Consider the following 57671-nt stretch of genomic DNA (forward strand, 5'->3'; position numbering starts at 1 on the left):
TTCGCTCGAAGACGACCTGATGCGGATGTTCGGGTCCGACCGGATTGCGGCATGGATGGACCGCAGCGGTGCGGAGGAGGGCGAGGTGATCACGGGGGCGCTGATCACCCGTGCCATCGAACAGGCCCAGAAGCGGGTCGAGCTCCAGAACTTCCAGACCCGAAAGCGGCTCCTCGAGTACGACGACGTGATGAACCAGCAGCGGGAGGTCATCTACTCCCTGCGGCTCTTCGCGCTCGAGAAGGGGGAGGAGCTCAAGGCGGAGAGCCGCCGGATGATCGAGGCGGCCCTGGGTCGGAGCGTGCACGAGTACCTCAGCGATGCCAGTCGCCCCGAGGAGTACGATCGGGCGGGGCTTCGCTCGGCGCTGACGCTGCAGTACCTGGTCTCGCCGGAAAAGGTGCTGTCAGCGTCGGATACCCATGACCTCGATGCGATCGTCGCGGCCACCCAGGCAGAGGGCGAGGCGGCGTTCCACCGGAAGATCGAGTACCTCAGGGAATTCGGCCGAAAGCTCAACATTCCGGATGTGGACGGGCAAATCCTCTCGCAGGTGATGCAGGCGGTCCTGGACGAGAAGTGGAAGGATCACCTCTACGACCTCGACCAGCTCCGGAACGCCATCCAGTACCGGGCCTACGGCCAGAAGGACCCGCTGATCGAATACAAGCGCGAGGCGTTCGATATGTTCGAAGACCTCATGCGCGACATCCAGTCCACGTTTACGGAGCGGTTCCTGAAGATTCAGGTCACCGCCGAGCCCCCCCGGCGACCGCCACCCCCGCCGCCGCCGGTCACCTCGCGCGGCGACGCGGAGCTCTTTGCGCCGACGGCCGGACGCACTCCCGGGGCGCCGCCGCCCGCGCCTGCGGTCAGCAGCAGCGCCGGGCCGCTGCGGGCTCCGCCTGTAGGGGGGATGGCCGAGGTTGGCCGGAATGATCCCTGCCCCTGCGGTTCGGGGAAGAAATACAAGAAATGCCACGGGGCGCGCTGAGCGGGGCACGCGTGATTTTGGCACCGTAGCATGAGCGGGCACGCCTTACGTTTGGGCGTGCCTGCTTCCGTTTCCCCCTCCGCCGTCCCTGACCGACCCCGCGAGCGCCTCTGGGCCCTGGGGCCCGCCGCGTTGACGCCGGGCGAACTTCTCGCCATCCTCCTAGGGACGGGAAGCACCACCACCCGCGTGGGTGAGGTCGCCGCCCGCCTGCTGGAGGCGGGGGGAGGGTCGTTGCGCCGCCTGGCGGCGCGGCCCCCCGCCGAGCTGTTGCAAGTGCCAGGCGTCGGGACCGCCAAGGGGGCGCGGCTGCTGGCCGCCTTCGAACTGGCGGCCCGGATGGCGGCGGAAACCCGCCCGACGCGCCCGAGAATCGGGGAGCCGGCGGATGTCGCCCGGCTCCTCGGGCCGCGGCTCCGGGACCTGGAGGTGGAGGAGTTCCGGCTGCTCGCGCTCGACAGCCAGAGCCGGGTGCTGCGCGAGGTGCTGGTGACGCGGGGACTCCTGAACAGCTCCCTGGTGCATCCCCGGGAGGTGTTCCGGCCGGCGATCGCAGAGGCGGCGGCGGGCATCATCGTCGTCCACAACCATCCGAGCGGAGACCCGACCCCCTCGGCCGAAGATCAGGCGGTAACCCGGCAGCTGGTGGCGGCCGGACGCCTCCTGGACCTGCCGGTGTACGATCACGTCGTGATCGCCGGCGACCGTTTCGTCAGTTTCGCCACCGCAGGACTCCTGTGACCGCTCCGACGCTCGACCTGGCCCCTGAACTTCGCGCCGTGCTCGCCAAGCACGCCGATCGCCTCGATCTGGACCTGATCGAGCGGGCGCTGCGCTTCAGCACGTCCGCGCATCACGGCCAGAAGCGGGCGTCCGGCGAGGAGTTCATTTCCCACAGCATCGCGGTGGCGATGATCCTGGCGGACCAGCTCCCCGACTCCACCTCCATCGCGGCGGCGCTGCTGCACGATGTCGTGGAGGATTCCGACGTCGGCGTCGAGGACATCGCGCGCGACTTCGGCCCCGAGGTCGGGGTCATCGTCGACGGCCTCACCAAGATCTCCCACCTGACCTTCCGCTCCACCGCCGAAGAGCAGGTGGAGAACTACCGCAAGCTGCTGCTGTCGATTGCCAAGGACGCGCGGGTCATCATCATCAAGCTGGCCGACCGCCTGCACAACATGCGGACGCTGGAGCATCTCGAGCCCCAGAAGCGGATGCGCATCGCCACCGAAACGCGGGAGATCTACGCCCCCCTGGCGCACCGCTTCGGCATGGCCGGGATGAAGGCGGAACTGGAAGACCTCGCCTTCCGCTGGCTGGAGCCGGAGGATTACAAGGTGCTCTCGGAGCAGATCGCGTCGGAGCGCGAGGCACGGGAGCAGATGATCGACCGGCTCCGCCGTCCGCTGGAGGACGAGCTGAAGCGGGCCGGGATCGACGCCGAAGTGACCGGCCGCCCCAAGCATCTCTGGTCCATCGAGCAGAAGATCAAGCGACGCGGCAAGCCCTTCGACGAGATCTACGACCTGATGGCCGTCCGTGTCATCGTGGCGACCGTGCCGGAGTGCTACCACGTCCTCGGCATCATCCACCACAACTGGACGCCGCTGCAGGAGCGGATCAAGGACTACATCGCCAGCCCGAAGTCGAACGCCTACCAGTCTCTCCACACCACGATCTTCGGGCCCGGGGGCGAGCTCTTCGAGGTGCAGATCCGCACCAAGGAGATGCACCGCACCGCCGAATACGGCATCGCGGCGCACTGGGTGTACAAGAACGAGGGCAAGGGCGACGACGAACTCGACCAGGCGCTCGGCTGGTTCCGGCAGCTGCTCGAGCTGCAGCAGGACACGCACACGCCGGAGGAATTCCTCGAGTTCCTCAAGGTGGACCTGTACCAGGACGAGATCTTCATGTTCACCCCGCAGGGGGACGTGAAGCGGCTGCCCAAGGGCGCGACGCCGATCGACTTCGCCTTCCACGTCCACACCGAGGTCGGGCTGCGGTGCCAGGGCGCCAAGATCAACGGGCGGATCGCTCCGCTGCACCGCGAGTTGAAGAACGGCGATACCGTCGAAATCCTGACCAGCCAGCACGCCCGGCCGAGCCGCGACTGGCTGAACCATGTGCACACGGCACGGGCGCGGCACAAGATCAAGCAATGGATTCGGGAGGAGGAGGAGTCGGTCAGCCTGCAGCTCGGACGGGAAATCCTCGCCCGGGAAACGCGGCGCCGCCGCCTCGATCCACCCACCCCGGATCAGCTGGAGCGTGGGGGCGAGGCGCTCGGGCTCCACAGCGGGACGGCGCTCGAAGTCGCGATCGGCCGGGGCGACGTGGCGATCGGGCAGGTGTTCCGGGTGCTCTACCCTGACCGGCCGCCGGACGAATTGCAGGACCCGAAGCCGACCGTCTTCGGCCGCCTGGTGGACCGGATCCGTCTCGGGCGCGGGATCAAGATCCACGGGGTCGATGGCCTGATGGTGCGCTACGCCCAGTGCTGCCAGCCGGTGCCCGGCGATTCGGTCACCGGGTACGTGACCCAGGGCCGGGGCATCTCGATTCACCGCGCGGACTGTCCAAACCTCCTGACGCTCAGCGCCGAGGGGCGCCGGGTCGAGATCGACTGGCAGGAGGTGGAGGGGGAGGCGTTCTCGGTACGGCTGGCGCTCTCAGGCGAGGACCGACGCGGACTCTACGCGGACATCATGTCGGCCATCAGCTCCACCGGCACCAACATCCGCTCCGCGGACATTCATACCAAGGACGGCACGGTCTTCGGCACCGTGTTCGTCGAGGTCGACAACATCGGCCATCTGGGCAAGGTGCTGAAGGCGGTGCGCCGGGTGAAGGGGGTGCACGAGGTGGAGCGCCGGGAGGCGCCGGGGACCGGGGCGGGGCAGTCGGGGCAGTAGGGGCGCGCGGCGCTGCCCCCCTCCCGCCCGGCCTCCCGGTCTACCTGTCGATCGCGCACCTCGTCGGGTTGCCTGACTCGAACCCCCGCTTGAACCACGCCATGCGCTGCGCGGCCGACCCATGGGTGAACGCATCGGGGTTCACGTATCCACCCCCCATTCGCTGAATGCGGTCGTCGCCCACCGCCGCGGCGGCGGCGAGGCCCTCCTCGATATCCCCGCCTTCCAGCAGCCCCCGCTCCTGGGCGGAGCTGGCCCAGATGCCGGCGTAGCAGTCCGCCTGCAGCTCCAGCGCCACCGAGTATTCGTTGGCGCGTGACGGGTCCCGTTGCTGCGCCTTCCTGATCTCGGCCTCCGTCCCGATCAGGCGCTGGACATGATGCCCGATCTCGTGGGCGAGCACGTACGCCTGGGCAAAATCGCCGGGCGCGCCGAAGCGGTCCCGCAACTCGTCGTAGAACCCGAGGTCGATGTAGACTTGCGAGTCGCCCGGGCAGTAGAAGGGGCCGGTGGCCGACTGGGCGTAGCCGCAGGCGGACTGCACGCCGTCACGAAAGAGGACGAGGCGGGCGTCGGTGTACTGGGCGTCACTGCCGGCGAAGATCGTCGCCCAGGTCTGCTGGGCGTCGTCGAGGACGAACGAGATGAACTGCTTGGTCGAGTCCTCCGCCGGCGACGAGACGGGGTCCGAGCCCGCCGTGACCGCGGTCGGATCATCCGCGAGTCCGCCCGCCAGCGAGAGGAAGTCCCGCTTGAAGACAATGCTCAGGATGAGCAGGATGACGATGCCGCCCAGGCCGAGCCGGCCGCCCGGGAGGCGACCGCCCCGCGCGCCGCGACGGTCCTCGACATTGGAACTCTGGTAACCACGCTGCCACTTCATGGGGCCTCCACGCGCTGAGCGGGGCGGGGCCCCGGGATCCGGATGATGACTCAATATTGGCTGCTCAAGACCGAACCGTCCACCTACTCGCTCGACGACCTCGAACGGGACCGGCACACCACCTGGGACGGCATCAAGAACGCCCTCGCCCTGATCAACCTCCGCGGCATGCATCCCGGCGACGGTCTGCTCTTCTACCACTCCGGCAAGGAAAAGGCGGTGGTGGGGCGGGGGAGCGTCGTGTCCGCGCCGCGCACCGACGGCAAGGTAACGGTCGTCGATGTCCGGTTCGAGGCGCGGTTGGGGAAGCCGGTCACGCTGGCACAGATCAAGGCCGACCCCGGGCTCGCCGGCCTCCCGTTGATTCGCAATACCCGCCTCTCGGTCATGCCGGTCACCGAGGACGAATGGGAAGTGGTGCAGCACCTGGGCGGGGCCGCCCGGAAATAGGGCGATACCCCTACCGAACATTTCCCGAAAGTGCTAGATTTGGGAGATGGCCACCACGCTCTTCAAAGTCGAAGCGCCCTTCACGCCCGCGGGTGATCAGCCCCGCGCGATCGAAGAGCTGACGGCCGGACTGCGCCGCGGAGACCGCTACCAGACGCTCCTCGGCGTCACGGGATCCGGCAAGACGATGACGCTCGCCAACGTCATCGCCGCCTACGGACGCCCCACCCTGGTCCTCTCGCACAACAAGACGCTCGCCGCGCAGCTGTACGGCGAGCTCCGCCAGTTCCTCCCCACCAACGCCGTCGAGTACTTCGTCTCGTACTACGACTACTACCAGCCCGAGGCCTACGTCCCGAGCTCCGACGTCTACATCGAGAAGGACGCCTCGATCAACCAGGACATCGAACGGCTCCGGCTTCGGGCCACCTCCAGCCTGATCGAGCGGGAAGATGTGGTCATCGTGGCCACGGTCAGCGCCATCTACGGCCTTGGCGACCCGGTCGAGTATCGCGCGCAGATGGTCACGGTGGAACAGGGGAGCGAGCGCGGACGCGACTCGATCCTCGAAGATCTCGTCGCCATCCAGTACAGCCGGAACGACGTCAGCTTCGAGCCCGGCACCTTCCGGGTCCGCGGCGACACGGTCGAGATCTTTCCCGCCTACGAGGAGCGCGCCGTCCGCATCGAGCTCTGGGGCGACACGGTGGAGCGGATCACCAAGATCAACCCGCTCACCGGCGAAGCGCTGCAGGCCATGCCCCGGTGCGCCATCTATCCCGCCAAGCACTTCGTGACACAGCGGGCCAAGATCGAGCGCGCGGTGCGCATCATCCGCGAGGAGCTCGCCGACCGGCTCAAGGTGCTGCGCGAGGCGGGCAAGCTCCTCGAGGCGCAGCGGCTCGAGACGCGCACCCACTTCGACATCGACATGCTCCTCGAGGTCGGCATCTGTTCCGGGATCGAGAACTACTCGCGCCACCTCAGCGGCCGCGCCGAGGGGGAACGCCCCGCCTGTCTCTTCGACTACTTCCCGCCCGAGTTCCTGGTGGTGGTCGACGAGTCGCACGTGACCTTGCCGCAGATCGGCGGGATGTCCAACGGCGACCGCGCCCGCAAGGAGACCCTCGTCGAGTATGGCTTCCGCCTCCCCTCGGCGCTCGACAACCGGCCCCTCCGGTTCGACGAGTTCCTCTCCCTCGCGCCGCAGATGATCAACGTCTCGGCCACCCCGGGCGATCTCGAACTCAAGCTGTCGGACGGCGCCGTGGTCGAGCAGATCATCCGGCCGACCGGTCTCATCGATCCGGTGGTCGAGATCCGGCCGGTGAAGGGCCAGGTCGACGATCTCCTCCACGAGATTCGCGAACGGACGCGCCGCAAGGAACGGGTGCTCGTCACCACGCTCACCAAACGGATGTCCGAGGACCTGACGGATTACTTCCAGCAGCACGGAGTCGCGGTGCGCTACCTGCACTCCGATATCGATGCCATCGAACGCATCGAAATCCTGCGCGGGTTGCGGCTGGGCGACTTCGACGTCCTCGTCGGCATCAACCTGCTGCGCGAGGGGCTCGACTTGCCGGAGGTGTCGCTGGTGGCCATCCTCGACGCCGACCAGGAGGGGTTCCTCCGCTCCGACCGGTCGCTGATCCAGACCGTCGGCCGGGCGGCGCGCCACCTTGGCGGACTCGGGATCCTCTATGCCGACCGGATCACCGGCTCGATGGAACGGGCGCTTCGCGAGATGGACCGACGCCGCGCCATTCAGGTCGCCTACAACGAGGAGCATGGCATCACCCCGCGCTCCATCGTGAAGTCGCTGGAGCAGGTCCGGCTCTCCACCTATGTGGCCGATGCCCGCACCGACAAGGTCGAACCGATTGAGGCGGGGTCCCTGGTGCGCGAAGACCTGCACGACCCGGCGGCGCGCGCCAAGGCCATCGCGGCGCTCGAGCAGCAGATGAAGGAGGCGGCGGCCGATCTCGAGTTCGAGCTCGCGGCGCTCCTGCGCGACCAGGTGAACGACCTCAAGGCCCTCGGTGCCCCCAATGTCCGGCGCGAAGGTGGCCGGCGACGCCGGTTCGCCTGATGCGCGAACTGACCGAGGCGCAACTGGTGGCCGAAGGCGAGGAACTCGGGCGTACGCTCCCGCCCGGCGCCATCCTGCTCTTCGAGGGCGACCTCGGCGCGGGCAAGACCACCTTCATCCGCGCCATCGCGCGGGGCCTCGGGGTCGAGGCGCCGGCCACGAGTCCGACCTATTCGCTGGTTCATCGGTACCGCGGGGGGCGGGGCCCGGTCTTCCACCTCGATTGCTACCGGCTGCGGGATCCCGACGAGGCCGCCGACCTCGATTGGGAGGCCCTGCTCGACGAAGGCGACGCCGTGTTGATCGAATGGCCGGAGAAGGCGGGCGCCTGGGTGCCGGAGCCCACCATGCGCTTCCGACTCACGCATCTCGACGATCCGGGTCGTCGCGGGCTGGAGTCGTTCTGATGTGGCTCGCGCTCGAAACCTCCTCCGACCGCGCGTCGGTTGCGGTGGGCCGGCCCGGGGAGGTGCGCGCCGAGGTCAGCCTGGAGGGGGCGCGCAAACACGCCGGCGCGCTGCCCCGGCTGATCGAGGAGGCGCTGGCCCAGGCCGGCACCGATCTGGCCGCGCTCACCGATGTCGTCCTCGGCGACGGTCCAGGGAGTTTCACTGGTCTGCGGGTGGGAGCGTCGGTTGCCAAGGCCCTGGTGCGCACCCACGGGCTGGCGTTCCACACCACGCCGGCGCTGGCTGGCGTCGCCTGGTCGGCCGGCGCCTCTCCCGCGGAGCGTGTGCTCGCCGTGGCGAACGCGCTCCGGGGCGAGGTGTATGCGGCGGAGTACCGGTTTCCGGAGGGACGACTCGAGGTTCTGCAGGAGCCGACGGTCTGGCTCCCGGAACGGTTGCTCGCCGACTGCCCCGTCCCCGATGTCGTGTGCGGGGTCCTTCCGGCGGGGCTGGCCGAGCGCCTGGGCGAATGGAGTTCGGGGTATCATCCCCGCGCCGTTCGCGGGGTGGCCACCGCTGGTGCGCTGCTCGCCCTCGCGGCGCGCCAGGATGGCGTGAAGCGGATCGCCGATCCGGCGGGCTGGGAGCCCAGGTACGGTCGCCCGGCGGAGGCGCAGGCCAAGTGGGAGCGGGACCATGGACAGTCACTTCCCGATACGCCCGGCCACCTTCGCTGACGCGGCGGCCATGGCCGCCATCGAGCGTCGGTGCTTCTCGGATCCCTGGCCGTTGGAGGGGTTCCGGGAGGTGTTCGGGCTGCCGGGGACAGTCGCGCTCGTCATGACCGAGGCCGACGAGCCAGTCGGGTATTTCCTCGCCCGCGAAATTCTTGGGACGGCCGAAGTGCTGAACCTCGCCATCGTGCCGGAGCAGCGGGGGCAGGGACTCGGAGCCCGGCTGCTCGATGCGGGGCTCGCGGCGGTCAAGGCGCGTGGGGGGACCGAGGTCTTTCTGGAGGTGAGGGCGTCCAATGCCGTGGCGCAATCACTGTACGCCGGACGCGGGTTCCGGACCGAGGGCCGCCGGCGGGGTTATTATCGGCGGCCCGACGAGGACGCGCTGGTGCTCCGGCTGGTCATGGCCCCGGTGCGGTCGAATGATGGTGACGGCGAGACATTGGTGTAGATTTGGACTGTCAGGGGCAGTACCGTACGGCTGTCCGCAGTCCCGAACCCTGTTGATGCGTGGGAGGTCATTGTGAGTCGGAGTCTGAACAAGGTCCAACTGATCGGGAATCTCGGGGCAGATCCGGAGGTGCGCAGCACCAACAACGGCTCCCGCGTGGCCACCCTCTCGGTTGCCACCAGCCGCCAGTGGACCGGCAAGAGCGGCGACAAGCAGGAAAAGACGGAGTGGCACCGGGTCATCCTCTGGAACACCAATTTCAGCAAGCTGGCCGACATCGCCGAGAAGTATTGCAAGAAGGGCGACAAGGTCTACATCGAGGGGGCCATCGAATACCGCACCTGGCAGGACCGCGAGGGGCAGACGAAGTACACCACCGAAATCAACGGCCGCGAGCTGATCCTGCTCGGCGGGCGGAGCGGGGGGGCCTCGGACGACTCCTACAGCTCGTCGAAGGTGGGGGCCGCCGCCTCCGCCCCGAAGAAGGACGAGTCCTTCGACGACTTTCCCGAGGCCCTCGACGGCGAGGACGACGACCTGCCGTTCTAGCCCGGCTGGTGCCCTGGTGGATCGAGGCCGAGGGCAGGGGGAGGTCCCCCTGCCGTCGGCCTCCCGTCTTTTGGGGGAGGAGGGCACAGCTCTTGCTTTTTGGTCGGGCCAGTCGCTTCCGTCGCTGAGGAAGTGGAGCAGGTCTGGACCTCTTAGCTTTTGTCCCGCAACGTGTTACATTGTGGGCGAGCGGGCTGGCCGACTGCCCGGTACTGCGTTGCAAATCACCGCAACCGTTTCCGGAAACCGAAGCGCCTCTACACCACAAGGACACCCATGGCTATGCGCAATGCGTCGACGGGGCAGTTCTCCGTGAGGGCTTTCCTGGTCGCCAGCCTCCTGGCCGGCGTCCCGGCAATCGCCCTGGCCCAGAACACCACCGTCCCCGAGACCCACACGGTCAAGAAGGGCGACACCCTCTGGGATCTCGCCAAGACGTATTTCGGCGATCCGCTTACCTGGCCCCAGATCTACAAGATGAACACTGCCGTCATCGAGGATCCACACTGGATCTATCCTGGCGAAGTGCTCCAGCTGGCGGGTACGGCCCCGAGTGTCATTCCGGCCGAACCGACCCAACCGGCCGCAGCGGCGCCGGTGGCGGCGGCGCCCGGACTGGTGGAGGTCGCACCGGCTCCCGCCGGTGAGCCCCGCCCTGCCGTCGAGCCCGAGGTGTACGCCGAGGCGCCTGCGCCGGCTCCCGGCGGCGGTGGCGCGCGTGCCGCGGGCCCGATCCCCGGCGACCCCACGAAGCTCTTCGGGACGAGCAACGCCCAGGGCGCCACCGGCGACCAGTTGGTGTCGTACACCGAGAAGGCCTACCGTCCCCTGCGTCCCGGTGAGTTCTACAGCGCCGGCTTCCTCACCGAAGACCAGAAGCTGAGCTACGGTGAGGTGCTGGGCGATGTGGAGCCGCCGATGGTGGCCAATCTGCAGCCGCCGTCCACGGCCAACCAGTTCTCGCGAATCGGCATCGTCCCCCCGAAGGGCGCCACCTACCAGGTGGGCGACTCGTTGGCGGTGGCCAAGCGGATTACCAGCTACGCCGGGTATGGCGATGTGATCTGGCCCACCGGGCTCGTGCGCGTCGTCGAGGTGACTCCGGAGCAGGCGACTGCGATCATCCTCAAACAGTACGGCCGCATTCGCATCGGACAGGTCGCGCTGCCGCTGGAGCGCTTCAGCCCGGGCGGGTCGGGGCGCGCAGTGCCGGTCGCCGACGGCATCGAGGCCAAGGTCATTCAGGCCCGGTCAAGCAACGTCCTGACCGAGCAGCAGACGATCCTCTTCCTCGACAAGGGTCGCGAGGAGGGTGTGGCGCCGGGCGATGTGTTCGAGCTCTGGCGGACGCCCGAGGCGCGCTGGGATGCCGCGTACACGGTCGCCGAGCCGATGGCCCGGCTCCAGATTGTGCGCGTGGGTGAGCACACCTCATCCGCGCTGGTCGTTCGCGTCATCTCGGCCGACATCAAGCCGGGGACCACGGCCAAGCAGGTCGCCAAACTGCCGAACTGAGTTCGCCCCACTTTCGTACCCCGAGCACGCGGGGCCACCCGCCCTTCACGGGTCGGCCCCGCGTGCTTCGTTTTACCCTCACCCCTGAGGCTGGACATGGCTCGACGTGCCCTTGTGACCGGCGGTGCCGGCTTTATCGGCTCCCACATCGTGGAGGCGTATCTCGCCGCCGGATGGGAAGTCACCGCGCTGGACGACCTTTCCCGCGGGAAGGCGTCCCAGGTGCCGGATGGCGTCCCCCTCGTCGTCGCCGATATCCGCTCCGACCTGGCGCGCACCACGGTCGCGACCGGCGGCTTCGACGTCCTCAACCATCATGCGGCGCAGATTGACGTCCGCTTCTCGGTCGAGCAGCCGGCGGCCGACGCCGACATCAACATCGCCGGCTTCGTCAACATGCTCGATGGGGCCGGGCAGGGCGGGGTCCAGCGCGTGGTCTTCGCCAGCAGCGGGGGCGTGGTGTACGGCGATCCCGATGTCATTCCCACCCCGGAATCCGCCCCGAAACGGCCCGTATCCCCGTACGGGGTGAGCAAACTCGCGGGGGAGCACTACCTGCGTGCCCTCGGCGGGTTGCACGGGTTCGAGGGGGTCGCCTTGCGGTATGCCAACGTCTGCGGACCCCGCCAGGATCCCAAGTCCGAGGCCGGCGTGGTCTCCATTTTCGTGTCCCGACTCCTGGCCGGCCAGCCGCTGGCCATTTTCGGAGACGGAAAGCAGACGCGTGATTATGTTTCTGTCTTGGATGTCGCCCGCGCGAATGTGCTGGCGAGCACAGCGCCGCTCGCGTCGGGTGACGATCATGACACCCGGGCGTTCAACATCGCGACCGGGATCGAGCGCTCCGTGCTCGAGCTGGCCGACATTGCGGGGAAGGTGACCGGGCAGACCCCGGTGCTGAAGATGGAGCCGGCGCGTCCGGGCGAAATCCTCCGCAGTGCACTGGACCCGAAGAAAGCCGCCGACGCACTCGGCTGGCGGCCCGAAATGCCGTTCGACGACAATCTCGCGCTGCTCATGGAATGGTTCCAAACGGAGGGGTAATGCTCCTGCAGGTCGGTGGCGCGGTTCCGCGCTCGTCGTTTGAGCTTCTGCAACAGGCCGGCGGCGAGACCAAGATCGTCCTTGCTGTCACCGCCCTCTTCTCCATCGTTTCCTGGTTCATCATCGGCCTCAAATGGTGGCAGTTCCGCCGGATCCGCCGCCAGGCGGATCACTTCTTCACGGAGCTGGAGCGGACCACCCGCCTGCAGGAGGCGTACACCATCCTGATGAAGCAGCCCCCCTCGCCGTACAATCGGCTCTTCCGCGAGGGGATGAACTTCTACAGCGAACTCCGGCCCGGCGCCCTGCGCGACGAGGCGCCGGCCTCCCGCGCCTCGCTCAGCATGACGCAGCTCGAGGCGCTCAAGATGGTGCTTGGCAAGGAAGTCTCCGCCGAGCGCGAGCTGGCCGCCCACCTCGTTCCCTGGCTCGCCACCATCGGCGCGGTCAGCCCGCTCCTCGGTCTGCTCGGCACCGTCCTCGGCATCATGGACGCCTTCATCGGCATCGCCGCCAAGGGATCGGGCAACATCGCGGCGGTGGCGCCTGGCGTTGCCGAGGCCCTCATTACCACGGTGGCGGGCCTCGCCACCGCCATTCCCGCCATGATGGCGTACAACTTCTTCGTCCATCGGACCCGCGTGTTTGCCGGGGAACTCGAGGGGTTCGCCAACGAGCTCATCGGCACCATGGCGCGCGAGGGGTTGCTCTAGGTGGCCCGGCTCGGCGGGCTGGGCGGTGGTGGCGACGACGGCGACATGCACCTCAGCGCCGACATCAACGTCACCTCGCTGGTGGACGTCGCGTTCGTGCTGCTGATCATCTTCATGATCGCCGCGCCGCTGATGACGGGCGGCGTCGATGTGCAGTTGCCGCAGGCCGAGGCGAGGCCGCTCCCCTCCAAGGAAGGGATGGTCGTCTCGGTCGATCGGGAAGGCCGGATCTTCATCGACCAGACCAAGGTCACCTACAACGACTTCCGCGTGACCTTCAAGGCGCTGGTCGAGAGCCGGAAGCCGTCTGGCGTCTACCTGCGCGCCGACCAGCGGGTGCCCTACGGCGACGTGGTGCGGGTCCTCGCGGTCATCCGGAACAGCGGCATCAAGGACGTCGGGTTGGTGGCTGAGGAGGAGGACCAGACCAAGTGAGCCGTCCGGTGGCAGTGCGGCGGCGGGCGCCTGAGGTGGCGGCGGGGGCGGCAGGGAGCGCACTGGTCCATCTGCTTGCACTCGCCCTGCTGGTCGTCGGGGTCAAGGCGCCGCCGGCGATGGCGCCGGTCTACGCGGTGGAACTGGTGGCAGCCCCGGCCCCCACGGCCAACAAGCGCCCCGCCCCCGAGGCGGTGACCCGACCGGTGGAACAGCCCGACCCCGGCCCGCCGGTGACCAAACCGAACAAGGTCTCCCCGATCCCGTCCGCCAAGGCGCCCCCGAAACCGAAGGCGACGGCGCCGAAGACCACCACCACGCCCGCCAAGCGGGAGCCGGCGCCCCGGTCCGAGTCCAAGACCGTCCCGGCCCCCGGGGAGACGCCGAGTACCGGCAACGACGCGGTCAACATCAAGACCCCCGGCCTGCAGTTCGCCTATCCGGAGTACTTGCGGAACATCGTGGCGCAGGTCTATCGCCGCTGGGATCGTCCCGGCGGGAACCAGAGCCTGCGGGCCGAGGTGAGTTTCTTCATTCTGCGGGATGGCAGCGTGCGTGATATTCGATTCGTGACCCCCTCTGGCAACTTCAGTTTCGACCTCAGCGCGCAGGGCGCCGTGGAGGCCGCCGGGAAGGCGCAGGCGTTCGGGCCGCTCCCTGATGGGTACGAAGCCGACGTGCTGCCGGTGAGTTTCTTCTTCACCCCGCAGGCGGGCTCGTGAACCGGCTCCTTCTGACAGGCCTGCTGCTGGCGGCTGTGTCGCCCCTCTCGGCCCAGGACCCCACCCCGCCGCTGGACCGCGGGGTGCGGGTGGGTATCACCTACCAGCCCGGCACGCGTCCCCGCCTCGTCATGCTGCCGGGGCCGGGTCTCGACTCGGTCCGCGCCATCATCCAGCGCGACCTCGACTTCAGCGACCGGTTCGAGGTGCTGCCGCTGGCGCCGAGCGGCTCATCGGTGGCGTCCACGATCAACTATCAGCTGTATCGGACCCTTGGCGCGGAATACGGCGTCGAGGTGCGGGCGAGCGCCGCCGGCGCGGCGGTGCGGCTGCACGATATCGGTGGCGGGACGGTGCGGCAGGAGCAGTCGTTCACCATTCCGGCGGAGTCGTCGCCCGACTTCCGGATGGCGGTCCACCGGATTTCGGACGAGGTCGTGCGCTGGGTGACGGGCACCCCCGGGGTCGCCGCCACCCGCCTGCTCCTGCTGATCGACCGGCGCGCCTATCGCATCGACAGTGACGGCGCGGCCATGACGGCGGTGACCCCCGCTTCCGAGACGATTCTGTCACCGACCTGGTCGCCGGACGGCCGCTCCATCGCGTACACCCGCTTCCTCGACGGGTCGGGTCCTATCATGCTGCTGAACCTGGCCACGGGCCGGTCACAGCGGGTCGCCGGGACCGAGTCCCAACTGAACTTTACGCCTGCCTTTTCGCCGGACGGCCGGACACTGGCCTTCGCCCGGACCGACCAGGAGGGCGGCACGGACATTTTTGCGGTCAACATTGTGGATCAGTGCTGTCTCCGACGGTTGACCGTGGGGCGTTTCGCGGATAACCTTTCGCCCACGTACGCGCCGGATGGTCGACGGATCGCGTTCGTTTCGACGCGCCCCGGCACCCCGCAGATCTACGTGATGTCGTCGGACGGGACTGACCAGGAGCTGCTGGCCCCTTATGATTATGGGGCGACCGGCGCGTCAAATGCGCCGGAATGGTCGCCGGATGGCGCGTCCGTGGCGTTTCACCGGGACATCGACCGCGCGCCGCAAGTCTTTATTCTCGAGGTGGGCAGCCGACGGTTCAAGCAGCTGACTTCGAGTGGTCGCAACTCCGATCCGACCTGGGCCCCCGACGGCCGCCACCTCGCGTTCGTCTCCGACCGGAGCGGACGGCAGCAGGTCTGGATCATCGATACGGAGACGGGGCGCATTCGCCAGATCGCAACCTCCGGCGACGTCCGTCTCCCGCATTGGTCCCGCCGACTGGGCGGTACTGCACCGTAACCTCAACACCCCCGATTGGAGTACCTATTATGAAGTCCCGTTCCCTGATGGTCTTCGCGCTGCTGGCCGCGGCCGCCTGTGGCGGCAAGAAGCCCGCTGAGACCCCGCCACCGACCCCGGCGCCGGCCCCGATTGACAGCACCGCGATCAAGGCAAGGATGCGGCAGGACTCGATCAACGCCGCTGAGGCGCGTGCGCGCGCCGCCGCCGAGGCTGCGGCCGCCGCGGCCGCGAAGCTGCAGGCGCAGCTGACCGCGGAAGTGACCTCCATGATTCACTTCGACTTCGACAAGTCGGACATCAAGCCGGAGTACCAGGCCGATCTCAACCGGAAGGCCGCCATCCTGAAGGCCAACCCGGCCCTCACCATCCAGATCGCCGGCAACTGCGACAACCGCGGATCTGACGAGTACAACCTTGCCCTCGGCAATCGCCGCGCGGCGGCCGCCCAGCGGTACCTGATCAACCAGGGCGTCTCGGCCGGCCAGATCAGCATCGTGTCGTACGGCGAAGAGCGCCCGGTGGACCCGGCCAACAATGAGACGGCCTGGGCCATGAACCGGAACGACCAGTTCACGCCGACGGCCGGCGGCAACAACTTGATGGCGCCGAAGTGATCCCTCGGATCACGCCGATCCTCGTGGTGGCGACCGTCGCTCTGGGGGGCTGTGCCCTCCGGAGCGACGTGCGCCGGCTCGAGGAGCAGTTGACCACCATGCAGGACGAAAACGCCCATCGGGACTCGATGCTGGCGGCGCAGCTCACGCAGGTGCTCGCGATCCAGCAACAGGCCGGTGACTCCCTCGCCGCGGTAGAGGCCAATCTCCGTGCCTTTCGCGGGGAGACGCTCGGGCAGCTCTACGATGTCCAGAAACAGTTGCTGCAGGTGCAGGAACTGGCCGGTCAGAGCAGCCGGCGCCTCAACGAGCTCCGGGGCGACCTGGATGCGCGCGGGCAGCAGCTGAGCGGGGCAACCCCCGCGGCCGGCGGCGCGAGCGGGGCGGGGGGAGCGAGCAACGCCTCCGCGGTGCAGATGTACGAGGCGTCGCTCCAGCAGTTGCGCCGCGGCAGCACCGGGACGGCCCGCGCCGGCTTCCGGCAGTTCCTCGAGCAGTATCCGACCGCGCCCGAGGCGGCGGATGCGGTGTACTTCATCGGTGAGAGTTTCAGCACGGAGGCTCCCGACTCTGCGGCGACCTACTATACGGAGGTTGCCGACAAGTATCCGTCGTCGCCGCGCGCCGCGAGCGCGCTCTACCGGCTGGGGTCGATGGCGGAGTCCGCCAAGGATACGACGGCAGCCCGCGGGTACTACCAGCGGTTGATTGCAAAGTATCCGACGTCGAACGAGGCGGCGCTCGCCCGCGACCGCCTGAAGGCGCTCGGGCAGTAGCCCGGCGCCGCCCGCCCCGATGGCCGTCCCCCGTGGCGAGATGCCGTTCCTCGATCACCTCGAGGAACTCCGGTCGCGTCTCATCAAGGCACTGGTCGCGGTCATCGTGGCGTTCGGGGCAGGGCTGTGGATTGTCCAGCGCTTCCAGTTTGTCTCCCTGCTCAAGGCGCCGATCGCGCCCTACCTGACCGGCGGACGGCTCACCGTGCTGAGCCCGACCGAACCGGTCATGATCGTCCTCAAGCTTTCGCTCCTCATCGGGCTTGTCCTCGCCTCGCCGTTCCTGCTCTATCAAATCTGGGCCTTCCTGAGCCCCGCGCTCTACGAACGGGAGCGCCGCGCCTTCATCCCGGCTCTCCTCGTCGGGACGCTGCTCTTCATCACCGGGGCCACCCTCGGATACGTCTTCGTGGTGCCCCAGGCCCTGCGCGTCCTCTTCAGCTTCCAGACCGAGGCGCTCCAGCCGATGATCACGTACGACGCGTACTTCAGCTTCGTACTGCAGATCCTCATCGGGCTGGGCCTGTCGTTTGAGATCCCGCTGGTCATCACGATCCTCGCGGCCTTCGGCCTGATCACCCCCGCCGCCCTGAACCGGTTCCGGCGGTTCGAGATCGTGCTCGCCTTCGCCGCCGGTGCGCTCCTCTCGCCGGGCGCCGATGTCCTGTCGATGCTGATGATGACCTTCCCGATCCTCCTGCTTTATGAGGTCGGGGTGGCGGGCGCAATCGTGATGCACCGGCGCCGGCTCCGCCGCGCGGCGGCGGCCGCGGCGGCCGGGTTGATCGCGTTGGCGCTCTGGGGGGCGCCGCTGGAGGCCCAGAACCCCACGCTGCCATCGCGGCCACCCAAGGGAATGGCGGATTCCGCGGTGCGTGCCACCCCCGGAGCCGCGCCGGGCGACTCAGCCGCCCTCGCGCGTGTGGAAGGCGGTCAGCCGGTGGACACCGCCGCCGCCCGTCGGCTCGGGCTGCCCACCGCCCCGGTCTTTCCCTTCCCGGCTCCCGACTCGACCATGCAGTTCCTCCTGCAGCGGCCGGGGTACGTGGTGACGCGGTACCGGGCCGATTCGGTCACCCTGTTCGCCGACCAGAAACGGATTCTCATGGTGGGCGACGCCCGCACCGAGCGCGAAGGGGCGACGCTGGAGGCCGGGGAGATCGATTACCAGGATGCCATGGGGATGCTCGACGCCCGCGGGTCGCCGATGCTCTTCAGCGAGGGTAACATCCTGGTGGGCAAGGAGATCCGATACTATACCGAGTCAAAGAGGGGCGTCGTCAACGGCGCCCTCACGAGTTTTGACCAGGGCGGTGCCGAATGGTTCCTCCGGGGCAGTATTGCCCAGGACTCGAGTTCCAAGCGGATTTATGCCGCCTCCAGCGAAATCACCAGTTGCAACCTTCCCGACCCCCACTACCACTTCTCCGCCGGCGAGGTGAAGTGGATCAGCGGGACGGTCATGGTCGCGCGTCCGACCGTGCTGTACGTGCGCGACGTCCCGGTGATGTGGTTGCCGTTCGTGTTCCAGGATGGCCGGCCCGACCGCCATTCGGGGATCCTGGTGCCCCGGATCGGCTTCAACGACGTGGTGCGAACCTCCCAGAGCTACAAGCGCCAGATCACCAACATCGGGTACTACTGGGCGGCGAGCGACTACTTCGACATGACGGTGCGATTCGACTGGCTCGACCAGCGGTACTCCACCCTCGCCGTCCTGGGGCGGTACCGGTGGCTGGATCGTTTCACCAACGGGTCGATCGGCTTCAGCCGGCAGTGGGCCAGCGAGGGCGGCCGCTCGACCGGGATCATCTGGGACCATCATCAGGTCTTTTCCCTGAACAGCTCCATCAATCTCTCGCTGAACTATGTGACGAACAGCAGCATCGTGCGCAACAACGCGATCGATCCGCTGCTGACCACGCAGCAGATCACCAGTGCCCTGAACTACACGCACCGGTACGGCTGGGGCACCCTCACGCTCGGCGGCAACCTCCGGCAGAACATCGAGAACAACAGCCTGACCAGCCAGCTGCCGGCCATCACGCTGAGCCCAAAGCCGGTGAACATCGGCGCCAACGTCACCTGGTCGCCGGGGCTGTCGTTCACGACGGAGTGGCAGCGGAAGCAGCCGCTGTCGCCGCCGACGGTGGTCACCCTGCCCAGTGGCGCCGTGGACACCCTGGCCAACACGTTCAATGCGCGGGCCACCACCTTCAGCCTCGAGACGCCGCTCCGCATCGGGAGCTTCAATTGGCGGAACAGCGTGCGTGTCACCGACCAGGAACGGGATGTTCCCTCGTTGAGCGGCGTCTGGGTGCCCGATACCGCCAATCCCGGCGACTCGGTGTTCGTCACCCAGACGTACAGCGGGACCTACTCGACCGGCCTCGATTGGGACACCGGCATCAACCTTCCGCTGCTCTTCCGCGGCTCCTGGAAGCTGCAGCCATCGGTCGGCGTGGCGAACGTCGCCAGTGGCCAGCCGTACCTGGTCCGGAACCAGACGACCAACGGCGAGTGGGTGGCGCAGTCGAAACGGGTCGCCTTCAACATCAGCGCCAGCCCGACCTTCTTCGGCTTTTACCCGGGATTCGCAGGCTTCCAGCGAGTGCGCCACAGCTTCACCCCGGTCATTTCCTACTCCCTGTCGCCCGAGGCCGCGATTCCGGAGGACTTTGCGCTCGCGACCCAGACCGTGGGAACGCGCACCCTGCAGCTCACCAGTCCCCGGACGGAGCGGCTGTCGATCGGATTGAACCAGAATATCGAGGGGAAGAAACTCGCCGCCGGCGCGGACAGCACGGCCGAGGGCGCCGGCCGGAAACAGCGGGTCCTGAGCATTACCACCAGCCCGGTCGGCTACGATTTCGAGCAGGCGAAGGAGCCGGGGCGGAACGGGTGGACGACGCAATCGCTCACCAACTCCTTCCAGAGCGACCTCCTGCCCGGGTTCAACCTGGCAATCACCCACGACCTCTGGAACGGGCCTGTCGGATACGACTCCTCCTCGTTCGATTTTGCCCTCCAGCAGATCGGGCTCAGCTTTGCGGTGTCCTCGGCCACCTTCGCCCCGCTGCTTCGGCTTTTTGGCCTCGCCACGCCGAGCGCCAGGCCGGGCGCGGAACCTGATCAGGGGGGGTATGTGGCCGATACCTATCGCCCGGTCCGGCCGGGGCCGGAGGCGATCTATGGCAACAATCTTGGCCCCACTCCCCTCGGCAGAGCGTTCCGCGCCAATGTCAGCTACACCTACCAGAAGAGCCGGGTCGGCGGCCTGACGCAGTCCAACATCGGGTTCAACACGACGTTCTCGCCGACACCGCTGTGGGGCGTCTCCTGGTCCACGCAGTACAACGTGACCGACGGGACGTTCGAATCCCAGATCATCCGGCTGGAACGCGAACTCCACGAGTGGCGGGCCGGCTTCAACTTCGTCCGAAATCCCAACGGCAACGTCACCCTGTACTTCTCGATCTCGCTGACCGACCTCCCGGAGATGAAGCTCGACTACAACCAATAGCGGCTCCGGTCGCAAACGTCCCCGTGAGCGGACAGGGGACCGATTGCCGCAGTCATCTAACCCGTTGTGTTGCCGTTGTTTATGGCGTTGAACCTCATGGCATGGACCGTGCTTCTCACCGGGTGTCCCCTCTTCGAGGAATTCTGATGCGTTTCGCCTGGGCCGGTGCGGCCATTCTGACACTCGCTGCCTGCGACACCTATACCGATCCCTACGGTCCGCCGCAGGGCGGAATTCAGCCGCCGGTGGCCCTGTACTACCAGCTCGATCCCGTCGGCACCGGCACGGCGCCCTCCGGGGTCCTGCTCAGCTGGCCGGATGACGGCGACCCCAACCTGGCCGTCTGGAACATCTACTCGCGCGGGTCGACGTCGGAGGCGTTCGGGCTCCGCGCTTCGACCACGTCCAACACCTTCCACGACAACGGGCCGCCCGACCTCCAGTATTACGTGGCCGCCGAGGATCTCTCCGGGTTCGAGAGCGGGCCGAGCCCCACGGTCACCATCGACGAGCGCCTCATGTTGCCGGCGCCGGCCACCCTGCTCAGCACAAGCCTCGACGGCGCCATTGCGCTGGCCTGGGCCGACAACGCCCACGCCGCCTCCCCCTCGCGCTTCTCCGACTACCGGATCTACAGCGCGGCGTACGACCTGGACGCCGGTCTCTGCGATGTGAACTGGTACCTCGAGGGCACCACGGTGGCGCCCGAATTCATCGCCGGTGCCTTGCCGAACGGTCAGCCGCGCTGCTTCGCGGTCACCGCCGTCAGCCTCGAGGGGTACGAGAGCCTCTGGTCGCCCATCCGCGCCGACACGCCGCGGCCCGACGCCCGGAATGTCGTGCTGTACGCCTCTGACATCACCCTGGCGCAGAGCGGCTTCCGGTTCTGGAAGGACCTCAACAACGATTTCCTGGTGCAGCCCAACGAGCTGGGCCTGGTCGGTTCCGGTTCCGCGACAGACATCGATTTCGTGGTCGAACGGAACGGCGTCAGCGGGCTGCGGCTTCGGCCGGTTCGGGCCGGCACCGGCGTCGAGTTCTATGGCAACACCCCGGTCGGCGACTTGACCGACATCGACTGGGCACCGAACCAGGTGTACAGCCCGCTGCCCATCGACGCACTCGTCGGCTGGGGGTATGTCTTCGAGATGAGCGCCGGGGATGCCTTCGCTCGTTACGGAGCGCTCAGGATCAGCCATGTCGGGCAGGACTACATCATCGTCGACTGGGCCTATCAGACTGACCCGGGGAATCCCGAGCTCGTGCCCGGGGGCGGTGTGCGCACCGCCCGCCCGACCGGCGTGACGGTCAGGCAGTAGTCCGGCCTTGTGTCGGCAGGGGAGTTCGGGCAATTTCGACCGATGCCTACCGACACCCTGACGCTCGACGGCCAGTCACTCACCATTTCCGATGTCGTCCGCGCGGCACGCCAGTCAGCGTGCCGCGTTGGCATTGCGCCCGCCGCACTGGGGGCGCTCAAGGCCAGCCGGGGGCGCGTGGAAGCCGCCCTGGCATCGGGCCAGACGATCTACGGGATCAACACCGGCTTCGGGAAGCTCGCCAACGTGCTGATTGCGCCAGGCGACCTCGAGCGTCTGCAGGTCAACCTGATCCGCAGCCACGCCGCCGGTGTCGGCGCACCGCTGCCCGCCGAGGTGGTCAGGGGGCTGATGATTCTCCGGGCCAACGTCCTGCTCCGCCCGACGAGCGGGGTCCGTCCCTCACTTGTCGAGGCGCTGGTCGCGCTGCTCAACGCCGGCCTCATCCCCGTGGTGCCGGAGCAGGGCAGTGTCGGCGCCAGCGGGGACCTGGCGCCCCTGAGCCACGTGGCACTCGTCCTGATGGGAGAGGGGGAGGTGCTGCAGGGGGGACAGCGGATCCCCGCGGGCGCCGCGCTGTCGGCGGCCGGCCTGACCCCGCACCGATTCGCACCGAAGGAAGGACTCGCCTTCATCAACGGCACCCAGGCGCAGACCGCGATGCTCGCCCTCCTGGTGCATGATGCCGAGGTCCTGTGGCGGAGTGCGGTGGGCGCGGCCGCCATGAGCCTCGAGGCCTTGCGGGGCACGCCGACGCCCCTCGACGAGCGGATTCACGCGGCGCGTCCCCACGCGGGCCAGATCGAGGCGGCGCGCCTCATGCGCGCACTCCTGGCGGACAGCGTCATTCGTGATTCACATCGCGAGGATGATCCCCGCGTCCAGGACGCGTACAGCCTCCGCTGCACACCGCAGGTCCTCGGCGCCGTCTGGGACGCCATTGCCTTTGCCGCCCGCACGGCATCGATCGAGCTGAACGCCTCCACCGACAATCCGCTGGTCTTCGAGAATGGTGACGTCCTCTCGGGCGGCAATTTCCACGGGCAGCCGGTGGCGCAGGCGCTCGATTTCCTGGCGGTGGCGCTCACCACCCTGCAGGCAATCGCGGAGCGGCGCGTCGAACGGCTCGTGAATCCCGATCTCTCCCAGGGGCTGCCCGCCTTCCTGACCGCCGATCCGGGGCTGTCCTCCGGCTACATGATGGTGCAGATCACCGCCGCCGCGCTGGTCGCGGAGTCGCGGACGCTGGCCTACCCGGCGAGCATCGGGTCCATTCCGACCGACGCGAACCAGGAGGATTTCGTCCCGATGGGCATGGGGGCGGCGTACAAGGCGCGTCGCATCCTCGACAACGCCCTGCACGTGGTTGCCACGGAACTCCTTTGCGCCGGGCAGGGCCTCGACCTGCTGCAGCCGCTGACGCCGGGGCGCGGGGTTGGGCGGTTGCACGCGCGGCTCCGCGGGCTGACGCCAGCTGTCCCGCCGCTCGCCGAGGACCGCCCACCCGCGCCGGACCTGGCACGCCTTGCCCTGGCCCTCCGCGAGGCGGTCTTCGATCCCGCCACCATCGCGTAGCTTGCTCCCCCCCTGCCGCCTCCATATCTTACGGGGACGTGTGCCCCATAAGTCCAAGTCCTGTCGCTGTTTTCCTCCTTCTCTGGCCGAGCCCGAATGAACCTCGATAAGCTCAAAGACACCGCCAGGAAGCATGAGCAGAAAGAAGACTGGCGGAAGGCCATCGAGGTCTACCAGCGAGTCCTGCAGGCGTTCGAATCCGGCGAGGAAGCGGCACCCGACCTGGCGCTGTACAACAAGGTCGGCGACTTGCACTTGAAGGTCGGTGACATTCCCGCGGCGGTGCGCTCCTACGAGCGGGCCGTGGAGCTCTACAGCGAGCAGGGCTTTTCCAACAACGCCATCGCCGTCTGCGGCAAGATCCTCCGGTACGACCCGCACCGCACCCGCACCTACATCCAGCTCGCCAGGCTGCACGCCAAGAAGAACATGGCGGGCGAGGCCAAGAAGAACCTCATCGAGTACCTCGAGCGAATGAATCGCGAGGGACTCCGGGACGACGCGTTCCGGGACGTGAAGGCCTTCGCCGACCAGTTCGCGAGCAGCGACGAAATTCGCATCATGCTGGCGGAACTGCTGCGTGTCGCGTCCCGTGGTGCGGAGGCGCGCGAACAGCTCGAGAAGCTCGCCTCCGACCTCGAGAGCCGGGGAGACCAGGCCGGGGCCCAGCGGACCCGCGACCGCATGCACGAAATGGAGTCCAGCGAAGCACCCGCGCCGCCGCCGGAGGACGCGCCACGACGCAGGGGCGACCTGGTCTTTCTCGACATCGGGCTCGACACCCCGTTCGGTTCGCCGACCGGTTTCGGGGCGCCAACCCGCGAGGTGCGGTTGGTCGAGGAGCCGGACGCGCCGCCGCCCTCGCTCGACCCGCCGACCGGGGAAGTGACAATCTCGGCGTCCGACCTGATGCAGTCAGACATCGAGGACACCGAGGCGGCAGAGTTCGACGTGGTACCGGTGGAGGGGCTCGAGCGGGTGGAGGCGGGGGCGCTCGACGAGATGGAGATCCTGCCGGTCGATCCCGACCTGGTGGCCGATCAGACCCACCTGGAGCCGGACGAGGCCCCGCCGCCGGTCGACGGCTTTGAGCCAGGCATGGCCGACGACACCGGCACCGTGCCCCTGGTCGCCAATGATGTCACCGGCCTCGTGTCCGACTTGACGATTGATATCACGACCGCGTCGCAACTGGACGAGGACGCGCCCGAGCGCATCGAGGAGGAGCCACTCCTCGGGGATCTCGAGGTTTCGATCGAGACGGACCAGGAGAGCTACGCCGTCGAGGTGCCGCCCGTCTGGGACGTGGACGATCCGGCACTTGAACTGGTCGACGAGGCCGCCGGCACGGAGGGCGCCGAGGCGACCGAGGTGGTGGAGCTGCCTCCTGAAGCGCGGGTGTCCGCGCTCGAGGACCGGGTCCTCGACGATCCCGACAATCCGGACGTGCACCGCGCACTGGGCGAGGCCCTCCTGTCGCTCGGGCAACGCGAGCGGGGGATCGAGGAGCTCGATCTGGCGTTGAGCCGCCTCGAGGAGCTCGAGGATTGGGACCGCGCCAACGATGTCGCGGAGGAACTGGCCCGGCTCGAGCCATCCGAAATCCGGTACTTCCAGAAGCTGGTCGAGTTTGCCTATCGGGTCGGTCACCGGGGACGGGTCGTCGAGGCATACCTGGAACTGGGCGACGCCCTGGTGCGGATCGGTGCCGTCGAGAAGGCACTGGCGGTCTACGGCCGCGTCGCCGAGAGCGAACCCGACAACGCACGGGCGCGCGCCGCCATCGACTCCCTCGCCCCGCCGCCGCCGCCCACACCCCCGGTGGTGTCCGCCCCGCCCGCTCCGCCCCCGTCGGAGGAGTTCGTGGATCTCGGGGCCATGCTCCTCGATGGCGATGCCAGGGAGAAGCCGAAGGACACCCGGATGCGGGTGCAGGACGAGGAGCCGACGGGCGATGAGGAGCGAGATTTCGCCGAGATGCTGAAGCAGTTCAAGCGGGGGCTGGACGAGAACCTCGAGGACGAGGACTACCAGTCGCACTACGACCTGGGCATCGCGTTCAAGGAGATGGGGCTGCTCGACGAGGCCATCGCCGAATTCCAGAAGGCCCTCCGCTCGCCGGATGCGCGCCTGCGCACGTCGGAGGCGCTGGGCTCGTCATTCTTCGACAAGGGCCAGTTTGCCGTGGCGGAGGCCATCCTGCGCCGCGCCGTCGACGGGCTGAGCGGCCAGGACAACGAGAAGATCGGCCTCCTGTACTGGCTCGGCCGGGCGCTCGAGGCGGAAGGGCGGGGGAACGAGGCCCGACCCTACTATGAGCGGGCGCTGGCGGTGGACGTCAAGTTCATGGACCTCAATGACCGGCTGAAGGCCATCCTGAAGGGCGGGGCGTCGTGACCCAGGCGACCCCGGCGACCCTCGCCGACATCCAGGCTCCCGTGCGGGCCCGGCTGGAGGAGGTGCGGTCGGAGCTCCGGCGCATCGTCGAGGCCGACTTCGGGCTGATCGCCGAGGTCAACGCCCACCTCCTGCAGATGCAGGGGAAGATGCTCCGTCCCACGCTGCTGCTCCTGGCCGACGAGGCCACGGGGGAGCCCGACGAGCGCGCGCCCACGCTGGGCGCCGTGGTCGAGCTGATCCACCTCGCCACCCTCGTGCACGACGACTCGGTGGACCATTCGGTGCGCCGGCGCGGGATGCCGACGATCAACGCCCTGTTCAGTCACCAGGTGTCGGTCATCATGGGCGACTACCTCTACTCCCGGGCGGTGATCGAACTGGTGCGCCTCGCCGATCTGGAGCCGCTCCGCATCCTCGGCCGCGTGACCAACGAGATGACCGTCGGCGAGATGCGGCAGCTCCTTGCCCACGACCGGCTGGCCTTCTCGGAGGAGCAGTACGACCTCCTGATCACCGCCAAGACGGCCTCCCTCCTCTCGGGCGCCTGCGAGACGGGCGCCATTCGGGCCCCGGCGGTCCAGCGACAGGCCATGCGGGAGTTCGGGCTCCGGCTGGGCATGGCCTTCCAGATCGTCGACGACCTCCTCGACTACACCGGGGACGCCTCCGTGACGGGCAAGCCGGTCGGTGCGGACCTGCGGGAGCACAAGGTGACCCTGCCCCTGATCTACGCCCTGCCCAGGCTGAGCAGCGCGCAACGCCGCGCGGTCTCGGTGCTGATGGAGACCGAGGTCCCCTCGGACGAGCAGATCGCCGCCGTGGTCGACGCGGTGACCGAGGCCGGGGGCCTCGACTACGCCCGCGAACGGGCGCACGCCCTGTCGACCGGCGCGGAGGAAGTCCTGGAGGTTCTCGCCCCGAGTCCGGCGCGCGAAGCGCTCCGGGCGAGCATTCCCTTCGTGCTGGATCGGAGGAGCTGATGGCAGGCGGACCACGTCGCCCCGGGTTCTACCTCGGGGTGCTGACCACGGGATTCCTGGCGGGAGGCTTTCTGACGGCCCTCCTGCGGCAGTTCCTCCCCGAGAGCGCGGCGCGAGACTTTTTCACCACGGCGGTCCATCCGACGCTGGGGCCTGTCTCCGTGGACCTGCTGGTGCTAGACTTTACGCTGGGACCGGTCGGGCTGGATGTGACGTTGCTGAGTCTGGTGGGCGTCCTCGTGGCCTATTTCATCGCGCGGTCCCTCTTCTAAAGGCGGTCCGTATGCTTGGGAATCTCGGCTTTTCTGAATTGATGATCTTGATGGTGGTCATTTTGCTGGTCTTCGGCGCCAAGCGGTTGCCCGAGATCGGCTCATCCATCGGCAAGGGGATCAGGGAGTTCAAGCGCAGCATCTCCGATGCGGGTGATGCGATCAACAGCGCTCCGGATGATCGCACGCAGCTGCCGCGATCGATGGACGCCCCTCCGCCGAGCAACAGCGCCAGCGGTTCGGGCGAGCCGAAGCGGCTCTCGCAGTAACCCCGGTCGTTGCATGGCCAAGGGGCCGGATCGGGCATCACGCCGATCCGGCCCCTCGTCAATCCCCTCACCCCCAGTGTGGGTCAGCGGCTGGGGGCGCCCCCCAGGGCCGACGACGCGTTCGCTTCGGCCTGTGCCGACGTGGGGAAGAGGCCCTCTCGGCGGTCCACGATCTTGGCCGACGCCTGCAGCGCGTCGAGGTAGCTCCGGGCCCGGTCCTGCCGGGCGCGTCGAATCGCATCGGTGCGATACTCGTCAAGCCCCTTCCGGAACGCCGCGGTATCCGCCGGGGTCCGCTCGAGCACCCGCACGACGTAGAGACCATCCTCGGTATCGAGCACGCCGCTCAGCGTTCCGACCGGCAGGGAAAAGACCGCGCCGGTCAGGATCGGGTTGGGCACCGGGGACTCCACGCGGCTGAAGGGGCCGAGCTTCCGGTACGGCAGGCCCATGGCCGTCGCCGCCTGCTCCATGGTGCTCCCCTCCTGGACACGCTTCAGATAGCTCGCCGCCATTTCCTTGCCCAGCTCCGCCTTCTTGTCCTGCATCACGAGGCTCGCCACGGAGGCTTCGATGTCGGCCAGCGGGGGGACGCCCTCCGGCACGATGCTGTCCAGGCGGAAGAGATAGAATCCGCTCGGGATTTCGATGATCGGGCTCACTTCGCCGATCTTGGCCTGGAAGGCCCACGAGCCGGCGTCGGGGATGACCCGGACGCCGAGTTGCACCTGTGTCCCCTTCTGGACCGGCGGCGCGGTGCCGATCGGAAGCTGCAGCGCGCTGGCGGCGGTGTCGAGCGCCGCGGGGTCGAGGCGGCTGGCCCCGAGTTCCTCGAGCGAATCGGCGCGAGCGTCGAGCTCGTCGCGGTGCGCGCCCACCACCTCGATGGGAATGAGGATGTGCCGCGCGGTCGCCTTGTTGCCCTTCCGGCTGGTCACCTCGATGAGGTGATAGCCGAAATCGGAGAGCACTGGCATCGAGATGGTGTTCAGCGGCAGGGAGAAGGCGGCGCTGTCGAACGACGCGACCATGGCACCGCGGGTCCATTCGGGCAGCTCACCGCCGTTGGCGGCGGAGACACTGTCCGCGGATTCCCGCGCGGCGATCTCCGCAAAGGGGGCGCCGTCGAGAATTTCCTGCCGGGCGGAGACCGCGCGCTGGTAGGCGGCGGCGGTGTCGCTCGCGTTGGTGCCGCGGGGCACGGCGATGAAGCTCAGGTATGCGGTGGCCGGCCGGGAAAACCGGTCGGGATGCGCCTTGTAATAGGCCGCGATCTCATCGCTGCTGGCCAGCACGGCGCTGTCGGCGACGGCCCGGCGCGGCAGGATGGCCACCAGCTCGACGGAGGCCATTTCATTCCGGTCGCGGTACATCTGCCAGAGCGCCGGGTTGGAGAGGTAGATGTCGGCCGTGACGACCCGGAGCAGCTTGCTCTGCAGGATCTGGTCGCGGTATTGCGCCTCGAGCAGCGGGATGTACTGCTGACCGACGTCGGACGCGAGCCAGCGCTGGTACTTCGACCGGTCGAACTGGCCGTCGGTCTGGAATTCCGGCCGCGTCTGCAGCTGCGAGGGCGGGAAGCTCTCGATGGCGTTCGCGATTTCCTCGGGCGTGGCAACCAGGCCCCGGCGCTTGTATTCGCGCTGGAGGACCGTCGCCTCGACGATCTGCTGCCAGACCTGGTTCCGGATCTGGACCATGTCGTCGAGCGTCAGCGGCTTGGTGGAGGCCTGCTGCTGCTGCTCGATGGTCTGCTGGACCAATGAGGTGTAGTACCTCGCCTCGATGGTCTGGCCGTCCACCTTGCCGGCGCTGGTCTGGGACAGGAGCCCCGTCCCCCCGGAGAGCCCGCTGAGATCGAACACCAGCCAGAGGAAGAACGAGGCGGTGACGATGTAGATGAGGGGCTTGGCACTGTTGCGAAATACTTGCATCGACATGGGTTGGGATCCCGGCTCCGGACACGGTGGAAAAAGAGGGATAAGTCTAAGTGGGGCAACGGACATTCTCAAGCCAAGCGGGCCCGAGGACGGTTGACAGCGCCCCGCTTTGACCTTACTCTGAAGTCAATCCCCGCAACAACTTACGCGTCCAGGGACCGGAATGGCCTACTCTCGCGAGATGGAAAAACTCGAGCGTCAGTTCGCGGAGAACCCGCGGCGCTTTGCCGCCCCCTTCGCGGATGCCCTCCGGAAGAGCGACGACGTTGAGCGCGCGCTCGAAGTCATCCGGGTCGGCCTCGAGCTCAATCCCGACTACATCCCCGGCAGCGTCATCCTCGGGCGGTGTCACCTCGACCTCGGCGATGACAACAGCGCCGAGGCGGCCTTCTCACGCGTGCTCGATCTCGACAACGAGAACGTCATCGCGTTGAAGTCCCTGGCCGACATCATGGAGCGGCAGGGGCGGAACGACGAGGCCGTCAGCTTCCTGGCGTACTTGCTCGACGTGGACCGCAGCAACGACGAGGCACGGGAACAGCTCGCCCGCATCCAGGCTCTTCCCGCTGCCGCGGCCCAGGTGGCTCCGCCGGCTGAGGTGGCCGAGCCGAATTCCGCCGAGAGTGCGGAGCCGAGCCCGGAGTTTGGCGCCCCTCCCGGCGATGCCGCAGACATCCCGACGCCCGTGGACGAGTTCCTCGAGCCGACTGCGCTTTGGGAGCCGCCCGTGGAGGTGGCCGAGGCTTCGATTTCCTCCTGGGTGGAGCCCACGTCGGCGGAGACGATCGAACCGCCCATGCTGGGGGAGTCCCTGCTCGACGAGCCGCCGTCGGTCGCGGAGGTCTCGCCGGTGGAAGGACTCGAGTCGGCGGAGCTGGAATCGAGTGCGGACGCGGCGCCCTTCGACGACTTCGTGCTGGAACGCGAGGAAGAAATCGTCCTGACGAGCATGTCTGGTGCCGAGTACCAGGTGGCCAATGATTCCGAGGCGCTGCTGGAGCACACACTCTCGGCGCCGATCGAGGAACCGCAGGACGCAGCCGAGCCCGAGTCCGAGCTGCCGACCCCGGAGCCGGAAGTCGAGGCCGAGCCCGAGCCCGAGCCCGAGCCGATGTTTGCCAGTGCCGAGTCGGTCGTCGCCGAGCCCGAGCTGGTGATTGCCGATGCCGAGCCCACGTTCGGCGAGCCGGAACCCGAAGTCGAGGCCTCCGTCGAGGTGGCAACGGAAGCGGTGGTGACGACCGCTGAGGAGAGCGTCGAGCAAGTCGTGGCGGCGGACGACAGCGATGACGTCGCCCCGGCGAGTGCGCTCGAGGAGGAGTCGCCGCTCGAATGGGCCATGCATGTCGGTGAGGAGCGGGAGTTCCACCCGGCTGAACCGACGCATAGCGGCACGCACGCGCCCGACAGCTTCGACGACGCCATGGCGGGCATCGCGCCGGTGGACGAGGACCTGGTGGACGACGAGCCCGACGCCGACGTGGAGGAGAATGCCGACGGTGAGGCGCCCGTCCTGATGGTGACGGAGAGCATGGCCGAGTTGTACGCCGGCCAGGGGCACCCGGGCGAGGCGCTCGGCGTGTATCGCATTCTCTACGACCGGAATCCCGACAACGAACGGCTGCGCGTCCGAATCCAGGAGCTCGAGTCCGTGATGGCCGCCAAGGTGCTCGAGGATGCCGCGCCGTCCTACGCGGCGTCGGTCACCGGCGGACAGGCGGTGGCTTCGTTCCTCGGCGCCATGCTCGGCGCCCGCCCGGCGGCGGTGGATCTCCCCGAGCCCCCGGCGGCGCCTGACCTCCCCGCGGGCGATCCTGACGAGACAGATGATGGTGAGGAGGCGGTCGCGTCCGGCGCGCCCACGCGACCGGCGATTGACCGCTTGTCGCTCGGCGCCATCTTCGGGGAGGATCCCTCGCCCGTGCCGCCCGCGGAGAACAGCCCGGCCGGCGACAGGGCGGAAGGTTCCGCCGGCTTCTCCTTCGATGAGTTCTTCGGTGGTGGCGATGCGGTGCCGACCGGCCGCACCTCGTCAGGCTCGGTCCGCGCCACGCGAGCATCCGACGACGAGGACGACCTCGACCAATTCCATTCCTGGCTGCAGAGCCTGAAGCGCTGATGCGGGTCGCCGTCCTCAACGGCCCCAACCTCAATCTCCTGGGTGTGCGCGAGCCCGAGCGCTACGGGCGGCACACCCTGGGGGACATCGAAGCAATGGTGCAGGAGGAGGGAGCCCGCCTCGCGGTCGAGCTGGAGTGGTTCCAGACCAATCATGAGGGAGCCCTCGTCGACGCGGTGCAGGCGCTGCGGGGCCGGGTGGACGGAGCGGTCGTGAATCCCGCCGCCTTCGGACATACCAGTCTCGCGTTGCGCGATGCCTTTCTCGCAGTGCAGGTTCCCTTCGTCGAAGTGCATCTCACGAACATTTTCGGGCGCGAGCCGGAGCGTCGGCACACCGTCCTGGCCGACCTCGCGGTGGCCGTGATTGCGGGTCTCGGGGCCCAGGGGTATCCCGTGGCCCTGCGAGCGCTGGTGGATCACCTGCGTGCCGGCTGACCGGCGCGCGGAGCGCCAGGCGGGCCTGCGGGCATTGCTGGCCACAGAGGGTGTTGATGCGTTGCTGGTGACGCACCTCCCCAACGTTCGGTATCTCACAGGGTTTACGGGCTCCGCCGGCCTGCTGCTGGTCCGGCACGACGATGCGGTGCTCTTCACCGATTTCCGGTACGCGACGCAGGCGCCGGTCGAGGTGGGCGATGCGGCCGCCGTCGAGATCGACTCCGCCAGCGTCTGGGACCGGCTCCAGGCGGCCTGTGGCGAGCGCCCCGAGGAGACGGTCGGGTTCGAGGCGCACGCCCTCACGGTTCGGGATGCGGGGCGGCTGAAGAAGTGCGCGCCGCGGACGGCACCGGTGGGAGAGCTGGTCGAGCGGCTGCGCACGGTGAAGGCGCCCGAGGAGGTGGCGGCGATTGAGGCGGCGGCGGCGCTGGCGTCGGCCGCGCTTGCCGAGGTCCTGCCGACGATCCGCCCAGGGCAGTCGGAACTGCTCGTGGCGAGCCGGCTCGAGGCGGCACTCCGACGGCGCGGGAGCGAGTGGCACCCGTTCCAGACGATCGTGGCGTCCGGTCCGCGCTCCGCGCTGCCGCACGCCCATACCACCGAGCGGGTCATTGAGCCCGGGGAGTTCCTGCTCATCGACTTTGGCGCGCAGGTGGACGGCTATTGCGCCGACCTGAGCCGGACGGTGATCGTGGGGGGGCGGGCCGACGAGAGGCAGCGGACCGTCTACGAGGCGGTGCGGGCGGCGCAGTGGCGGGCCCGGGAGGAAATCAGGGCCGGGATGACGGGGCGCGAGGCCGATGCGCTCGCGAGGGACTTGCTGGCGGCCCGGGGCCTCGCGGAGGCCTTCGGACATTCCCTGGGGCATGGCCTCGGCCTGGAGGTGCACGAGGCGCCGCGGTTGAGCACCACCTCGGCGTCGGTTCTTCCCGTGGGTGCGGTGGTCACGATTGAGCCGGGGATCTATCTTCCCGGGTGGGGTGGAGTGCGGTTGGAAGACGATATCGTCCTGACGGCGGCCGGACCGCGCGCGCTGTCAGACGGACTGACCGACCTGGTCGAGCTAGTCTAACCGCGGGCTGGGGCCCGCGCCGGAGGAGGAGCGCTCGTGAACGCCGACGAAATGAAGCAGCTGGCTCAGCTGCTCCAGAAGATGCCGGGGATCAAGTCCATCGAGCTGAAGGACGTCAAGAAGCTGGCCCAGCTGCTCCGGGACTCCCCAGAGCTGGGCTCGATTGAGGTCACCGGCTTCTTTGGCACCGGTGTCGTCATCACCCGTACCAACCAGGGCGTCGCGCCGGCCTATCCGCAGATGCCCACGATGCCCCCCCCGCCGATGATGGCCCCGGCCCCCGCGGCCGCGGCGCCCGCGGCAGCGGCCGGCGCACCACCCGCCGCGCCGCCAAGCACGTTGAAGGATATCAAGTCGCCGATGGTCGGCACCTTCTACAAGGCGCCGGAGCCGGGAGCCGATGCCTACGTGAAGGTCGGCAGCCGCGTCACGGCGGGGCAGACCGTTTGCATCATCGAGGCGATGAAGATCATGAACGAGATCGAGGCCGAGGTCACCGGGGTCATTCGCGAGATTCTCGTGGAGGACACCCAGCCCGTCGAGTTCGGGCAGGCGCTTTTCCGAGTCGATCCCAATGGCTGACGCCCCGGCTCCGGCCGCCGTACCGTTCAATTTCAAGCAGGCCATCGCCGAAATGGTCCGTCGGAACGGCTCGGACCTGCTCCTCAAGGTGGGGCGCCCCCCGACCGTGCGCGTCAACGGTGAGCTGACCGGCCTCGACTTTCCGCCCCTGCGCCCGGAGGACCTCAAGGCGCTTGCGGAACAGATCATGACGCCGCGCCAGGTCAAGGAGTTTGCCGAGAAGAAGGAGGCAGACTTTGCCATCGGCGTGCCGGGGGTCGGCCGGTTCCGGACCAACATCTACCAGCAGCGGGGCACGCTCGCCTTCGCATTCCGCGCCATCCCCTACGAGGTCAAGACGATCCGGGAGCTGAAGCTCCCCCCCGTCCTCGAGGAAGTCTCCGCGCGGCCGCGCGGGCTGGTGCTGGTCACCGGTATCACCGGGTCGGGGAAGTCCACCGCGCTCGCGGCGATGATCAATCACGTGAACCAGAACCGCCGGGTGAACGTGATCACCATCGAGGACCCGATCGAGTTCCTGCACCGGGACCAGATGGCCAACATTTCGCAGCGCGAAGTGGGCAGCGACACGCTCACGTTTGCCGCGGCGCTCCGCCATGTCCTGCGGCAGGACCCGGACGTGATCCTGATCGGCGAAATTCGCGACGCGGACACCCTGGATACCGCACTCAAGGCCGCCGACACCGGTCACCTCGTCTTTTCCACGCTCCATACGACCGACGCGACCCAGACGATCAACCGCGTCATCTCGTTCTATCCCCCGCACCAGCACCAGGAAATCCGCTCGCTCCTGTCCACCGCCCTCCAGGCGGTCATCTGCCTGCGGCTGGTGCCCAAGAAGGACGGCAGCGGCCGGGTGCCGGCGGCGGAAGTGCTCATCAACACCGCCGCGGTGGCCGACAACATCCGCGACATCGAGAAGGCGCTCAACATCCCCGACCTGATCGCCGAGGGCACCATCTCCTACGGGATGCAGTCGTTCGACCAGTCGCTGATGAAGTGGTATCGCGAAGGGGTGATCTCCTACGAGAGCGCGCTCTTCTACAGCAGCAACCCGAGCGAGTTTGCGCTCCGGGTGTCCGGCGTCAGCTCGGCGTCGGACCAGACCTTCGGTGACGGCGAGAAGGGCGGGGCCGGGGGCATCACGCAGGGCTTCGTCCCGTGACGATCAAGAAGGTGCTGGTTGCCAATCGCGGCGAGATTGCCCTCCGGGTCATTCGGGCCTGCCGCGAACTGGGCATCGCGACGGTCGCGGTCTACAGCGAGGCCGACCGGGAGTCCTTGCACGTGCGGTTCGCCGACGATGACGTCTGCATCGGCCCGCCACCGGGGCGGCTCTCCTACCTGCGCATTCCCAACATCATCGCTGCCGCGGAAATCACCGGGGCGGACGCGATCCACCCGGGCTACGGCTTCCTGGCGGAAAACGCCGAGTTCGCCGACATCTGCCGCGCCTCCAACCTCACCTTCGTGGGCCCGACCGGCGACCAGATCCGCCAGATGGGCGACAAGGCGACGGCGCGCCGGCTGGCCAAGGAGGCGGGAGTGCCGACGGTGCCGGGTTCACCGGGCACCATCGAAGACGCCGACGAGGCGCTCGCGGCGGCCGAGGAGATCGGCTTCCCCGTGATCATCAAGGCCACGGCGGGCGGCGGCGGGAAGGGGATGCGGATTGCGCTCGACGCCGAGCAGTTCGCCCAGTCGTTTTCGCTGGCACAGAACGAGGCGCTCTCCGCGTTTGGGAACGGCGCCGTCTACGTCGAGAAGTACCTGGCCCGGCCGCGGCACGTCGAGATCCAGGTCATGGGCGACAGCCACGGCAAGGTGGTCCACCTCGGTGAGCGCGACTGCTCCGTGCAGCGGCGCCACCAGAAGCTGATCGAGGAGAGCCCCAGCCCGGCGTTGACGGAGGATTTGCGCGCCCGGATGGGCCAGGCGGCGGTGCAGCTGGCCTCGGCCATCGGCTACGTCGGCGCGGGCACCATCGAGTTCCTGCTCGACGAGGACGGCAGCTTCTACTTCATGGAAATGAACACGCGCATCCAGGTGGAGCATCCGGTCACGGAAATGGTGACCAGCTTCGACCTGGTCAAGGAACAGCTGCGCGTCGCCTCCGGCGACCCGATCAGCTTCCGCGGCGACGGGCGCTACCTGCGCGGGCACGCCATCGAGTGTCGTATCAACGCCGAGGACCCGTACCGCAATTTCCAGCCGAGTCCCGGGCTCATCACCGCCTATCACCCGCCGGGCGGCCCGGGGATCCGGGTGGACACGCACGTGTACGCCGGCTACACGGTTCCTCCGTACTACGATTCGCTGCTGGCCAAGGTGATCGTGCACGGCAACAACCGGGCTGAGGCGCTCACCCGGATGGGCCAGGCGCTCGACAGCTTCATCCTCGAGGGCGTCACCACGACGATCCCCTTCCTGTCGCGCGTCATTCGCCATCCTGATTTTGTGGCCGGGACCGTGGACACCAAGTTCCTCGAGCGTGAGCCGCAGCTGCTGAAACCCGAGGCATGAAGCTCGACGTCGTCTTCGCGCCGCTGGGGCTCCTGCCCGGCCAGGCGACGGGGCGGACGATCTTCGTCATCGACATCCTCCGCGCCTCCACCGTCATCTGCGCGGCGCTGCACCACGGCGCCCGCGCCATCCTCCCCGCCTCCACCACCGAGGAGGCGCTCCGGCTCGCCCAGACGATCGGGGGCCCGGAGGTGCTGCTCTGCGGGGAGCGCGGCGGACTGCCCATCCAGGGCTTCGCCCTCGGCAACAGTCCCCTTGAAATGACGGCCGATACGGTCCGTGGCCGGACGCTGGTCATGACCACGACCAACGGCACACCCGCCCTGCTCGCCACGCAGGGCGCCGCATCGGTCCACCTGGCCGCCGCGGTCAACCTGTCGGCCGCCGCCGCCAGCGCCCGGGACGCCCTCGACGCGCGGGGGGAATTGCTGATCCTCTGCGCCGGACGGGAACGGTCCTTCGCCCTGGACGACGCGTACGCCGCCGGCCGACTCCTGGTGGCGGCGCTCGGAAGCAACCGGAAGCGCAAGGGGATGAACGACGCCGCCCTCGCCAGTCTCGACCTGGTCCGCCGGTACGGCAACGACTGGGAACGCCCCCTCCGGGCCAGCCGCGGCGGGGCAGATATTGTCGGGCTTGGCTTCGACGCCGATCTCGTCGACGCCGCCAGGCAGGATGCCTACCCGGTGCTTCCGATGTACCACGAGCGACGCATCACCGCCGCGCCTCCCCCCGCGAGTCTCCTGTGACCGACGACGCCCGCCGCCGCCTCGGCGCAGTCACCGCCCTTGTGCTCGGCCTCTTTGCCGGCCTCACCCTGCTCCCGATTTCTCTCACGGGGCCGCTCGGCGAGGCGCTCGGCGGGTTCCTCTGGGCGTGGCTCGGCATCGGGGCGCTCGGGGTGCCGCTGCTGGGACTGGGGCTGGGCCTGGCAGGGTTCGACCGGCTGCCGCGGCTCGACATGAAGCGGGCCGCCATTCTTGCCGCCGGATTGAGCGTGGTGGTGCCGTACGTGGTTGGCGTGCTCAGCCACGTCACGCCGGACGACCTCGTCCCCGATGTCGCCGGGCGTGCGTTTGGCGCCCGCATGACCGGCCTGGCACCGGGCTTCCTCGCCTCCGGCATCTACAACATCGTGGGATTTGCGGGGGCCCTGCTCCTCGGATTCCTGGCGCTCTCGGCGCTGACGCTGCTCACCGTCGCCTGGCATCCGCTCCAGCGGCTGGAACGCCAGCCGGAGACCGAGGAGGAGAAGGCCGCCGCGCCGCCGCGCCGGATGGCCCCGCTCCCGCCCGTCGAGGACGAGGAGGACGAGGAGGAGGCGCCCACAAAGGGGGCCGGCCTGCGGAAGGCGCGCGAGCCGAAACCGCCGAAGGCCAAGCCCCTGGCCCCGGCGCCGGTACCGGACGTCGAATCGGAGCTGCCGCCGATCGAACTCCTGCAGGAGCCGCCGCGACGGGATATCGACGCCGGCGAAGCGCAGCTCGACCGACTCGGGCAGGTGCTGCTCGACACGTTGCGGACCTTCAAGGTCGACGGCACCATCGCCGGGCGAACCACCGGCCCCGTCGTGACCCAGTTCGAAATTGTGCCGGCGCCCGGCGTCAAGGTGGGCCGCATCGCGGCGCTGGCCGACGACCTCGCCCTGGCCATGCATGCCCCGTCGATTCGCATCGTGGCGCCGATTCCGGGCAAGGGCGCCGTCGGGATCGAGGTGCCGAACCCGACGGCGCGCATCGTCTCGATCCGGGAACTCATTGCGGCGCCGGAATGGGAGCGCTCGCGCGCCACGCTGCCGGTGGCCCTCGGCCGAGACCTCGAGGGCCGCCCGGTCATTGCCGACCTCGGCAAGATGCCCCACCTCCTCATCGCCGGTGCCACCGGGTCAGGCAAGTCGGTCGCCATCAACACGATCATCACCAGCCTGGTGTACCGCTACACGCCGCACGACCTGCGCATGCTGATGATCGACCCGAAGATGGTCGAACTCTCGATGTACAACTCGCTGCCCCACCTGCGGCACAAGGTGGTGACCAACAACAACGAGGCGGCGACGGCGCTGAAGTGGGCGGTCTGGGAAATGAACCGGCGGTATGAGCTGCTGCATGCGAATAGCGCGCGCAACCTCGCCGACTTCAACCGGAAGGTGGCGGAGGGGAAGCCGCTCAAGAACCCGGCGCGGCCCAAGCTCACGCTCACGACGGTCAACGACGAGCCGGCCGACACCCCGCCGCCGCCCCCCGAGGAGGAGGCGTACACCGAGGGTCACCTGCCGTTCATCGTGCTCTTCGTGGACGAACTGGCCGACCTCATGATGACGGTGCAGGGCGAGGTGGAAACGCCGCTGGCGATGCTGGCGCAGAAGGCGCGGGCCATCGGCATCCATTTGATTCTCGCCACGCAACGCCCCTCGGTGAACGTCATCACCGGCCTCATCAAGGCGAATTTCCCGAGCCGCATCGCCTTCCGGGTGGCGTCCAAGGTGGACAGCCGCACCATCCTCGACCAGAACGGCGCCGAGGCGCTGCTGGGCAACGGCGACATGCTTTTTCTGCCGCCAGGCAAGAGCGAGCCGCTGCGGCTGCAGGGCGCGTTCATTGGCACCGAGGAGTCGGAGCGGGTCATGGAGTGGTACGTGAAGCGGCGGGAGGCGCGCCAGGCGGCGGCCAAGGAGTCCGCCGAGGCGGAGAGCGACATCCTGGAGACGGTGCGGGCGCTGGAGGCGGCGGCGGCGGGCGGGGGGAGCGCGGACGGCGGCGATGGCAGCGAGCGCGACAGCCTCTTCCGCGAGGCCGCCGAGGCGTGCATCCAGAACCAGAACGGCTCGACGTCGCTGCTGCAGCGCCGGCTCCGGATCGGCTACGGCCGGGCGGCGCGCATCATCGACCAGCTGGAGATCGCGGGCATCCTCGGTCCGCCCGACGGCTCGAAGCCGCGCGAGGTGCTGATCGGGTTCTCGCAGCTGGACGAGTACTGCTCCTAGCGCCACGGGCGGGCTCTGCTGGTTGCCCGGGTCCGTTCCCCCGGCTAGCCTCCATGCATCGTTGATTCGCTGTTTCCCGACTCGAGAGCTCCCATGCGCGCCCTCTGTCTCATCCTGAGTCTGGCTTCCGTCGCCTCCCTCGGCGCGCAGGAACCCGCACGGCCAACACCAACTCCGATCGTGGTGCCCGAGACGGTCGCCACCTCCGGCGATTCCGCAGTGCTCTCGGTCGGCAACCGCAACGTGTTCGTGTTCCGGGCCAAGCTGGGTGTCTTCTCCGCCCGGGACCGTGCCGAGATGGCACTCGACCGGATCAAGCGGGCCCAACGTGTCGGCAACGACTCGGTGCGGGCCATCCATGATTCGGTCGGGGTCATCGTCATGCTCAATGACACCCCCGTGTTCGTGGTGACGCCCTACGACATGCCCCGCGGGTCGGACCTCACGCCGGAAGTTGCCGCCGCCAAAGTCGTAACGCAGCTGAGCGACGGGCTCGGAGCCGCCGAGGAGGCGCTGAACGTCAAGGCGCTCGCCATCGGGGCGGTCTCGGTGGCCGCCGCCACGCTCCTGCTGATCTTCCTGCTGCGGATGCTGCGCCGGGGACGGGCCTGGCTGCTGGACCTCTCCTCGCGCAAGATGCCGGACCTGAAGGTCCGGGGCGTCGAGGTCCTCTCACCGGGCGGCGTGCGTCGCGCGTTGGTGTGGATCCTCGGCGTGCTGACCTGGGCCCTCGGGCTGCTGCTCACCTATGGGTGGATCACCTTTTCACTCACCCGGTTCGCGTACACCCGGCCGTGGGGGCTCATCTTCGGCGGCTTCCTGGCCGACACGGCCGGCAGCATCGGGCTGGCGATCCTCCATTCGATTCCCAACCTGATCACCATCGGACTGATCTTCCTCGCGACCCGCGGGATCCTGGCGCTGCTGCGGCGCCTGTTCGACGCGGTCGAGGAGGGCCGGCTCAGCATCGTCGGGCTCCACCCGGAAACGGTGGGGGCCACGCGACGCATCGTGAACGCCGTCGTCTGGATGTTTGCCGTCGCTTCGGCGTATCCCCTGCTGCCCGGTTCGGACTCCGACGCTTTCCGGGGCATCTCGGTCCTGGCGGGCGTCCTGGTCACGTTCGGCTCGGCGGGACTGGTGGGGCAGGCGATGAGCGGGCTGCTCCTGATGTACGCCCGCGGCTTCAAGGTGGGCGACTTCATCCAGGCGGGAACCACCGAGGGCACGGTGGTGGAACTGGGGCTGTTGTCCACCCGGATCAAGAACGTCGCCAACGAATTCATCCTGGTACCCAACAGCACCATGGTGAACGGCTCGATCGTGGACTACAGCGCGGCCGGCCGCGAGGGGCGGTCACTGTACGTGCGGGCCTCAGTCACCATCGGGTACGACACGCCGTGGCAACGGATCCACGAGCTCCTCATGGCGGCGGGCGCCAAGCTTGAGGGAGCGCTGAAGACGCCGGAGCCGTTCGTGCTGCAGCGGGCCCTCAACGACTTCTACGTGCACTATGAGTTGTTCGTCCCGATCGACTCCGAGGAGGCCACCAACCTGCCGCGGTTGCGGAGCAGCCTCCACTCGCTCATCCAGGACACCTTCTGGGAGGCGGGGCAGGAGATCACCTCGCCGCACTTCTACGCGCTGCGGGACGGGAACACGGTCACGATTCCGCCGGAGTTCCGGCCCAAGGAGCCGGCGCCGTCGTTCCGGGTGGACGTCAACCCGAGCTAGACAGCGGCCGACCTGGTTCTGCGGGGCGTCTCCTTCGGGGGGCGCCCCGTTTGTTTGGTCAGGTCTGAGGCGCGGCGAGTACCGATGAAGGAAGCCGATCCGCATCATGTTCGAGCAGGAACGAGGGAGGGTCGGAATTGTCGGAGGGTCGGAAATGGTGACGTGGGTTTCCGCGGACCTCGAGAAGTTCACCGGTCGGCTGATCGGGACTGCCATAGCCGTCCATCGCGGCCTGGGCCCAGGATTCGTGGAGTCTGTCTACCATCGAGCAATGGAAGTCGAGTTGCGGCGTCGTGGCATCGCCCACGTGAGCGAGCTCGAGGTCGATGTGTGGTACGACGGGGTGGTTGTCGGTCGACATCGACTCGACATGATCGCCGAGGGTGGTGTGGTGCTCGAGTTCAAGGCGGTGCAGTCGTTGGATCCCGTTCACTTTGGGCAATTGCGGGCGTACCTGAAGGCCACTGACCGTCCTGTGGGGCTCTTGTTCAACTTCGGCGAGCCGCGACTGGTCGCCAAGCGCGTCCTTCTCCAGGGTCCGTCCTCCGCGGTTCGTTCCGACCCTCCTCCACCTCCGACCCTCCCTCGTTTCCTGGACGGCCTCGCGACTTCTGACCCGTCATCCGCGTGACCGGGATGACAGTGCCATCGATGCAAGGCCGTATCGTAGCCCATGACCACCCGCCGATTCATCCCGACCAGGGAGTGGGAAGACGCCCGCCAGCTCCGGGGCCTGGCCGGTGAGCACGCCGCCCTCGCCTTCCTCACCGCCTGCGGGTGGTCGGTGGAGGCGCATCGCTTCAAGCTCGGCCGCCACGACCTGGACCTGGTCATCCGCCGGGGGTCGATCGTCGCCTTCGTCGAGGTGAAGACCCGCCGCTCCACCACCTTCGGGCTGGCCGCCGAGGCGGTGGGGTGGCGCAAGCAGCGGACGCTGAGCCGGGTGGCCGAGCTCTGGTGTCTCCGTCATGGGCGCCCCGGAGACACCTATCGCTTTGACCTTGTGTCAGTTACGGACTTGGGCAATGGCAGGATGGAGGTCGAGCATCTGGAGGACGCATGGAGGCTGCAGCGCCGGTAGGGCAGATGTCTTTCAAAGTGACTCAAAATAAGCCATATTTTGCCTATTGCTTCGGCGCCTGTTCGGTTGTATTGTTGTCCGTGAATTAGTGAATCAAAATCATCCATTTCCACATCTGGAGCGCGAGTCACATGGCCAACGAAGACAAGAAGCAGGAAAAGCTCGAGGGTGAACGCCGCAAGGCCCTGAACCTCGCCATCTCCCAGATCGAGAAGCAGTTGGGCAAGGGGTCCATCATGCGCATGGGAAGCGAGTCGCCCAGGGTCCAGATCGCCGCCATCCCGACCGGCGCCATCAACCTCGACGCCGCCACCGGCGTGGGTGGCATTCCCCGCGGCCGCATCACCGAGATCTACGGTCCAGAGTCCTCCGGCAAGACCACCCTCTGTCTGCACGTGGCCGCCAACGTCCAGAAGGGCGGGGGGGTGGCCGCCTACGTCGACGCCGAGCATGCGCTGGACGTCGAGTACGCCCGGAAGCTCGGCGTGGACATCGACAACCTGCTCGTGTCCCAGCCGGACACCGGCGAGCAGGCGCTCGAAATCGTGGAAATCCTGGTGCGGTCGGGGGCGGTGGACCTGATCATCATCGACTCGGTGGCGGCGCTGGTGCCCAAGGCTGAAATCGAGGGCGAAATGGGCGACAGCCACGTCGGCCTCCAGGCCCGGCTCATGAGCCAGGCGCTCCGCAAGCTGGCCGGGGCCATCAACCGCTCGAGCTGCTCGGTGGTCTTCATCAACCAGCTGCGCGAGAAGATCGGCGTCATGTTCGGCAACCCCGAGACGACCACCGGCGGCAAGGCGCTGAAGTTCTATGCCTCGCTCCGGCTCGACATCCGGCGCATCGGTCCGGTCAAGGAGCGGGAGGCCGTCATCGGCAACCATGTCCGGGTCAAGGTCGTCAAGAACAAGGTCGCACCGCCCTTCAAGCAGGCCGAGTTCGACATCATGTTCGACGAGGGGATCAGCCACACCTCCCTCCTGGTCGACATTGCCTCCGAGGCCAATATCATCCAGAAGTCAGGGGCCTGGTATTCCTACGGCGACCAGCGGATCGGTCAGGGCCGGGAGAACGCGAAGCTCTTCCTCCGCGACAACGAGGCGCTGATGCTCGAGGTCGAGGCCAAGGTCAAGGATCTGCTCGGCATGGGCCCGAGTGGGGCCGTGGTCGCGGCCGGCGCAGAGGCGGGGGAGGATCTGGAGGATGAATAGCGCACTTCCGCGGGTCGTCACGGCGGTCGAGCCGGACCCGCGGAAGCCCGGTGTGGTGCGGGTGCATGTGGACGGCCAGCCCTACTGCGCCGTCCCGGCCTCCGCCCTTGGGCGGGCGGAGGTCCGCCCCGGCACGGCGCTCACCCCCGAGCGCCTGGACCTGCTGGGGGAGCTCGCCGATGAGGAGGGGGCGTTCCGGACCCTCCTCCGCGCGCTGGAACGCCGCTCCTACGCCCGGCGTGATCTGGGGCGACGGCTGGCACGCAAGGGACATCGGCCGGCTGCGGTCGAGGCCGCGCTGGAGCGGGCCGCGGGGCTCGGCCTCCTGGACGACGCCGGGTACGCGCGCAACTACGTGGAGACCCGGGCCGCCCGGGGGAGGGGCCCGGCGCGCCTGGTCCGCGACCTCATGGCCATGGGAGTCGAACGCGGGCATATCGATGACGCCATCGCCGATCACTGGCCGCCGGACGTCGATCGCTCCGCCATGCCCAGGTCGCTGGCGGCCAAGCGTGCCCGCCAGCTGGGGGAACTGCCCCGGGAGGCCAAGCGGCGCCGGCTGACGGCCTACCTGGCTCGGCGGGGATTCAGCGGGCCGGACGCCCGAAAGGCCATTCAGGAGGCGCTCGCCATCTCCTCCTGATGGCAGCCCCAATCCCGGCTTATATTTGGCGGATGCATGCCTCCGAGATCCGCCGCCGATTCATCGAGTATTTCGAGCGCCAGGGGCACCAGCCGGTGCCCTCGTCCTCGCTCCTGCCTGCCGACGATCCCACGCTGCTCTTTACGAACGCGGGGATGAACCAGTTCAAACGCACCTTCCTCGGGGTCGAGCCGCGCGACTATGTGCGCGCGGTGACCTGCCAGAAGGTCGTGCGCGCCGGCGGCAAGCACAACGACCTCGAACAGGTGGGGCACACCAAGCGGCACCACACCTTCTTCGAGATGCTGGGCAACTTCTCCTTCGGCGATTACTTCAAGCGCGACGCGATCCGGTTTGCCTGGGAGTTTGTCACCAGCCCGGAGTGGCTCGGGATTCCCCCGAAGCGGCTCTGGGTCACGGTGCACGAGAGCGACACGGAGGCGCTGGGCCTCTGGCGGGAAGTCGCGGGGCTCCCGGACGACCGGCTCTTCGGCCTGGGCGACAAGGACAATTTCTGGCAGATGGGCGACACGGGGCCGTGCGGTCCCTGCTCAGAGATCTACGTAGATCTCGAGTGGACGCCCGGCAAGCGTCCGGTCGCGCAGCTTTCGCGCGAGGAGTTTGAGGAACAGGCCGAGGCGGGTCGCTTCCTCGAGATCTGGAACCTCGTCTTCATGCAGTACGACCGCAGCGCCGACGGGACCCTCACCCCGCTGCCGAAACCCTCCGTCGACACCGGGGCCGGGCTCGAGCGGATCGCCGCGGTGCTGCAGGGCGAGGAATCCAATTTTCACACCGATCTCTTCCTCCCGCTCCTCGACGGCGTGGCCGAACTGGTGGGCAGCCCGTACGACCGCGGCCCCGCCGGCGCGTCGTACCGCGTGCTGGCCGACCACGCCCGCGCGGTGACGTTCCTCCTGGCCGATGGGGTCGTCCCCTCCAACGAGGGGCGTGGCTATGTGCTGCGCCGGATCCTCCGCCGGGCGGTGCGTCACGCCTGGCTGCTCGGACGCCGCGAGCCGACGCTGGCGCCGCTGACCGATATCGTGGTCCGCGAAATGAGCCCCGCCTATCCCGACCTGCTGGAAAAGGCCGCGTCGATCCGGCAGTGGACCCTGACGGAAGAGCAGCGTTTTCTCGAGACGATCGAGGGCGGCCTCAAGCGGATGGACGAGCTGCTGGCGAGCGGGCTCACCGTCATCCCCGGCGACGAGGCCTTCAAGCTCTACGACACGTACGGCTTCCCGATCGACCTGACGATGATCATCGCCGAGGAACGGGGCGCGTCGGTGGACCTGGCCGGCTTCGAGTCGGCACTCGACGCACAGCGAAAGCGCTCGCGCGAGGTGCGGGTTGCGGGCTTCGAGATGAAGAGCTCAGCCGGCGGCCCGGCGGTCATGACGAAGTCGGTGGAGTGGCGTGAACTCAAGAAGCGGGCGCAGGAGTTCATCGGCTACCAGCACGACGCCGCCGACACCGAGATCCTCGCCTTCCGGCAGGACCCGGAGTCCGAGCGCGTGGAACTCTTGCTGCAGGAGAACCCCTTCTACGCCGAGTCCGGCGGCCAGGTGAGCGACACCGGCTTTGTCCGGGGTCAGGGCTGGGTCATGCCCGTGGACCAGGTGCGGAAGGGTGAGCGGGGAACCATCGTCGGGGGCGCCTTCCGCGACACCTTCGAGCCGACCTCCGTCCACGGCTCTGTCGACGTGGCACGCCGCCGGAACATCGAGCGCAACCACAGCGCCACGCACCTGGTGCATGCGGCGCTGCGCAAGTATCTCGGCACGCATGTGCACCAGCAGGGTTCGCTGGTGGATGACGGACGGCTCCGGTTCGACTTTTCGCATCACGGACCGATCGAGCCCGACGTGCTCCAGCAGATCGAGCGCGAGGTCAACGCGCAGATCTGGGACAACGATCCCGTCACCACCAGGGAAATGGCCTATCCCGACGCGCTGGCGCTCGGCGCGATGGCCCTCTTCTCGGAGAAATACGGCGACGTCGTGCGGGTCGTCTCGATGGGGGAGGCATCCATCGAGCTCTGTGGCGGCACCCACGTCCGCAGTACCGGCCAGATCGGGCTCTTTCAGTTTGCGTCGCAGGGCGGCGTGGCGGCCGGCGTGCGCCGGATCGAGGCGGTGACGGGACCGGAGGCCTACACCCTCGTGGAGGCGCTCCAGGCCCAGATCAGCGGCGCGGCCTCGGCGCTCAAGGCGCAGCCGGATCACCTGCTGCGCAAGCTCGAGCAGCTGATCGAGGAGCGTGAACGGTTGCACACTCGCGTCAATGAACTCCTGCGTGGTGGCGCGGCGGCGCCGGCGGAGGGCACGACGCTCGACATCGACGGCGTGGCGGTCACCCTCGGGGAGACCGAAGTCGAGAATCGCGAGGAGGTCCTGGCGCTGGTCGACGGATTTCGGACCGGCAAGTCGGGCGCCGTGCTGGTGCTGTTCGGCACCGCCGGACGGGGGGCGGTCCACGTGGCGGTCACCGACGACCTGGTCAAGGCGGGGCGAAAGGCGGGCGACCTGGCCGGGCGCATCGCGGCGGTGAGCGGCGGGAAGGGCGGGGGGCGGCCACAGTTCGCCTCCGCCGGCGCGGGCGACGTGGCGCGGCTTCCCCAGGCCCGTGCCGAGGCGCCGACGATCATCGCCGCCTGGCTCCGTGGAGCTTCATGACCGACACCGCCGCCTGGTTTGCCGAGCGCGCGGCCGGGGCGCCACCGGCGCTTCGGGTCAGCGCCGCCGGTTACCTGGCGCGCGCCACGGCCCCCGGAACTGTCGCCTCACGCCTGACCGACGCGGCGACGCTGGCGCTCCGTGACGTATTCGACCGGAAGGCGACCCGCGACGCGGCGCTCGCCCTCCTCACCGCCGACAGCCTCGTGACCCTTGCGCTGCTCGCGCAGGCGGAGCTGGATCCGGCGGCGCTGGATCACTTCGCTTCCGGCGTCGTGGACGCCGCGGCCGCGTGATCGACCTCCACAACCACCTCCTCCCCGGTGTGGACGACGGCTCGCGCAGCGTCGCGCAGTCGCTGCGTGTGTTGGCCACCTTCGCCGCACAGGGCGTGGCCGCGGTCTGCCTCACCCCCCATCTCCTGGCCGGCGACGCGGGCAACGGCCGCCCCGCCGATCACGACCTCGCGTTCGCCGCCCTGCTGGCCGCTGCGCCCACGACGCCGCGGCTCCATCGGGGCGCGGAGATCATGCTGGACCGCCCGCTCCCCGACAGCGTCGCCCGTCAGCGAAGCGTCACGCTCAACGGGACGCAATACGTGCTGGTCGAATTCAACCGCATGGTGACTTTCCAGGCCGCCGCGGCCGCACTCGCGCACGTGGTGGAGATCGGCCTCGTGCCGGTGCTCGCCCATCCCGAGCGCTATGCCTGCTGCACGCCCGAAGTCGTCCGGCGCTGGCGGTCTCTCGGGGCGGTGATGCAGGTGGACGGCACCACGCTGGCCACCAGCCGGGGGCGGGGGGAGCGCGCCCGCGCGCTCGTGGCGGAGGGGTTGGCCGATATCCTCGCGGGGGACAACCACGGCGACGACCGGTCGCTGGCGACCGCGCGTGAATTCCTGCGGGAGCACGGCGGCACCGTGCAGGCCGACCTCCTCCTCGACCTGAACCCGGCGGCCATCCTGGCGGGGAAGAGTCTCGAGGAGGTGCCGCCGTTGCCGCTGCGCACCGGTGTCATTTCGCGCCTGCGAAACCTGCTCTCGGAGAGCGACCAATGAGCGACGCACATATCGCCGCGGGGCTGCGCACGCTGGCCAGGCTCGCAGAGGCCACCACCGCGCTCGCCGGCGAAGCCCAGCGCATCGCCGAGACGTATGTCCGCACGCTGCGCGGCGGGGGCACCATCTACTTCGCCGGCAACGGCGGGAGTGCGGCCGACGCCCAGCACCTGGCCACCGAATTCGTGGTGCGCTACGCGAAGTCGCGCCGCCCGCTGGCGGCCGTCGCGCTCACCACCGACACCTCGCTGCTCCTCGCGGCCGGCAACGACCTCGGGTTCGAGCAGGTATTCGCCCGCCAGGTCGAGGCCCTCTGCCGCAAGGGCGACCTGCTCGTCCTGCACAGCACCAGCGGGGCGAGTCCCAACCTGCTGCGCGCCGCGGAGGCGGCCCGGGCCAAGGGGGTGCCGGTCGTGGCGTTTCTCGGCAAGGGGGGCGGCGCGCTGGCCGGCATGGTGGACCAGGCGTTCATCGTGGCGGCGGACGAAACCAGTCACATTCAGGAAATCCACCTCGCGGTCGAGCACCTGATTGTCGAAGTGGTGGAACAGGAGTTGGATCTTGACTGAGGCGCTGCAGTTCCCGCCAGGGACCGTCGCACTGGTCACCGGGGGCTCGCGCGGCATCGGGCGCGCGACCGCGTTGCTGCTGGCCCGCCTCGGGGCGGATGTCGGCGTCACCTGGCACACCCGGAAGGCGGACGCCGACGCGGTCACGCGGGAGATTCGGGCGATGGGCCGCAAGGCGTTCAGCGCTGGCGGCGACCTCGCCGATCCCGACGTCGTCGAGCGGGTCTTCCGCGAATTCAAGGCGTGCTTCGGCCGGCTCGACTATTTCGTGGCCAACGCCGGCGTCTGGCCGGTGGCGGATGTGGCCCTCCGCGACATGGACGACGCGCGGTGGCGGTCGGTGCTCGGCGCGAATCTCGACGCCGTGTTCCTTACCACCCGCGCCGCGCTCCGCCTCATGGGGCCGGGGGGCCGCGTCGTCCTGGTGGGCAGCACGGCGGGTCAGCGGGGCGAGGGGTTCCATGCGGACTACGCCGCGAGCAAGGGGGCGCTGATTTCCCTGACCAAGTCGCTTGCCATCGAATGTGCGCCGGGCATTACCGTGAATTGTGTCGCGCCGGGTTGGGTCGACACCGAGATGGCCGCGGAGCCGTACGCCGAAGGTGGCCGGGCGCGCATCGAGCGGGGGATTCCGATCGGTCGGGTCGCCAGCGCCGACGACATCGCCGGTCCCATCGCCTTCCTCCTCAGCGATCTTGCGCGGCACATCACCGGCGAGGTGCTGAACGTGAACGGCGGGAGCGTGTTGTGCGGGTGAGGCTGGCGGCCGCGTGATTCACCTGATCTTTACCGGTGGGACGATCTCGATGCGGCAGTCCGCCGAGGCCGGCGGAGCGGTGCCGGCGCTCGACGGCGCGGCGCTCGTGAGCCTGGCACCCGAGCTGGCCGCCGCCGGGCCTCTCGCGGTGGACGACTGGGGGCGCTTCCCTGCATCGCACATGGGGCTCGACCGGCTCTGGGCACTGCGGAACCGCGTCGCCGAGGTCGCGGCCTCGGGCACGGCGCGAGGCATCGTGGTGACCCACGGCACCGACACCCTGGAGGAAACCGCCTACCTGCTGGCCCGCACCATTGACCCGGAGATTCCGGTGGTGCTCACGGGGGCGATGCGGACCTCGGACGAGGCGGAGTGGGATGGGCGGCCCAACCTGGTGGACAGCGTGCGGGTCGCGGGCGCGGCGGAGAGTCGCGGACGCGGCGCAATGGTCGTATTTCATGGCGCTGTCCTGAGCGGGCTGGAGGCAGTGAAGACCGACGCTGGTGAGGTCGACACCTTCCGCGCGCCGCGCGCCGCCCCGCTCGGCATGGTCGAGGGTGCCGCGGTCCGCTTTGCGGCCGGCGGGCGCGCCGCGGCTCCGATGCCGGCGTTCCCCGAGGCCCTTGGCGCGCGCATCGCGATGGTCTCCGCGGTCGTCGGGGATCGGGGAATGCTCGTGGATGCTGCGCGGGATTCGCACGACGGCCTGGTGCTGGTCGCCTTCGGTCGCGGGAACATGCCACCGGCGCTCGCGGCTGCCGCGCAGCGCTGGCTCGACGCGGGAAAGCCGGTGGTGCTTGCCACCCGTTGCTTCACCGGTGAGGTCCTCCCCATCTACGCCTTCGAAGGGGGCGGCGCGCGCCTGCTCCAGGCCGGCGCCATCGCCGCCGGTCTCCGTGCGCCCTCCCAGGCGTGGATGGAACTCGTCGTGACGCACTCGGCGGGGCTCCCGTTCGGTGCGGGGATGGAGCGCTGACATGATGCTGCCTGAGCGGATCCCGATCCCCGAGGAAGTCGTGGCCATCGCCCGACAGCTCGAGGAGGCTGGCCACGAGGCCTGGTGCGTCGGTGGCGCCGTGCGTGACACGCTGCTCGGCAGCGAGCAGAAGGACTTCGACCTCGCGACCTCCGCGACGCCGGAGCAGGTGCAGGCGCTCTTCAGGCGCACGGTGGCGGTCGGCGTCAAGTACGGCACCGTGGGGGTCTTCGACAGCGCGCGCGTCCTGCACGAGGTGACGACGTTTCGCCACGATGTGCGGACCGACGGCCGCCACGCGGAAGTCGCCTACGGGGTGTCGCTCGACGAGGACCTTGCCCGCCGGGATTTCACGGTCAACGCCATCGCCTACCACCCGCTCCGGGGCGAGTGGCGGGATCCCTATGGTGGTGTCGCTGATCTCGAACGCCGGCGGTTGCGCGCCGTCGGCGACCCGGCGGCGCGGTTCCGCGAGGACTACCTCCGGGTGCTCCGGGCGCTGCGGTTCACCGCACGGCTGGATTTCGCCATCGAGCCCGACACCTGGGAGGCGGCCCGCGCCGCCGCCGAGGGGCTCGAGCAGCTCTCCGCCGAACGGGTGCGCGACGAATGGTTCAAGGGGCTGGGGACCACCCGCTCGCTGCGCCGGCTGATGTCGCTCTGGCGGAAGTCTGGCGCCGCGGCCGTCTGGATTCCGCAGCTCTGGTCGTTGGAGGAAATCGAGGCGTGGACCGGCGACGACGCCCCGGCTCGACGCGACCCGGTGGTGTTGACCGCCCTCTGCTGTCACGAGCCGGTGGCCGTCCTGAGCCGGCTCCGGGTGTCCAACGCGGAACTGGCCCGGGCCGTGGCCCTCGTTGCGGGGCCGCACGAACCGGCGGGGATGACCGCGACCGACGTGCGGCGATGGCTCGCCGCCGTCGACGAAGCCGCTGACGACCTCGCCGAGCTCTGGCAACTGCGGCATGCGCTCCCCTTCCTCTGGGCGGGGGAGGTGGCGGCGGTGCGCGCGGCCGGCGTCCCGCTCCGGCGCGGCGACCTCGCGGTGTCGGGGCAGGACCTGATCGCCGCAGGAATTCCAACCGGGCCCGTGGTCGGACAGGTGCTCGAGCGATTGCTCGCGCTGGTGGTGGACGAACCGGCATTGAACGAACGTGACGCGCTGCTGGCGCGCGCCAAGGAGATCGTGTGACCCCAATTTCGCTCGGCCTGCTCGCGGCAGCCGGCAACGTCATCGGCGCGGCCATCGTCGTGCGCCACCTCCAGCGTGGACTGCAGTTCATCGAAGGGCTCATCGCGTTCGGTGCCGGGTTCATGCTCGCCGTCGTCCTCGTGGGCGTGCTGCCCGAGGTGTTCCACGGCGGGGCGATCCTTCCCGGCGTCTTCGTGTTCGCCGGGTACTTCGGCGTTCACCTGTCGCAGCACGTGTTCACGCAGCACTTCCACTACGGCGTGGAAACCCACCGGGTCGGCGCCAAGGCGGGATTCAGCGCGCTGGTCGGCCTCTCGATGCACAGCCTGTTCGACGGTGTGGCCATCGCGGCCGGGATGCTGGTCTCCCCGCAACTCGGCGTCCTACTCTTCCTGGCCGTCTTCCTGCACAAACTCCCCGAGGGTGTCACCATCGCGAGCCTCGTGATGGCGGGGGGACACGGCGCGCGTCGCGCGATTGGGGCGGCGGTCGTCCTCGGGCTGGCCACCGTGCTGGGCGTGCTCCTGACCGATTTGGCCGCCCCGCTGGCCGAGCGCGGGCTGGCGCTGGCGGCCGGCGTGACGCTGTACGTGGCAGCGTCCGACCTGGTCCCCGAATTCCAGGCCAAGCGGGGCTGGGGCACCGCCCTGCCGTTCTTCGGCGGCGCCGCGGCGTTCTTCCTTACGAACGCGTTGCTTGAACGCTGGATCGGTTAAGGCCGGCGGCGTGAGCGAACCCTCCCTCTTTGCCCCGGCCGCGCCACTCGCCGCCCGACTCCGGCCCCGTACCCTCGACGAGGTGGTGGGGCAGGCCCACCTGCTCGCGCCCGGCCATGCGCTCGGCGATGCGATTCGCCGCGGGGATGTGGGGAGCGTCATTCTTTGGGGGCCGCCGGGCTCCGGCAAGACCACGCTCGCGCGCGTCATCGCCAGGCACACCGAGCGGGAGTTCGTGACCTTCAGTGCGGTCACCGAAGGGGTGCAGCGGGTCCGCGAAATCCTGCGCGAGGCGGAGGATCGCCGCCGTCTTGGGCGGGAGACCATCTTTTTCTGCGACGAGATCCACCGATTCAACCGGGGCCAGCAAGACGCCTTCCTCCCGGCGGTCGAGTCGGGGCTGATTACCCTCATCGGCGCCACCACGGAGAATCCCAGCTTCGAACTCAACGCGGCGCTGCTCTCGCGCTCGCGGGTATATGTCCTGGAGCCGCTGCCCGAGGCGGATCTCGCTTCCCTCCTCCGGCGGGCGCTGGCCGACCGGGAGCGGGGGCTCGGGGCCATGGAGCTGCGGGTCGCGGACGAGGCCATCGACTTCCTGGCCGCTGCGGCCGACGGCGACGCGCGCCGGGCATTGACCGCGCTCGAGGCGGCTTCGCAGCAGGTCGGGCTCGGCGGCGAGATCAGCCGCGAGATCGCGGCAGACGTCTTTGCTCGGCGGCTTCCGGCGTACGACAAGTCGGGTGAGGGCCACTACAACCTCATCTCCGCGCTCCACAAGGCGGTCCGGGGGAGCGATCCGCAGGGGGCGCTGTACTGGCTGGCCCGGATGATCGAAGGGGGCGAGGCCCCGCTCTACCTGGCGCGCCGGCTGGTCCGCATGGCGGTGGAAGACATTGGCCTGGCCGATCCGCAGGCGCTGACCATCGCGCTGGCCGCCAAGGATGCGTTCGACTTTCTCGGCGCGCCCGAGGGTGAGCTCGCGCTGGCCGAGGCGGCGGTGTATCTCGCCACGGCGCCAAAATCGAACCGGGTATATGTCGCGTGGGGTGCCGCGCGGGAAGCCGCGCGCCGCACGCCGGCGGCACCGGTGCCGCTGCACCTGCGGAATGCGGTCACGGGGCTGATGAAGGATCTTGGCTATGGGGCGGGGTACCGGTACGCGCACGACGCGCCGACCGCCTACCTTTCCCAGGAGTACCTGCCGGAAGCACTGAGCGGCGAGCAGTTTTATGAGCCGGGGCCGATGGGGCTGGAGAAACGGATTGCCGAACGGATGGCGTGGTGGGCGGGGCAGCGGGGCGGCGGGGCAGCGGGGCAGGGTGGCAGCGAGTCGAAAGGAACCTGAATCATTCGAGACCTCATCAATGTCCAGCCGCCGGCCGAGCGCGCGCTGCTCGTCGCCGCCCCCCGGAAGGGTTCGGCCGACGTGGGCGTCATGCAGGAACATCTCGACGAACTCGCGCGGCTGGTGGACACCGCCGGTGCGGAGGTCGTCGGGCAGTTGACCCAGCAGCTCGAGTCGCCGCATCCGGGCACCCTGATCGGGGAGGGCAAGGTCGAGGAGCTGGCGGCGCTTGTCGCCACGAGCGGCGCCACGCTCGTCATCTTCGACGAAGAGCTCTCCCCGATGCAGGGCGCCAACCTGGAGCGGGAGCTCAAGGTCCGGGTGATGGATCGGGCGGAAGTAATTCTCGACATCTTCTCGACGCGGGCCCGGAGCCACGAGGCGAAGCTCCAGGTGGAGCTGGCGCAGCTCGAGTACCTGCTGCCGCGCCTGCGCCGGATGTGGACTCACCTCTCGCGCATTCGCGGCGGCATCGGTCTCCGGGGCCCGGGTGAAACACAGCTCGAAACGGACCGCCGGATGATCCGCCACAAGATCCAGTGGCTCAAGGGAAAGCTGCGCGACGTCGAGCGGCACCGCGAGACGATCCGGGCCGGCCGTGTGCCGATGCTCAGCGTCAGCCTCGTCGGCTACACCAACGCCGGCAAGTCGAGCGTCCTGCGCGGGCTCTCGGGCCAGCACGAGATCGTGGTGGAGGACCGGCTCTTCGCCACCCTCGACACGCTCACGCGGGAAGTGGACCTGGGGGAGGGCTACCGGGCCCGCGTTACCGACACCGTCGGGTTCATCCGGAAGCTCCCGCACCACCTGGTCGCCAGTTTCCGCGCCACGCTGGAGGAGGCGCGCGCCGCCGACGTGCTGCTGCACGTGGTGGATGCCAGCCACCCGGGGTGGGAAGAACAGATGGACGTGGTCGAGCAGGTGCTGGCGGAACTGGGGTTGCAGGACCGGCCGGTGCTCCCTGTCTTCAACAAGGTCGATCGCCTGGCCGACCCCGTTGAATTCGGCCGGCGAGTGTCCGCCATCTATCCGGGAGCCGTGCTGACGACGACCATGCGGACCGACGGGCTGAGCAGCCTGCGGAACGCGCTGCGGGAACGGGAGCAGGCGCTCCGGCCTCCCGTCTGGCTCCGCCTGCCGCTGACCGCCGGGGCGCAGTTGGCCTCGCTCTACCGGCTTGGCGAGGTGATGGAGCGCCGTGACTCCGCGTCCGGGTTCGAACTGCGCGTCCGCCTGCCGCCGGCGGAGGTCGAACGGCTGCGCCACGACGGGGTGGAGCTGCTCGGCGCACGCGTGGCGGACACGCCCTCCGTGGGCTAAGATACGACACCCTCCAACCCCCTGGCGATCATGCCTCCTTCGCGCGACCCCATCACCAACCGGAAAATTCGATTTGCCCTCGTCGGGTGCGGCCGCATCGCCACGAAGCACTTCGAGGCGATTGAGAAGCATTCCGCCCACGCCGAACTCGTGGCCGTCTGTGATACCGACCCCGCCGCGCTGGAGCGGGCGGTGGCGAGCACCGGCGTCGCGGGGTTCCGGTCGTTGACGGAGCTCCTTGCGGGCTCAAGCGCCGACGTGGTCATCCTGGCGACGCCGAGCGGACTGCACGCCCCGCAGACGATCGAGGCAGCGGAGGCGGGGCGGCATGTGGTGACCGAGAAGCCGATGGCCACCCGGTGGTCGGACGGGCAGGAAATGGTGCATGCCTGCGATGAAGCCGGGGTGCAGCTCTTCGTGGTCAAGCAGAACCGCCGGAACGCGACGATCCAGCTCCTCAAGCGGGCGGTGGAAAAGCGCCGGTTCGGGCGGATCTACATGGTGAACGTGAACGTGTTCTGGAACCGTCCGCAGTCCTATTACGACAGCTCACGCTGGCGTGGCACCTGGGAGTTTGACGGCGGCGCGTTCATGAACCAGGCCAGCCACTACGTGGACCTGCTCGACTGGATCGTGGGGCCGGTGGAGTGCGTGCACGCCTTCACCGCCACGCTCGCCCGGCGCATCGAAGTGGAAGACACGGGTGTTGCCAATGTGCGGTGGCGGTCCGGGGCGCTCGGGTCCATCAACGTCACGATGCTGACCTACCCGAAGAACCTCGAGGGATCGATCACGATCATCGGGGAGCGGGGTACCGCCCGCGTCGGCGGCGTCGCGGTCAACTCGATTGAGCACTGGGAGTTTGCCGACAGCGATCCTGACGACGAGCGGGCCGCCGACGCCAGCTACCAGACGACGTCGGTCTACGGCTTCGGGCATCCCGCATACTACGAGAACGTGATCGCGACGCTCCGCGGCACGGCGGAAGCCGAGACCGACGGTCGCGAGGGATTGCGCTCGCTCGAGTTGTTGATCGGATTGTACCTGTCCGCCCGGGACGGGCAGCCGGTGCACCTGCCGCTGGAGTACTGAGGGTGATGGTCAGCGGCTGAAGCCGCTGCTCCGCCGCCGCCCGGCCTACCCTCGCGCGCCCTGCCGAACGGTCTCCCAAAACGCCATCGTCTTTCGCGCGATGGCATCATCCACATACTCTGCAATCACCCGGCGGCGGCCTTCCGCCGCCAGCCGCTCCCGGAGCGACGCGTCTTCGAGCAGCCGCGTCAGTGCCTCGGTGAGCCCCTCCGGATGTCCATCCGTGAATATCAGCCCTGCCTTGCCCACCGACTCCGGCAGCGCCCCGGAGTCGCTGACGACCACGGCGACGCCGTGGCTCATCGCCTCCAGCACCTGCACCGGGTACGTCTCCACCCAGCCCGGGCTCGTGCGCGACGGGGCCACGAGGCAGTCGATGCGGGGCCAGAGGTTGATCAGGTCACTCCGCGGAATGCCGCCCAGCCAGGTGATGCGCGAGGCGATGCCGATCCGTTCCGCGAGCGCCTCGAGCCGCTCCTGGTCGGGGCCGGTGCCCGCGACGGTGAGCGTCCAGGCGCCGTAGAGCCTGGCGCAGGCGCGAAGCAGGACGTCGAGCCCCTTTTCCGGCACCAGGCGTCCGACGAAGCCGATGGCCAGCGGCGCGTGGGGCTCGCCGGTCAGGGCGGGGGGCACGGGAAGCCCGAGCTGCGGGATCGAGGTGCCCGGCAAAGCCGGGTGCTCCGCGCGGACCAGGCCGGTGGCGATGGCGTTGGCGCCGAGGACCGCAGCCGCGCGGGAGAGGGTGCGGCGCCGGCGTGCCCGGGCCAGGAAGGGGAAGGGCTCTGCCAGGCTGACGGCCGTGAACGCCACGGCGGGAATCTTGAGCTGGCGTGCGACCCGCACGGCGGCATCGGCCACCGGGGTCGTGGGCTCCTCTTCCACCTGCAGGATATCGGGGCGGAAGTCTGTCAGGAGTCGGCGCATGGCGCCTGCGCGCCAGCTGCCGGGGCTGCCATTGGCCTGCCGGCCACGGGTGGGGATGGGGACGATTCGGACCCCGCTGTCTTCAGCAAACGGAGTCTCGATCGAGGCGGTCGCACCGGGTGGGGTCCAGCGGGCCGGGACGGCAACCGCCACGGCGGCACCCTGTCCAGCGAGTGCGCGAAGTTTCCCCCGGGAAGCGGGATCGGCATAGAGATGGGAGACAATGACGGCGCGCACGGACATAAAGATGGTTGTGATCCCGGTCACATCCAAGCCCGGGGGATTCTCGTCCCGGGCGGTTGTATATTAAGGCATGCGCATCCTTCACCTCTCCCGCTATTACTGGCCCCGGTCCGGGGGTCGTGAACGCGTCGTGCAGGACCTGGCCGAGGGTGCCGCCGAACTGGGGCACGAGGTTGAGGTCGTGGCGGTGCAGAGCGCGTCGAGCGGTGGTCGTGGCGGCCGGCAGCAGTCGCAGGTGACGCGCGTCTTCTCGTTCGGAAGCCTTGGGTCGCAGGACTTTGCGCCGGGGTACCTGGCCGCCGCCTGGCATCGGGCGGACATCATCCATGTGCACCACCCGCACACCCTGGCCGACGTGGCCGTGATGCTGCGTGCACGCCGGACGCCCCTGGTCGTCACCCAGCACGCCGATCAGCGACGCAGTCCCCAGCGGATCGCCTCACGCATCACGCTGAAGCGTGCCAAGGCCATCGTGGTGCCGAGCCGGGCCCATATCGCGCTCTGCCAGGAGTTGGTGGGGCTGGAGTCGAAGGTCGAAGTCATTCCTTTCGGAATCGACGAGTCGCGGTGGGCGGGGGTGCCGCCCGCGCCCGAGGGCGGGCCGATCCGGGCGTTGTTCATCGGGCGGCTGGCGCGGTACAAAGGCGTGGACATTCTGCTCCGCGCGCTGGAGCGGGTGCCGGACGTGCGGCTGGATATCGTCGGGACGGGACCGGAGGCGCCCCGGCTGCGCACGCTGGCGCAGGCGCTGGCGGTGACCGACCGGGTCCGGTGGTACGGGGAATACCCCGACGAGGATATCCCGCGCCGGATGGCGGAAGCCCACTTCCTGGTGCTCCCTTCGGTCACCTCGGAAGAGATGTTCGGGCTGGTGGCGGTCGAGGCGATGGCCGCGGGCCGGCCGGTCATCACCACTGACTTGCCCAGCGGTGTGAGGGAGGTTAATTCTCACGGCCATACGGGGTTGGTCGTTCCGCTGCGGGACCCCGACGCGCTGGCCCAGGCCATGGCCACGCTGGCCGCCGACCCTGCGTTGCGGGTGCGGATGGGAGCGGCCGGGCGGGAGCGGGTGCGCGAGCTGTTCACCCGCCGGAAAATGGCAGAGGCACACATTGCGCTCTATGAGCGCATCTTGGCGGCCCGGCGGTAGCCGGAAACCGATTCTACACCCCTTCGGAGGCATGAGATGTCCGTCATTCGCACCACCGCCGCGGTCGCGGCCCTCGCCGGACTGGCGCTCTTCACGACGCCCGCCCAGGCCCAGTATTCGGAGTCCTCGGCGTGGATCACGCCGTTTGCCGGTGCCTACTTCGGCGGCTCGTTCACCCCAGTGTCGAACACCTACGGCGTTCGGAAGCTCGACGTGGGCACGTCGTTCACCTACGGCGCCCGGCTCGGCTACAAGTTCAACCCGTCCATCGGACTGGTGTTTGAGTACGCCCACGCCGATCCGACCATGACGGTGCAGTGCAACACGCCGTCGGCCGGCCCCTACTGCGGCAAGGAAATTGACCTCGGCTCGAACATCTACGAGGGCACCTTCAACTTCTACTTCGGCAGCA

General features: G+C 68.7%; 53 protein-coding genes (1 of these 53 running past the window's edge). 50 read left to right on the top strand and 3 right to left on the bottom strand.

Going from position 1 to position 57671, the window contains the following annotated elements:
* The 3 genes from R2910_12500 to R2910_12510 form a co-directional block, all read left to right on the top strand.
* Window positions 1-994 (top strand): SEC-C metal-binding domain-containing protein (locus R2910_12500; protein ID MEZ4413800.1); only part of this gene is annotated, 994 nt, incomplete at its 5' end.
* A gap of 57 nt (window positions 995-1051) precedes the next feature.
* Complete coding sequence (radC, locus tag R2910_12505; GenBank protein ID MEZ4413801.1) at window positions 1052-1735, top strand: DNA repair protein RadC; 684 nt, start codon at window positions 1052-1054, stop codon at window positions 1733-1735.
* A complete protein-coding gene (locus R2910_12510) occupies window positions 1732-3912 on the top strand; it encodes a bifunctional (p)ppGpp synthetase/guanosine-3',5'-bis(diphosphate) 3'-pyrophosphohydrolase (GenBank protein MEZ4413802.1) in 2181 nt (726 codons plus the stop codon). Before radC ends, R2910_12510 begins: the two co-directional genes overlap by 4 nt.
* 40 nt (window positions 3913-3952) lie before the next feature.
* Here the strand turns inward: R2910_12510 and R2910_12515 are convergent, their stop codons facing one another.
* Window positions 3953-4795 (bottom strand): neutral zinc metallopeptidase, encoded by an 843-nt coding sequence (locus R2910_12515; protein MEZ4413803.1) that lies wholly within the window; start codon window positions 4793-4795, stop codon window positions 3953-3955.
* Window positions 4796-4837: 42 nt separating this feature from the next.
* Between R2910_12515 and R2910_12520 the strand changes: the two genes are divergently transcribed.
* The 21 genes from R2910_12520 (at window position 4838) to R2910_12620 (ending at window position 26909) form a co-directional block, all read left to right on the top strand.
* Window positions 4838-5245 carry an EVE domain-containing protein gene (locus tag R2910_12520; GenBank protein ID MEZ4413804.1) on the top strand — a complete coding sequence of 136 codons (408 nt, stop codon included), beginning with the start codon at window positions 4838-4840 and terminating at the stop codon, window positions 5243-5245.
* 46 nt (window positions 5246-5291) lie between these two features.
* Complete coding sequence (gene uvrB / locus R2910_12525; GenBank protein MEZ4413805.1) at window positions 5292-7337, top strand: excinuclease ABC subunit UvrB; 2046 nt, start codon at window positions 5292-5294, stop codon at window positions 7335-7337.
* Window positions 7337-7744: a tRNA (adenosine(37)-N6)-threonylcarbamoyltransferase complex ATPase subunit type 1 TsaE gene (gene tsaE, locus R2910_12530; protein MEZ4413806.1), complete on the top strand. Its 408-nt coding sequence runs from the start codon at window positions 7337-7339 to the stop codon at window positions 7742-7744. The genes uvrB and tsaE overlap by 1 nt, the downstream gene beginning before the upstream one ends.
* Complete coding sequence (gene tsaB / locus R2910_12535) at window positions 7744-8463, top strand: tRNA (adenosine(37)-N6)-threonylcarbamoyltransferase complex dimerization subunit type 1 TsaB (protein ID MEZ4413807.1); 720 nt, start codon at window positions 7744-7746, stop codon at window positions 8461-8463. Before tsaE ends, tsaB begins: the two co-directional genes overlap by 1 nt.
* Window positions 8423-8911 (top strand): ribosomal protein S18-alanine N-acetyltransferase, encoded by a 489-nt coding sequence (gene rimI / locus R2910_12540; GenBank protein MEZ4413808.1) that lies wholly within the window; start codon window positions 8423-8425, stop codon window positions 8909-8911. Before tsaB ends, rimI begins: the two co-directional genes overlap by 41 nt.
* A gap of 72 nt (window positions 8912-8983) precedes the next feature.
* Complete coding sequence (locus R2910_12545; protein MEZ4413809.1) at window positions 8984-9460, top strand: single-stranded DNA-binding protein; 477 nt, start codon at window positions 8984-8986, stop codon at window positions 9458-9460.
* Window positions 9461-9736: 276 nt separating this feature from the next.
* Complete coding sequence (locus R2910_12550; GenBank protein ID MEZ4413810.1) at window positions 9737-10975, top strand: LysM peptidoglycan-binding domain-containing protein; 1239 nt, start codon at window positions 9737-9739, stop codon at window positions 10973-10975.
* 96 nt (window positions 10976-11071) lie between these two features.
* Window positions 11072-12019, top strand: coding sequence for an NAD-dependent epimerase/dehydratase family protein (locus R2910_12555; protein ID MEZ4413811.1), 948 nt, complete (start codon window positions 11072-11074; stop codon window positions 12017-12019).
* Window positions 12019-12732, top strand: a complete 714-nt coding sequence (locus R2910_12560) for a MotA/TolQ/ExbB proton channel family protein (protein MEZ4413812.1) — start codon at window positions 12019-12021, stop codon at window positions 12730-12732. The genes R2910_12555 and R2910_12560 overlap by 1 nt, the downstream gene beginning before the upstream one ends.
* Window positions 12733-13167, top strand: coding sequence for an ExbD/TolR family protein (locus R2910_12565; protein ID MEZ4413813.1), 435 nt, complete (start codon window positions 12733-12735; stop codon window positions 13165-13167).
* Window positions 13164-13889: a TonB C-terminal domain-containing protein gene (locus R2910_12570; protein ID MEZ4413814.1), complete on the top strand. Its 726-nt coding sequence runs from the start codon at window positions 13164-13166 to the stop codon at window positions 13887-13889. Before R2910_12565 ends, R2910_12570 begins: the two co-directional genes overlap by 4 nt.
* Window positions 13886-15178 carry a hypothetical protein gene (locus tag R2910_12575; GenBank protein ID MEZ4413815.1) on the top strand — a complete coding sequence of 431 codons (1293 nt, stop codon included), beginning with the start codon at window positions 13886-13888 and terminating at the stop codon, window positions 15176-15178. The genes R2910_12570 and R2910_12575 overlap by 4 nt, the downstream gene beginning before the upstream one ends.
* A gap of 29 nt (window positions 15179-15207) precedes the next feature.
* On the top strand, window positions 15208-15795 hold the full coding sequence (gene pal / locus R2910_12580) for a peptidoglycan-associated lipoprotein Pal (GenBank protein MEZ4413816.1): 588 nt from the start codon (window positions 15208-15210) through the stop codon (window positions 15793-15795).
* A complete protein-coding gene (locus R2910_12585) occupies window positions 15792-16571 on the top strand; it encodes a tetratricopeptide repeat protein (protein MEZ4413817.1) in 780 nt (259 codons plus the stop codon). The genes pal and R2910_12585 overlap by 4 nt, the downstream gene beginning before the upstream one ends.
* Window positions 16572-16590: 19 nt before the next feature.
* Window positions 16591-20094 carry a twin-arginine translocase subunit TatC gene (gene tatC / locus R2910_12590; protein ID MEZ4413818.1) on the top strand — a complete coding sequence of 1168 codons (3504 nt, stop codon included), beginning with the start codon at window positions 16591-16593 and terminating at the stop codon, window positions 20092-20094.
* 146 nt (window positions 20095-20240) lie between these two features.
* A complete protein-coding gene (locus R2910_12595; GenBank protein MEZ4413819.1) occupies window positions 20241-21413 on the top strand; it encodes a hypothetical protein in 1173 nt (390 codons plus the stop codon).
* Window positions 21414-21455: 42 nt separating this feature from the next.
* On the top strand, window positions 21456-22988 hold the full coding sequence (gene hutH / locus R2910_12600) for a histidine ammonia-lyase (GenBank protein ID MEZ4413820.1): 1533 nt from the start codon (window positions 21456-21458) through the stop codon (window positions 22986-22988).
* Between the two features lie 96 nt (window positions 22989-23084).
* On the top strand, window positions 23085-25385 hold the full coding sequence (locus R2910_12605; GenBank protein ID MEZ4413821.1) for a tetratricopeptide repeat protein: 2301 nt from the start codon (window positions 23085-23087) through the stop codon (window positions 25383-25385).
* Window positions 25382-26368: a polyprenyl synthetase family protein gene (locus R2910_12610; GenBank protein MEZ4413822.1), complete on the top strand. Its 987-nt coding sequence runs from the start codon at window positions 25382-25384 to the stop codon at window positions 26366-26368. Before R2910_12605 ends, R2910_12610 begins: the two co-directional genes overlap by 4 nt.
* Window positions 26368-26640, top strand: a complete 273-nt coding sequence (locus R2910_12615; GenBank protein MEZ4413823.1) for a DUF4321 domain-containing protein — start codon at window positions 26368-26370, stop codon at window positions 26638-26640. Before R2910_12610 ends, R2910_12615 begins: the two co-directional genes overlap by 1 nt.
* Window positions 26641-26651: 11 nt before the next feature.
* Complete coding sequence (locus R2910_12620) at window positions 26652-26909, top strand: twin-arginine translocase TatA/TatE family subunit (protein ID MEZ4413824.1); 258 nt, start codon at window positions 26652-26654, stop codon at window positions 26907-26909.
* Window positions 26910-26992: 83 nt separating this feature from the next.
* On the opposite strand, the gene R2910_12625 is transcribed toward R2910_12620, so the two are convergent.
* On the bottom strand, window positions 26993-28849 hold the full coding sequence (locus tag R2910_12625; GenBank protein ID MEZ4413825.1) for a peptidyl-prolyl cis-trans isomerase: 1857 nt from the start codon (window positions 28847-28849) through the stop codon (window positions 26993-26995).
* A 163-nt stretch (window positions 28850-29012) separates the two neighbouring features.
* On the opposite strand from R2910_12625, the gene R2910_12630 reads away from it, so the two are divergent.
* The 24 genes from R2910_12630 (at window position 29013) to R2910_12745 (ending at window position 54942) form a co-directional block, all read left to right on the top strand.
* Window positions 29013-30968, top strand: coding sequence for a hypothetical protein (locus tag R2910_12630; protein MEZ4413826.1), 1956 nt, complete (start codon window positions 29013-29015; stop codon window positions 30966-30968).
* Entirely contained in the window at window positions 30968-31405 is a 438-nt protein-coding gene (gene aroQ / locus R2910_12635) for a type II 3-dehydroquinate dehydratase (GenBank protein MEZ4413827.1), read from the top strand. Before R2910_12630 ends, aroQ begins: the two co-directional genes overlap by 1 nt.
* The gene (locus tag R2910_12640; GenBank protein ID MEZ4413828.1) at window positions 31395-32480 is read left to right on the top strand and encodes an aminopeptidase P family protein; all 1086 of its coding nucleotides are present in this window, start codon (window positions 31395-31397) and stop codon (window positions 32478-32480) included. Before aroQ ends, R2910_12640 begins: the two co-directional genes overlap by 11 nt.
* Window positions 32481-32516: 36 nt before the next feature.
* Window positions 32517-33062: an acetyl-CoA carboxylase biotin carboxyl carrier protein gene (accB, locus tag R2910_12645; protein ID MEZ4413829.1), complete on the top strand. Its 546-nt coding sequence runs from the start codon at window positions 32517-32519 to the stop codon at window positions 33060-33062.
* A complete protein-coding gene (locus tag R2910_12650) occupies window positions 33055-34227 on the top strand; it encodes a type IV pilus twitching motility protein PilT (protein MEZ4413830.1) in 1173 nt (390 codons plus the stop codon). Before accB ends, R2910_12650 begins: the two co-directional genes overlap by 8 nt.
* Window positions 34224-35585 carry an acetyl-CoA carboxylase biotin carboxylase subunit gene (accC, locus tag R2910_12655; GenBank protein MEZ4413831.1) on the top strand — a complete coding sequence of 454 codons (1362 nt, stop codon included), beginning with the start codon at window positions 34224-34226 and terminating at the stop codon, window positions 35583-35585. Before R2910_12650 ends, accC begins: the two co-directional genes overlap by 4 nt.
* Entirely contained in the window at window positions 35582-36334 is a 753-nt protein-coding gene (locus R2910_12660; GenBank protein ID MEZ4413832.1) for a 2-phosphosulfolactate phosphatase, read from the top strand. Before accC ends, R2910_12660 begins: the two co-directional genes overlap by 4 nt.
* Complete coding sequence (locus R2910_12665) at window positions 36331-38568, top strand: DNA translocase FtsK (protein MEZ4413833.1); 2238 nt, start codon at window positions 36331-36333, stop codon at window positions 38566-38568. Before R2910_12660 ends, R2910_12665 begins: the two co-directional genes overlap by 4 nt.
* A 93-nt stretch (window positions 38569-38661) precedes the next feature.
* Window positions 38662-40302, top strand: coding sequence for a mechanosensitive ion channel family protein (locus R2910_12670; GenBank protein ID MEZ4413834.1), 1641 nt, complete (start codon window positions 38662-38664; stop codon window positions 40300-40302).
* 154 nt (window positions 40303-40456) lie between these two features.
* Window positions 40457-40933, top strand: coding sequence for a GxxExxY protein (locus R2910_12675; protein ID MEZ4413835.1), 477 nt, complete (start codon window positions 40457-40459; stop codon window positions 40931-40933).
* A gap of 42 nt (window positions 40934-40975) precedes the next feature.
* Window positions 40976-41383, top strand: a complete 408-nt coding sequence (locus tag R2910_12680) for a YraN family protein (protein ID MEZ4413836.1) — start codon at window positions 40976-40978, stop codon at window positions 41381-41383.
* Between the two features lie 131 nt (window positions 41384-41514).
* Entirely contained in the window at window positions 41515-42594 is a 1080-nt protein-coding gene (recA, locus tag R2910_12685) for a recombinase RecA (protein ID MEZ4413837.1), read from the top strand.
* Window positions 42587-43237 carry a regulatory protein RecX gene (locus tag R2910_12690; GenBank protein ID MEZ4413838.1) on the top strand — a complete coding sequence of 217 codons (651 nt, stop codon included), beginning with the start codon at window positions 42587-42589 and terminating at the stop codon, window positions 43235-43237. Before recA ends, R2910_12690 begins: the two co-directional genes overlap by 8 nt.
* 32 nt (window positions 43238-43269) lie before the next feature.
* Window positions 43270-45915: an alanine--tRNA ligase gene (gene alaS, locus R2910_12695; GenBank protein ID MEZ4413839.1), complete on the top strand. Its 2646-nt coding sequence runs from the start codon at window positions 43270-43272 to the stop codon at window positions 45913-45915.
* Window positions 45912-46211 (top strand): hypothetical protein, encoded by a 300-nt coding sequence (locus R2910_12700; protein ID MEZ4413840.1) that lies wholly within the window; start codon window positions 45912-45914, stop codon window positions 46209-46211. Before alaS ends, R2910_12700 begins: the two co-directional genes overlap by 4 nt.
* On the top strand, window positions 46208-46972 hold the full coding sequence (locus R2910_12705; GenBank protein ID MEZ4413841.1) for a CpsB/CapC family capsule biosynthesis tyrosine phosphatase: 765 nt from the start codon (window positions 46208-46210) through the stop codon (window positions 46970-46972). The genes R2910_12700 and R2910_12705 overlap by 4 nt, the downstream gene beginning before the upstream one ends.
* Window positions 46969-47541 carry an SIS domain-containing protein gene (locus R2910_12710; GenBank protein ID MEZ4413842.1) on the top strand — a complete coding sequence of 191 codons (573 nt, stop codon included), beginning with the start codon at window positions 46969-46971 and terminating at the stop codon, window positions 47539-47541. The genes R2910_12705 and R2910_12710 overlap by 4 nt, the downstream gene beginning before the upstream one ends.
* Window positions 47534-48298: an SDR family NAD(P)-dependent oxidoreductase gene (locus R2910_12715; GenBank protein MEZ4413843.1), complete on the top strand. Its 765-nt coding sequence runs from the start codon at window positions 47534-47536 to the stop codon at window positions 48296-48298. Before R2910_12710 ends, R2910_12715 begins: the two co-directional genes overlap by 8 nt.
* Window positions 48299-48311: 13 nt before the next feature.
* The gene (locus tag R2910_12720; GenBank protein MEZ4413844.1) at window positions 48312-49274 is read left to right on the top strand and encodes an asparaginase; all 963 of its coding nucleotides are present in this window, start codon (window positions 48312-48314) and stop codon (window positions 49272-49274) included.
* A gap of 1 nt (window position 49275) precedes the next feature.
* Window positions 49276-50466 (top strand): CCA tRNA nucleotidyltransferase, encoded by a 1191-nt coding sequence (locus R2910_12725; protein ID MEZ4413845.1) that lies wholly within the window; start codon window positions 49276-49278, stop codon window positions 50464-50466.
* The gene (locus tag R2910_12730) at window positions 50463-51182 is read left to right on the top strand and encodes a ZIP family metal transporter (protein MEZ4413846.1); all 720 of its coding nucleotides are present in this window, start codon (window positions 50463-50465) and stop codon (window positions 51180-51182) included. The genes R2910_12725 and R2910_12730 overlap by 4 nt, the downstream gene beginning before the upstream one ends.
* 10 nt (window positions 51183-51192) lie before the next feature.
* Entirely contained in the window at window positions 51193-52530 is a 1338-nt protein-coding gene (locus tag R2910_12735; GenBank protein ID MEZ4413847.1) for a replication-associated recombination protein A, read from the top strand.
* Window positions 52531-52620: 90 nt separating this feature from the next.
* Window positions 52621-53850, top strand: a complete 1230-nt coding sequence (gene hflX / locus R2910_12740) for a GTPase HflX (protein ID MEZ4413848.1) — start codon at window positions 52621-52623, stop codon at window positions 53848-53850.
* 30 nt (window positions 53851-53880) lie between these two features.
* Window positions 53881-54942, top strand: a complete 1062-nt coding sequence (locus R2910_12745) for a Gfo/Idh/MocA family oxidoreductase (protein ID MEZ4413849.1) — start codon at window positions 53881-53883, stop codon at window positions 54940-54942.
* A gap of 45 nt (window positions 54943-54987) precedes the next feature.
* Here R2910_12745 and R2910_12750 read toward each other — a convergent pair whose 3' ends face one another.
* Window positions 54988-56109: a glycosyltransferase gene (locus tag R2910_12750; GenBank protein MEZ4413850.1), complete on the bottom strand. Its 1122-nt coding sequence runs from the start codon at window positions 56107-56109 to the stop codon at window positions 54988-54990.
* Window positions 56110-56179: 70 nt separating this feature from the next.
* Between R2910_12750 and R2910_12755 the strand changes: the two genes are divergently transcribed.
* Both R2910_12755 and R2910_12760 read left to right on the top strand, forming a co-directional pair.
* Complete coding sequence (locus R2910_12755; protein MEZ4413851.1) at window positions 56180-57259, top strand: glycosyltransferase; 1080 nt, start codon at window positions 56180-56182, stop codon at window positions 57257-57259.
* Window positions 57260-57295: 36 nt separating this feature from the next.
* Window positions 57296-57671: the 5' portion of an outer membrane beta-barrel protein gene (locus tag R2910_12760; GenBank protein ID MEZ4413852.1), read on the top strand. The gene runs 299 nt beyond the window's last position; the window shows 376 of its 675 coding nt (coding positions 1-376); its start codon is at window positions 57296-57298; its stop codon lies off the right edge, out of view.

The sequence above is a fragment of the Gemmatimonadales bacterium genome (assembly GCA_041390145.1).
GTDB lineage: Bacteria > Gemmatimonadota > Gemmatimonadetes > Gemmatimonadales > GWC2-71-9 > SPDF01.

What these genes read in the sequence shown, in the direction of transcription:
- R2910_12560 (MEZ4413812.1), top strand. Translation starts at nt 12,019, where the DNA reads ATGCTCCTGCAGGTCGGTGGCGCGGTTCCGCGCTCGTCGTTTGAGCTT.
- R2910_12680 (MEZ4413836.1), top strand. Translation starts at nt 40,976, where the DNA reads ATGACCACCCGCCGATTCATCCCGACCAGGGAGTGGGAAGACGCCCGC.
- tsaE (MEZ4413806.1), top strand. Translation starts at nt 7,337, where the DNA reads ATGCGCGAACTGACCGAGGCGCAACTGGTGGCCGAAGGCGAGGAACTC.
- R2910_12675 (MEZ4413835.1), top strand. Translation starts at nt 40,457, where the DNA reads ATGGTGACGTGGGTTTCCGCGGACCTCGAGAAGTTCACCGGTCGGCTG.
- uvrB (MEZ4413805.1), top strand. Translation starts at nt 5,292, where the DNA reads ATGGCCACCACGCTCTTCAAAGTCGAAGCGCCCTTCACGCCCGCGGGT.
- R2910_12710 (MEZ4413842.1), top strand. Translation starts at nt 46,969, where the DNA reads ATGAGCGACGCACATATCGCCGCGGGGCTGCGCACGCTGGCCAGGCTC.
- R2910_12700 (MEZ4413840.1), top strand. Translation starts at nt 45,912, where the DNA reads ATGACCGACACCGCCGCCTGGTTTGCCGAGCGCGCGGCCGGGGCGCCA.
- R2910_12650 (MEZ4413830.1), top strand. Translation starts at nt 33,055, where the DNA reads ATGGCTGACGCCCCGGCTCCGGCCGCCGTACCGTTCAATTTCAAGCAG.
- R2910_12755 (MEZ4413851.1), top strand. Translation starts at nt 56,180, where the DNA reads ATGCGCATCCTTCACCTCTCCCGCTATTACTGGCCCCGGTCCGGGGGT.
- R2910_12630 (MEZ4413826.1), top strand. Translation starts at nt 29,013, where the DNA reads ATGGCCTACTCTCGCGAGATGGAAAAACTCGAGCGTCAGTTCGCGGAG.
- rimI (MEZ4413808.1), top strand. Translation starts at nt 8,423, where the DNA reads ATGGACAGTCACTTCCCGATACGCCCGGCCACCTTCGCTGACGCGGCG.
- R2910_12750 (MEZ4413850.1), bottom strand. Translation starts at nt 56,109, where the DNA reads ATGTCCGTGCGCGCCGTCATTGTCTCCCATCTCTATGCCGATCCCGCT.
- R2910_12520 (MEZ4413804.1), top strand. Translation starts at nt 4,838, where the DNA reads ATGATGACTCAATATTGGCTGCTCAAGACCGAACCGTCCACCTACTCG.
- R2910_12605 (MEZ4413821.1), top strand. Translation starts at nt 23,085, where the DNA reads ATGAACCTCGATAAGCTCAAAGACACCGCCAGGAAGCATGAGCAGAAA.
- R2910_12625 (MEZ4413825.1), bottom strand. Translation starts at nt 28,849, where the DNA reads ATGTCGATGCAAGTATTTCGCAACAGTGCCAAGCCCCTCATCTACATC.
- hflX (MEZ4413848.1), top strand. Translation starts at nt 52,621, where the DNA reads ATGCAGGAACATCTCGACGAACTCGCGCGGCTGGTGGACACCGCCGGT.
- R2910_12660 (MEZ4413832.1), top strand. Translation starts at nt 35,582, where the DNA reads ATGAAGCTCGACGTCGTCTTCGCGCCGCTGGGGCTCCTGCCCGGCCAG.
- R2910_12555 (MEZ4413811.1), top strand. Translation starts at nt 11,072, where the DNA reads ATGGCTCGACGTGCCCTTGTGACCGGCGGTGCCGGCTTTATCGGCTCC.
- aroQ (MEZ4413827.1), top strand. Translation starts at nt 30,968, where the DNA reads ATGCGGGTCGCCGTCCTCAACGGCCCCAACCTCAATCTCCTGGGTGTG.
- R2910_12515 (MEZ4413803.1), bottom strand. Translation starts at nt 4,795, where the DNA reads ATGAAGTGGCAGCGTGGTTACCAGAGTTCCAATGTCGAGGACCGTCGC.
- R2910_12670 (MEZ4413834.1), top strand. Translation starts at nt 38,662, where the DNA reads ATGCGCGCCCTCTGTCTCATCCTGAGTCTGGCTTCCGTCGCCTCCCTC.
- R2910_12595 (MEZ4413819.1), top strand. Translation starts at nt 20,241, where the DNA reads ATGCGTTTCGCCTGGGCCGGTGCGGCCATTCTGACACTCGCTGCCTGC.
- pal (MEZ4413816.1), top strand. Translation starts at nt 15,208, where the DNA reads ATGAAGTCCCGTTCCCTGATGGTCTTCGCGCTGCTGGCCGCGGCCGCC.
- R2910_12615 (MEZ4413823.1), top strand. Translation starts at nt 26,368, where the DNA reads ATGGCAGGCGGACCACGTCGCCCCGGGTTCTACCTCGGGGTGCTGACC.
- hutH (MEZ4413820.1), top strand. Translation starts at nt 21,456, where the DNA reads ATGCCTACCGACACCCTGACGCTCGACGGCCAGTCACTCACCATTTCC.
- tatC (MEZ4413818.1), top strand. Translation starts at nt 16,591, where the DNA reads ATGGCCGTCCCCCGTGGCGAGATGCCGTTCCTCGATCACCTCGAGGAA.
- alaS (MEZ4413839.1), top strand. Translation starts at nt 43,270, where the DNA reads ATGCATGCCTCCGAGATCCGCCGCCGATTCATCGAGTATTTCGAGCGC.
- recA (MEZ4413837.1), top strand. Translation starts at nt 41,515, where the DNA reads ATGGCCAACGAAGACAAGAAGCAGGAAAAGCTCGAGGGTGAACGCCGC.
- tsaB (MEZ4413807.1), top strand. Translation starts at nt 7,744, where the DNA reads ATGTGGCTCGCGCTCGAAACCTCCTCCGACCGCGCGTCGGTTGCGGTG.
- R2910_12620 (MEZ4413824.1), top strand. Translation starts at nt 26,652, where the DNA reads ATGCTTGGGAATCTCGGCTTTTCTGAATTGATGATCTTGATGGTGGTC.
- R2910_12745 (MEZ4413849.1), top strand. Translation starts at nt 53,881, where the DNA reads ATGCCTCCTTCGCGCGACCCCATCACCAACCGGAAAATTCGATTTGCC.
- R2910_12550 (MEZ4413810.1), top strand. Translation starts at nt 9,737, where the DNA reads ATGGCTATGCGCAATGCGTCGACGGGGCAGTTCTCCGTGAGGGCTTTC.
- R2910_12690 (MEZ4413838.1), top strand. Translation starts at nt 42,587, where the DNA reads ATGAATAGCGCACTTCCGCGGGTCGTCACGGCGGTCGAGCCGGACCCG.
- R2910_12725 (MEZ4413845.1), top strand. Translation starts at nt 49,276, where the DNA reads ATGATGCTGCCTGAGCGGATCCCGATCCCCGAGGAAGTCGTGGCCATC.